Genomic DNA, 56181 nt, shown 5'->3' on the forward strand with positions numbered 1-56181 from the left:
GGCCACCAGCACACGATCGTCGTCCGCCAGCTGCTCGCCGAGCCATTCGGCGCCGGCCTCGGGCGAGGCCGCGCAGTAGCGCACGCGCCCGCCCCCGGCCACAACGTCCGCTGCCAGCGCCTGGGCATCGCGCCCTCGCGGGCCGGCAAGGCTGACGCATACCCAGTCGCTGATCGCCGGCGCCAGCGCTGCTATCACGCCGGCCGCGTCTTTGTCGTCTAGCATACCCAGCAGGCACCAGCGGCGTCCGCGCTGGGGCAGCGTTTGCAGGCGGCCGGCTACGTAAGCGGCGGCGTGGGGATTGTGGGCTACGTCCAAACACCACTGGCCGCGCCACTGCATGCGTCCGGGCAGGCAAACCTGTCCCATGGCCCGGCGGGCCGCGGGCGACGTGAGATCGACGCCGGCAAGCGCCAGCGCCTGTAACGCAGCGGCGGCGTTATCCAGCGGCAGGCCGGGGTCAGGCAAGGCGGCAAGCGAAGGCCCCGCCGCGCGGTGAAACGCCCATTCGCCCGGCTCGCATCCGGCATCACCCGCCGGCGTGCGAGAGAAATCCCGGCCCAGCGCGTACGCCGGCGCGCCAAGGTCGGCGGCTGTCTCGGCAACGCTTGCGGGCAGTGCCTCGCTGCCCAGCACCGCCGGGCGCCCGGGGCGGAAGATACCGGCTTTCTCCCGGCCGATCTGGTCGAGATCGCAGCCCAGAAAGCCGGCGTGATCCCGGGCGATGGTGGTCACCACGGCGACGTCGGCGTCGATGATATTCACCGCGTCCAGCCGCCCGCCCAGCCCCACTTCCAGCACCAGCACGTCCAGCCCGGCCCGGGCCAGGCACCACAGCGCGCAAAGCGTTCCCGCCTCGAAGTAGGTCAGGCTGACACCCGCCTCGCGGCGCGCCTGTTCCACCGCGGCAAAGCCGGCCGCCAGCCGGGTATCGCTTGCCGGCTCACCGTTGAGGTTGACCCGCTCGTTGTAGCGCAGCAAGTGCGGTGAGGTATACGTGCCGACGCGCTTGCCGTGCGCCTGCGCCAGCGCTGCTATCAGCGCTACCGTGGAGCCTTTGCCGTTGGTGCCGGCCACGGTAATCACTCGGGCGGCGCTGGCTGACAGGCGGCCATCCTTGAGCAGCGCCATGCGCCGAGCCACTTCGCGCACGCGTTCAAGCCCCATGTCGATACCCGTCGGGTGCAGGCGCTCCCAGTAGGCCAGCCAGTCACCCAGAGACGAGGATGCTCCCGGCGAATCACCCATTGCGGGGCGTGTCACCGGCGTCATCGTCTGGTTTTTCCTCGGCCGCAGGCGGCGTTTCATCGGCGTTTGGCAAGGCGTCTGCACTGGCGTTTTCGCCATCGTCGGCGGGCGCGTCTTCGGCTTTTTCCGGCTCTGCCTGCTGGGGCGGTTCAGCCATCGCGTCGCCGCTATCGTCGGTCTCACCGGCGGGCTCTGCTACGGCGGCTTCGGCCCGGGGCTCAGGGGCCGGCTCCGCATCGTCACGCGGGGCCTCAGCCAGCGGCAGCCCGGTCAGCTTGCGCAGCATCCCGGCCAGGCGAGCACGCATTTCGTGGCGATGTACGATCATGTCCACCGCGCCATGCTCAAGCAAAAATTCGCTGCGCTGAAAGCCTTCGGGCAACGTTTCACGCACGGTCTGCTCGATCACCCGGGGGCCGGCAAAGCCGATCAGCGCATTGGGCTCGGCCACGTTAAGGTCGCCAAGCATGGCAAGCGAAGCCGATACGCCGCCGAAAACCGGATCGGTCAGTACCGAAATATACGGCACGCCGGCCTCTTTCAGCCGCTCAAGCGCCGCTGAAGTCTTGGCCATTTGCATCAGCGAAAACAGCGCTTCCTGCATCCGTGCCCCGCCGGAAGCGGCAAAGCAGATCAGCGGCAATCTCTCTTCCCGGGCAAGCGTTGCCGCACGAACGAACTTTTCACCGACCACCGCGCCCATGGAGCCGCCCATGAAGGTAAACTCAAACGACACCGCCACCACCGGCATGCCGTCAAGACGGCCGCGCATGACAATCAGCGCGTCTTTCTCGCCGGTGGCTTTTTGCGCCGCCGTCAAACGGTCGCGGTACTTCTTTGAGTCACGAAACTTCAGCCGGTCCACCGGCTGCACGTCGGCGGCAAGCTCTTCGCGATCATCCGTGTCGAGAAACCAGTCCAGCCGCTTGCGCGCGGTCAGGCGCAGATGATGGTCGCACTTGGGACACACGCTGTTGAGCTTTTCCAGCTCGGGCAGGTAAAGGACGGCGTCGCACTTGGGGCACTTGCGCCAAAGGCCGTCGGGCACCGTGGCACGACGGTCTTTACGCTGGATTCGCCCCATCGTCGAGGGCACAATTTTATCTAGCCAGCTCATATCACAAAGCTTCCGTTATCAAAGGCTTCCGTTACGGGTTTACGCCCGGCAGGGCCGGGTTCGGAACATCGCACGACCGCAAAGGCCGCATCAGCGCGGCGCATCTGCCGAGGCCGGTGCGGTGGCCGCGTCCATGGCCCGGCGCATATCGCCAAGCACGGCTTTCAAAGCATCGGGAATCGCCTCGGGCGTTGCCGTGTTATCGGCGATGCGGCTGACCAGCGCACTGCCGGCAATGACGCCGTCGGCTACTTTGGCCACTTCAGCGGCGGTGGCGCCGTCACGGATGCCGAACCCCACGCACAGCGGAAGCGTGGTCAGCGCGCGCAGCGGCGCCAGGTGCTCAGCCACATCGACGGCGTTCAGCGTCGCCGAGCCGGTCACGCCCTTGAGCGAGACGTAGTACAGATAGCCTTGCCCCTGGGCACAGATGGTCGCTGCGCGCTCCCGAGAGGTCGTCGGCGCGACAAGGAAAATCGCGGCCACGCCCTGCTCTTTGAGCAGCGGGGCCAGCTCGTCGGCCTCTTCCGGGGGCATGTCAACCATCAGCACGCCGTCAACGCCGGCCCGGGCCGCCTGTTCGGCAAAGGCCCGGTAGCCAATGCGTTCCACCGGGTTTAAATAGCCCATCAGTACCACCGGCGTGGCCGTATCGCTGCGGCGAAATTCGGCCACCATGTCCAGCAGGTCCACCAGCCGAGTGCCGGCCGCCAACGCTCGCTCACAGGCTTTCTGGATTACCGGACCGTCGGCCATGGGGTCGGAAAACGGCACGCCCAGTTCGATGATATCGGCACCGGCTTCTACCAGTGCATGCATGAAGGTAACGGTATAACGCGGCGCCGGATCACCGGCGGTAATGAACGGGATCAGCGCACGGCGCCCTTGCTGTTTAAGCTCGCTGAATCGTTGATCAATACGGTTCATGATTGTCCCTTGAAAACGGGCTATTAAAGACGAGCCCTGAAAAAAATCGGGTCTTTAAAATTCGATGCCGTCCAGCTTGGCCACCGTCATGATGTCTTTATCACCGCGCCCGGAAAGGTTGACCACGATGTGCTGGTCAGGCCGCATGGTGGGGGCCAGCACCTTGGCATGTGCCAGCGCATGGGCCGACTCCAGCGCCGGCATGATGCCTTCCATGTGCGTCAGTTCGCGAAACGCATCGAGCACTGCGTCATCGTTGGCGGCCACGTAGTGAACGCGTCCGACATCTTTCCACAGCGCATGCTCAGGGCCCACGCCCGGGTAGTCCAGCCCGGCGGAAACCGAGTGGGTATCCGCCACCTGGCCGGCCTCATCGGACATCAGGTAGGTACGGTTGCCGTGGAGCACGCCGCGCGGCGCGCCGGACGACAGCGGGGCGGCGTGGCGGCCGGTTGCCACGCCGTCGCCGCCGGCCTCAACGCCGTACATGGTGACGCCTTCGTCTTCCACGAACGGATAAAACAGCCCCAGGGCGTTGGAGCCGCCGCCGACGCAGGCAATCAGCGCATCGGGCAGCCGGCCGATTTGGTCAAGCGACTGGCGGCGCGCCTCGCGCCCGACCACGGCGTTGAAATCGCGCACCAGCAGCGGATACGGATGCGGCCCGGCCACGGTGCCGATGATATAGAACGTGTTATCCACGTTGGTGACCCAGTCGCGCAGGGCTTCGTTCATCGCGTCTTTCAGCGTTTTGGTGCCGGATTCCACCGGGATCACCCGAGCACCCAGCAGCCGCATGCGGTAGACGTTGAGCTTTTGGCGCTCGACGTCGGTCGCGCCCATGTAGACGTCGCACTCAAGCCCTAGCCTGGCGGCTACGGTGGCGCTGGCAACGCCGTGCTGGCCGGCGCCGGTTTCGGCAATGACCCGCGGCTTGCCGCTTTTCTTGGCCAGCAGCGCCTGGCCGATGGTGTTGTTGATCTTATGGGCGCCGGTGTGATTCAAGTCTTCACGCTTAAGCCAGATCTGTGCGCCGCCAAGGGCGTTGGACCAGCGCTCGGCGTGGTACAGCGGCGATGGCCGGCCCACGTAATGGGCCAGATCACGGTCAAACTCCGCCTGAAAGGCGGGGTCGTTACGCAGACTGGCGTATGTCTGCTCCAGATCTTCCAGAGCAAAGCTTAGGGTCTCGGATACGAAGCGACCGCCGTAGGGGCCAAAGTGGCCTCGGGCATCGGGCATCCGGGTCAGTTCGCTAAACGGGGTCGCGCCGGGCTGGGTAGCAGAAACGCTCACGGGTGCACCTCACAAAAAACGCCAAGAGTTAAGCCAGCCGCCTGCTCCCCGGCGCGCGGCCCCGAGGTGACTTCCCTCACGGGAAGGCGGTTCTGGCAAAAAGTAGTTGACCGGTAAACGCAAGGCCCGGTTCCTTGCCGCGCAAGCCGTTATCCGGTCGTCTTGCGCGTTTGGTTGGCAATAGCCACCTCGCGGACAAAAGCCGCCATGGCGGCCGATTCCTTGCCGCCGGGAAACGCCTCGATGCCGCCGGAAACGTCAACGGCATGCGGGCCAACCTGATGGATCGCGCGGCCGATATTATCAGGCGTCAGGCCCCCGGCGAGAATAACAGGTTTTGTTAGCGTAGCGGGAATTCTCGACCAGTCGAAAACCTCGCCTGTGCCTCCCGGTACGCCGGGGCGGTAGGCGTCCAGCAGCAGCGCCGAAGACGCCGAATAGCGCGCCGCTTCCCGGTGCAGATCAAGGCCGTCGCGCATGCGCAGCGCCTTGATCCAGGCGCGGCCGTAGCGCTCGCACTCGGCGGGCGACTCGTTGCCGTGAAACTGCAGCAGATCAAGATGCGGCGCGCACTGCTCGACAAGCTCGGGCGCGGCGTCCACAAACAATCCTACTCGCGTCACAAAGGCCGGTACCTCGGCGGCAAGCTCGGCAAGGGTTGCGACATCCACGGCGCGCTTGCTGGCGGGCCACAGCACAAAGCCCAGCGCATCCACCCCGAGCGCCACGGCCCGGCGAACATCCGCCGGGCGCGTCAGCCCGCAGAACTTGATGCGGGTACGGGCAGGCACTGCGCTCATGACACGCTCTCCCGGCGGCCGTTACCGCACTCGGCCATGCGCGGCCGCCCGCGGCGCAGGCGCACCATGTGCGAATCAGGAATCGGCCGCTCGCCGGTCCACTCCCCGGTCGAGAACAAAAGCCCCGGCCCCAGCGGCTCCTCGGGCAGGGCAAAGGCCTCTTCGTAGCGCACGTCCACAAAATGCAGCCCGCAGGCCGGCGCGGTAACGTCACCCTGCTTGCGGTCTTTCAGCGCCAGCAGCCGGCCCATGTAGTCTTCCTGTTGGGCACCGCGCCCCACGCTCACCAGCGCGCCGACTACGTTGCGAATCATGTGGTGCAAAAACGCGTTGCCCTGGATATCCACCGTCACCAGCGGGCCGTGGCGGGTGACCTCAAGAAAATGCAGGTGCCGCCAGGGGGTCTTCGAGCGGCAGCCGGCGGCGCGAAAGCTGGAAAAATCGTTTTCGCCGACCAGCGCCTGAGCGGCGCGATGCATGGCATCAACGTCCAGCGGGTCGCGACACCAGGTCACGTTGGCGCGCTCCAGCACCGGCCGGTGGAGCTGGTTGACCAGCACGTAGCGATAGCGCCGGGCCAGCGCGCTCAAACGCGAGTGAAAGTCATCGGGCACGGCCTTGACCCAGCGCACGGCGATATCCCGGGGCAGGTTGGCGTTGGCGCCAAAAACCCAGCCTTTCTCGGTGCGCAGCGCCGGCGGATCAAAGTGGATGATCTGGCGCGTGGCGTGTACGCCGGAGTCGGTACGGCCGCTGGCGTGAACACGCACCGGCGCATTGGCCACCCGGCTTAGAGCATGCTCCAGCGCGCCCTGGATCGAGGCGGCGTGGCTCAGGCGCTGAAAGCCGCAGTAGCCGCTGCCGTCGTATTCGATCCCCATGGCCAGCCGCCCGGTCAGCGGCGTGGTTTCGTCAAAGCGGTCAAACAGCGTCATCAACTCACATCATTCAGGAAAACGAACGCGTATTATCCTGACTCGACGGCGTGAATGCCACCTTTTCGCCGCTGCGGGCGGCATTCTCCTGCTCGCCCCGGGAAGGGGCAAATCCGGCGGTAAAGCGCCGGCGGTAGCGCCAGCCCAGCCACACCGTCACCAGCGCGCCCGCCACCAGCGGCCAGCGGTATTGCGCGGCCAGGCTCAGCATGCCGCGCCGGGCCACGGCCAGCTCGCTGGCCGGTGCGACAGGCGCCCCCTGGCCGGTAGCGCCCTGCTCGCCGGCGCCCCCTGGCGCTGCGCGCTCGCGAACTTCCCGACGCGCAAGCTCAACTTCCTGAAGCGCCAGCTCTTCGGTCAGCCGCGTCATTTCGGTTTTCAGCCGGGTGACCTCGTCGCGCAGCCGGTCACGCTGAGCGGTGATACGCTCCAGTTTGATCTGCATGGCTTCACGCTCGTCTTGACCGTTCAGCTGGCCCAGCCGGGCGGCCAGGGCCGCCGCGTCGGCGTCCAGAGACGCCGTATCTTGCACCGGCAGCGCCGGCTTGCGCGTCCGGTCTGCCAGCGCCTGCTGCGCGGCGGCGTCTTCCGGCCCCAGCGGCACGTGCACCGGCCCGTTCGGGCCGCGGATACGCCAGGCGATATTCATGTAGTCGATGGTTTGTATCGCCTGGGCCTTGCTGCGGCTCAGCATGCGCGCAACGCCGGGCACGCGAAGCTCGGCGTTGGCGTTCATGTCGTTGATGTTGCCGCTGGGAAAGGCCTCGGGGTTGGCGGCCACCAGCGCCAGCATGGCCTGCTCGACGCTGGCCGCGGCGGGCTTGACACGCTTGGCGACGTTCCATAGCGCGTCACCGCTGCTGACATGGAGTGACTGCTGCGTATGAGACAGCGCATCGCGCAGGCCGGCGCTTTCTGGCTCGCCGTCGTCAGCACAGGCCGGCAGCGGCGCCAGCATCAGCACGAGCAGCCCCGCCAGTACGGGTGATCGTTTCATGAGTCGCTTATCTCTTGTGAAAGTGCATCACGCTGTACCGGAAACGTCAGTACCGGAAAAGCCAGTATCGGAAAAGCCTGCACCGGAAAAGCCAGCACGATCTGCAAACAAAAAACGGGCGCTGGCCCGGCGCCCGTTCGCGGTGACTTCACCGTTTTTTACTGCTCGCGCAGTATGGTCAGCATGCGCTTGATAGGCTCGGCGGCACCCCACAGCAGCTGGTCACCGGCGCTGAAGGCCGAGAGATACTCCCCGCCCATGGCCAGCTTGCGCAGCCGCCCTACCGGCACGTTAAGCGTTCCGGTAACGGCCGACGGCGTCAGCCGCTCGATGGTGGCGTCCTTGTCATTGGGCACCACGCTCACCCAGTCGTTGTGTTTGGCCAGACGGTCTTCTATCTCGTCAAGCGGCACGTCCTGCTTGAGCTTGATGGTAAACGCCTGGCTGTGCGAGCGCATGGCACCCACGCGCACGCAAAGCCCGTCGATGGGCACGGGGTTGTCTTCCAGGCCGAGAATCTTGTTGGTCTCAGCACCGCCCTTCCACTCTTCGCGGCTCTGGCCGCTGTCCATTTTGCTGTCAATCCACGGCAAGAGGCTGCCGGCCAGCGGCGCGCCGAAGTTGTCCGTGGGAAAATCGCCGCTGCGCATGGCCGCGGTGACCTTGCGATCGATGTCGAGAATCGCGTTGGACGTATCCTTGAGCTCTTCACCGACGCTGTCGCGCAGCCCGCCCATCTGGTTGAGCAGCTCGCGCATGTGCTTGGCACCGGAGCCGGACGCGGCCTGATAGGTCATCGAGGTCATCCACTCGATCATGTCGGCCTCAAACAGCCCGCCAAGGCCCATCAGCATCAGGCTGACGGTGCAGTTGCCGCCGACAAACGTTTTTGTTCCGCGGGCCAGATTGGCATCAATCACCGCACGGTTGACCGGGTCGAGCACCACGGTGGCGTCGTCGGCCATGCGCAGGGTGCTGGCCGCGTCGAGCCAGTAGCCGTTCCAGCCGCCGCTACGCAAATCGGCGTAGACCGCCTTGGTATAGTCGCCGCCCTGGGTGGTGACGATAACGTCAAGCGCTTTGAGCTCGCTCAGGTCAAAGGCGTCTTTCAACGCGGGGACCTCAGCGCCGATATCTGGCCCGGGCTGGCCGACCTGGGAGGTGGTGAAAAAGGTAGGCTCGATGCCGTTGAAATCCCCGTCTTCAAGCATCCGCTGCATGAGCACCGAGCCCACCATGCCGCGCCATCCAACAAAACCGACTTTCAGCATGAAAAGTCCTCCGTTAAAAATTGTGACGCCATTATACACGATTGCGCGGCGCGTTTTTTAACTGCCCAGCCGGCAACGCTCAGGGTGTCTGACGGATAAAAGCCTCAAGCACGGCGTCACCCATGGCGCGGGTGCCGACGGCCTGGCTGCTGTCGTCGGCCAGATCGGCGGTGCGCAGGCCGTCGTCCAGCACCTGGCCCACGGCCTTTTCGATACGCTCGGCGAGCGCGTTTTCGTCAAGCGAATAGCGCAGCATCATGGCCACCGAAAGCATCATCGCCAGGGGGTTGGCCATGTCTTTGCCGGCGATGTCCGGCGCGCTGCCGTGGCAGGGCTCAAACATGCCCCGGCCGGACGCGTTCAGCGAGGCCGAGGGCAGCATGCCGATGGAGCCGGTGAGCATGGCGGCGGCGTCGGACAGGATATCGCCGAACATGTTGCCGGTGACCACCACGTCAAACTGCTTGGGCGCGCGCACCAGCTGCATGGCGGCGTTGTCCACGTACATGTGGGAAAGCGCGACGTCCGGGTACTCCGGTGCCAGCCGCTCCATCACCTCGCGCCACAGCATGGTCGCTTCCAGCACGTTGGCCTTGTCCACCGAGCACAGCTTGCCGCCGCGCTTTTGCGCCATCTCGAAGGCCACCCGGCCGATGCGCTCGATCTCCGACTCGCTGTAGACGTAGGTGTTGTAGCCCACGCGCTCGCCGCCCCGCTCTTCGATGCCCCGGGGCTGGCCGAAGTAGATGCCGCCGGTGAGCTCGCGCACGATCATGATATCCAGCCCCGAGACCAGATCGGGCTTGAGGCTTGAGGCGCCGGCCAGCTGCGGATACAAAAGCGCCGGACGCAGGTTGCCAAAAAGCCCCAGATGCTTGCGCAGGCCCAAAAGCCCCTGCTCCGGACGCTTGGCACGGTCTTCCAGCGCGTCCCACTTGGGGCCGCCCACGGCCCCCAGCAGCAGCGCATCGGCGGTTTTGGCTTTTTCAAGCGTTGCCGCCGGCAGCGGCTCGCCGTGGGCGTCATAGGCCGCCCCACCCACCGGCGCTTCTTCAATCTCGATATCCAGCCCGGCCTTTCGGCAGGCGTCCAGCAGGCGCGCGGCCTGGGCGGTGATCTCCGGGCCGATGCCGTCACCGGGAAGTAGCAGTACCTTGCGTGTCATTGAGCGCTCCTTGTGGGGTATCCGGGTGGGCCATCAGGCGTGATCGCGGAACAGCCAGGGGCGGCGGGCGCGATGGCCGGCCTCGAACTCGCGAATGGCGTCTTCGTCTTTCAGCGTAATACCGATGTCGTCGAGGCCTTCCAGCAGGCACTGCTTGCGAAACGCGTCCACCTCAAAGCCGATGGCTTCGCCGTCGGGCGTGGTGATTTGCTGGTTTTCCAGGTCCACGTCCAGCGCGTAGCCGTCGTTCGCCTCGACGGCCTTGAACAGCCGGTCCACGGTGTCTTCGTCGAGCGCAATCAGCAGCAGGCCGTTTTTGAATGCGTTGTTGTAGAAGATATCGGCGAAGCTCGGGGCAATAATCGCGCGAAAGCCGAAGTCCTCCAGCGCCCAGGGCGCGTGCTCCCGGGAGCTGCCGCAGCCGAAGTTGCGCCGGGCCAGCAGCACCTCGGCGCTTTGATAGCGCGGCTGATTGAGCACAAAGTCCGGGTTGAGCGGGCGCTTGGCGCAGTCCTGGCCCGGCTGGCCTTCGTCGAGATAGCGCAGCTCGTCAAACAGGTTGACGCCAAAGCCGCTGCGCTTGATCGACTTCAAAAACTGCTTGGGAATGATCAGATCGGTATCGACGTTGGCGCGGTCAAGCGGGGCGACCACGCCTTCAAAACGGGTAAACTGTTTCATGTTCAGGCCTTTTGCGCGTGGCGTTCATCGTTGGCGGGCAGGCGGCGCACGTCCACAAGACGTACATCAACAAAGTGGCCGGCAATCGCGGCGGCGGCGGCCATGGCCGGGCTGACCAGATGCGTTCGGCCGCCGTAGCCCTGACGCCCTTCGAAGTTGCGGTTGGAGGTAGACGCGCAGTGCTCGCCGGCGCCGAGCTTGTCGGCGTTCATGGCAAGGCACATCGAGCAGCCCGGCTCGCGCCATTCAAAGCCCGCCTCGATGAAGATCTTGTCCAAGCCTTCTTCCTCGGCCTGGCGCTTCACCAGCCCCGAGCCCGGCACCACCATGGCAAGCGTAACGCTATCGGCGACTTTTTGGCCCTTGGCCACCGCGGCGGCCTCGCGCAGGTCTTCAATGCGCGAGTTGGTGCACGAGCCGATAAACACCTTGTCGAGCTTGATGTCGGTGATCTGCTGGTTGGGCGTAAGCCCCATGTATTCCAAAGCGCGCGTGTAGCTGGCAGCGACCGTTTCATCCGGCGCGGCCTGGGGGTCGGGCACCTGGCCGGAAATGCCGGTGACCATCTCGGGGCTGGTACCCCAGCTCACCTGGGGCTCGATCTCGGCGGCGTCAAGCGTTACGACCTTGTCAAACTCGGCGTCGGGGTCGGAGACCAGCTGGCGCCAGTCGGCCACGGCGGCGTCCCAGGCCTCGCCGGTGGGCGAGTACGGGCGGTTGCCGATGTAGTCGACAGTGGTGTCGTCCACCGCGATCATGCCCACCCGGGCGCCGGCTTCGATGGCCATGTTGCAAACCGTCATGCGCCCTTCCATGGAAAGGCTTTCAATGGCGCTGCCGGCAAACTCGATGGCGTGGCCGGTGCCGCCGGCGGTGCCGATGCGGCTGATAATCGCCAGCACCACGTCCTTGGCGGTCACGCCCGTGCCCAGCTCGCCTTCCACGCGCACCTGCATGTTTTTCATCTTTTGCGTCAGCAGGCACTGGGTAGCCAGCACGTGCTCGACCTCGGAGGTGCCGATGCCGTGGGCCAGCGCGCCGAATGCGCCGTGGGTGGCGGTGTGCGAGTCGCCGCAGACCACGGTCATGCCGGGCAGCGTCGCGCCCTGCTCGGGGCCGACCACGTGGACGATGCCCTGGCGCGGATCGTTGATGCCGAACTCGACAATGTCGTATTCCCGGCAGTTCTCGTCCAGGGTTTCGACCTGGATCAGCGATATCGGATCCTTGATGCCCTTGTTGCCCTCGGCGCGCTCGGCCACCGTGGTGGGCACGTTATGGTCGGCGGTGGCGAGGTTGGCATCCAGCCGCCAGGGCGTGCGCCCGGCCAGGCGCAGGCCTTCAAAGGCCTGGGGCGAGGTGACTTCGTGGAGCATGTGGCGGTCGATGTAGATCAGCGCGGTGCCGTCGTCGCGCTGCTTGACCAGGTGCTGCTCCCAGAGTTTGTCGTAAAGCGTTTGCGCTGCCATGTGGTCTCCCGGGCGGCTGCCCTGTCTCACGCATTTTGACGTACCCGACGCGCGCAGCGTGTGCTCTGTGTGGTGTGCGTAACGCTGCGCGATGCATAGCGGTATCGTATAAACGTCGTCGTTATTATGTGTTGTATAAAAGGCTTGTATAACTGATGATGTGGCCTTCGCGCCGGTAAAAGGGCCAGAACGTGCCGAAGCCCCGCTTTACAAAGCCATCACCGCCGCTGCCTTGGCCATAACGGCAGTGTTGCTTGCTGCATAAATAAATGCAATTCATGTTATTTATGGTTTGGATTCCCTAAAGGAATACATTATGGATACCCAAAGCCTGCAAGCCTTTCTTGCCGTGGCCGACTGCCAAAGCTTTTCGCGGGCAGCAGACAAGCTGCACCTGACCCAGCCGGCCATCAGCAAGCGTATTGCCGTACTGGAAGAGCAGGTCGGGGTGCGCCTGTTTGACCGCATCAACCGGCGCATCGCCCTGACCGAGGCGGGCCATCTTCTGCGGCCCCGCGCCCGGCATATTCTTCTGGCCGTCGACGACAGCCGCCGAGCCCTGGCCAATCTGTCAGGCAAGGTGGGGGGCCGGCTGAGCATGGCCACCAGCCACCATATCGGCCTGCACCGCCTGCCGCCGCTGCTCAGGCGCTACACCCAGCGCCACCCCGAGGTGCAGCTGGGGCTTGAGTTTCTCGACTCCGAACAGGCCTACCAGGGGGTGCTGGACGGCCGGCTGGAAATCGCCGTGGTCACCCTTTCACCCGAGCCCCACGAGCGGCTGGACGTGGTGCCGATCTGGGTGGATCGCATGTGTTTTGTCTGCGCGGCGGATCATCCGCTGCATCGCGCCGCTTCGCTGACGCTTGGCGAGCTGTGCCAGCATGCAAGCGTACTGCCCGGCCCGCTGACCTTTACCCGCACGCTGCTGCGCCGGCGTTTTGAAAGCGAAGGCCTGCGCCTGACGGCGAGCATGTCGACCAACTATTTGGAGACCCTGAAAATGATGTGCCGCGTAGGGCTGGGCTGGAGTATGCTGCCCGAAAGCATGATCAGCCAGGATCTGGTAGAACTCGACGTTGCCACCCCGCCGCTTTATCGCCCGCTGGGCTATCTGGTCCACCACGACCGCACGCTATCCAACGCTGCGCGCTGCATGATCGAAGCGCTTGAGCAGGCTTGCGATCTCGGCGCCGACTATCGAGCTACGTTTACCGACCAGGACATCACGCCATGACGCTATCAAGGCCCTCTCTGTGGAAAACCTACCGCGATACCCCGCTGGTGCTCAAAATGGCGACGGGCTTTTTGCTGGGCATTGCCGCCGCACTGCTTTTTCGCGAGCAGGCCACCCTGGTCAAACCGCTGGGCACGCTTTTGATCCATCTGTTGAGCCTGATCGCCATTCCGGTGATTTTTCTCACCGTGGTGCTCGCCGTCAGCCAGATGAACCTGCCTCAGCTGGGCAAAATGGGCGGCAAGCTGTTTCTCTATTACTTGACCACCACCGCCCTTGCGGTGCTGATCGGCGTGTCGCTGGCGCTGTTTTTCAGCCCCGGCGAAGGGCTTTCGCTGCCGGATACCAGCGTGGACAAGCCCGACGTGCCGCCGATGTCGGACATTTTGCTGCGCATCGTGCCGCGCAATATGTTCGCGGCGTTTAGCGCCGGCGACCTGATGGCGATTCTGTTCGTGGCGATCATCATCGGCATGGCGATATCGACCATGCTGTTTTCCACCGACGACGCCATGCGCGAACACGGCACCCTGCTGAATCGCTTTTTCACCGCGATAAACGAAATGTTCTACCGCGTGTTAAACGGTATTCTGCTGTATGCACCCATCGGCATCTTTGCCATCAGCGCGTCCACCTTTGGCAGCCAGGGGTGGGAGACCCTGAAGTCGCTTTTGTACTTTACCGGGGTGTTTTATCTAGGGCTGATTATCCTGTGGAGCGTGGTATACACCGGCTTTATCAGCCTGTCTCGGCACTCGGTGGGGGCGTTTTATAAAAATATCCGTGAGGCGTTTACCACGGCGTTTTTTACCTCCAGCAGCCTGGCTACCTTGCCCGTTGCCATCAAGGCGGCCAAAAAAGCCGGCGTGTCGGAAAAAACCGCCAACTTTACTCTGCCTCTGGGGGCCATTTTCAACTCCGACGGCGGCGCGCTGCGCATGGGCGTTTCTCTGGTATTTGCCGCCAATATCACCGGTCTTGATCTGGCGTTTTCCAGCTTTGTGGTGATCGTGGTGATCGGCACGCTGCTCTCGGTAGGCACCGCCGGCGTGCCGGCGGCGGGGCTGGTGACGCTTTCTGCCGTGCTCAGCATGTTCGGTTTGCCGCTCGAAGTGGTGGCGCTGATTGCCGGGGTGGATGCGCTGATCGGCATGGGCGGCACCGCGCTCAACGTCACCGGCGATATTGTCGGTGCGGCCGTGGTCGACGACGAGAAACCCAACGCCCGGCGCCACGCGTCACGCCTGCACGAGACCTCTGCTCAGCCGCTTTCCGACTGACCGCCCGGCGTCGCGCACAGCACCGCGTTGCGCGGCGTCAGCGCCCGGTCGCAAAACGTCGCCAGGCTCGCCGTAAAGCCCGCCTCGCGCAGAAACATCAGCCGGTCGAGCAAAAGCCAGACCTCCAGCGGCCGGCGAAAAGCGTGGCGGGCAAGCTCCAGCCGCTGAACCTCGGCAAGCCGCGCCTGCCCGGCGGCCTCCCAGTTTCGCCGGGCAAAAACGTCAGCCGGCAGCGTAATGCCCTTCTGCGCGGCCGCCCAGCGGGCAAAGCCGGCGAAGTCCGCCGGCATCTTGCCGTAGGCCAAACTGGGTACCGGCAGGTACGCATCCACCCCGCGCACCTCGCGCTGGAGCAGATCAAATCCCAGCCGCCGGGCGCCGGCGCGCTCGCGCTGGCGGCTGACCGCCGGCGGCGCGGTGACGGTTTCCTGCACGGCAAGCGCCAGATCATCGCGCTCAAGCACAAGCCCGGCATCCGCCATCAGCCGACGGCCCAGCATCGACAGCGGCCGATAGCGCTCGGCCGCCGTGCGCTGATAGCAGCACGGCGCCAGCGTAACGGAGACACCCCGGCACGCGGCCTGCTGCAAAAGCGCGACGTGAAGGTCGCCGCAGGCGTGAAGCGCTACGGCGTGGCCGCCGCCGTCCAGCCAGCCGCCAACGTTCGGCGCCAGCACGTCCTGCTGCGCCAGGGTGACCGCCACCCCTTGCTTTTGCGCCAGGCGCTGCCCCTGCTCGCAAAGCATGGCCTGCCATTCAAGCCCTGTGACCTTGCAGCCGCGCATACGGCTTAGCGTGCGCGCCAGGTGCCCTTTGCCGGCGCACCATTCCACCAGTGGCCCCGCGTTAGCGGGCACGCAGCGCGCAAACGCCTGTAACTGGCGCCATTTACGCCCGCCGACATGATCGCCCCAGGCATTGGGCAGCGCCGGGACCCTGGCCGGATGCTCCGACAGATGAGAAAGCGCGCGCAGCTCGGTTACCGGCAGCCACGCCGCCAGCGCGTCATCCGCCAGCGGGGCGTTTTCCAGCCGCTCCACGCAGGCGTCGTCCAGCGCCAGCAGCGCCTGGTACAACTCCGGATACGCGCCGGCCCAGGGCAGGCAGCGATGGGTAAACGGCGGCGTGCCCCAGAGCGGCTGCCAGTGAGCCAAAAGCGCTGTCAGGCGCTGGAAGCGCTCGGCATACATCATGATCGACTCTCTCCATGCGGGTATAGCGGTGGCGGCGCGCTGGCTTTTCCACGGCGTTGCCGTTAGCCTGCCAAAAATTTTCAGGAAGGCGGACATGCACGAATACTCTCCTCGGCGGCGCATCGCCGGCGGGCTGATTCTACTTGCGCTGCTGCTGCAGATTGCCGGGTTCAGCGGCGTAGTCAGCACCGCGGTAGCGGTGAGCTACGCACTGTGGCTGGCCGTGGTCCTTTTGTGGCGGGATATTCCCACGCGCTCGCGCCGCCAGGCCGGCGCGCTGATTGCGCTGGGGGTGAGTATGCTGCTGGGCGCGCGCCTTGGCTACGGCGCTGAAGTTGACTGGCCGGCGATGCTTACGCGCAACGCCTTTGTTGTCGCCATGCTGGTGGGGGTGAGCTTTATCGGCCTGGTTGGCACCCAGGGCAACCGCGGCGCACCCGGCGCGCGGGTCACCGGCACCGGCGGCGTGCTGAGAAGCTGGGCCGGGGTGCACTTTCTCGGCACCATTTTAAACCTGTCGGCGGTGTTTATGGTCGGCGATCGTCTATCCCGGGAAAGGCCGCTGTCCACGCCCCAGCTGCTGGCGCTGAACCGCGGGCTTTCCAGCGCGGCACTGTGGTCGCCGTTTTTCGCCTCCATGGGCGTGGTGATCGCGCTGGTACCCGGCATGCAGTACGGCTACGTGGCGCTGGCGGGCTTTCCGCTGGCCATGTGCGCGGGGCTTTTCACCGTCGTGGAGCTGAGACGACGCTTTGATCTCGACGACGTCGACGGCTTTTCGCTGGCCCCCCAAAGCCTTTTGATGCCGCTCGGCATGGCGGTACTGGTAATGCTGTTTCACTTCTGGCTCACGCCTGCGCTTTCCATTGTCAGCATTATTACCTTTTTGCTGCCGAGCGTGGCGCTTGTGGCCAACCTGGCCTACGGGGCGCGCTATACCGCCCGTCGCATCCGTCAGCACGCCATGACCCGGCTGCCGGCCATGCGCGGGGAGATTTCGCTGTTTCTGGCCGCCGGGCTTTTCACTCTGGGGCTTTCTACGCTGGTCGACGCGGCCACCCCGGACGACTGGACGCTGTTTGCCCGCTTCGGCATGCCCCAGGCCATGGCCAGCCTTGTAGCGATTGTGCTCAGCGCGGTGATCGGCCTGCACCCGATTATCGGCGTATCCACGCTGGCCTCGATTCTCTCGCTTGAAGGCAGCGCTCAGACGCTGTTCGCCTTTGTCGCCCTGGCGGGCTGGGCGGTGGGCACCGCGGTGGGGCCGCTTTCCGGCATCAACCTGTCGCTGCAGGGGCGCTACGGCGTCAGCGGCTTTTTTATCATGCGCCAGAATTTGGGCTACGCGGCGATGACGGGCGCGCTGGCACTCGCCGCCATTGCTGCGCTGGCGCTGCGGCTCGGGCTTGGCTGACGGGCCCGGCGGTGCCGGGCCGCCCGGGCGTTTTCAGCCCTTGCGCGTGGCGGTCAGACGGGTGAAATAGCGCCCGCCGCACTGGTGGCAGGGTTCCAGCAGCTGCACCCGGTCAAGCACGACTTCAGCGTCGCAGTGGGTGCAGGCCATTTTACCGGGCGCGGCCATTTCGCCTTCGCAGTAGTCGGCCCGGGCGGCTTCCAGATCCTCATCAAAACGCTCGCGCTCGACCACGCTGCGATCGGCAATGGACAAAAGCGACTCGCTCACCCGGCGGGAGAGCTGCTCCAGATCCACGCCCAGCCACTCGGCCACCTGGCGGCCGGTCGCGCTGAGATAGCCGCGCATATCGCGCAGGTCGCGCTCGACCCAGGCACGCAGCAGCGCCAGCTCATCCCGGGTGTATTCGGCCAGTTCGCTTTCAAATTCGACGGCGTCGTCCAGCTCTTTTTGCAGATTATCCCACGTCAGCTCTTCAGTGCCGCTTTTCACCCGTTCCAACAAGCGCTCATAGCCTTCACGCAGACGGCTTTCGCTGTGCTTTTCCATGATCTTCTCCTTTGCCGTTTCAACTTCGACCCGACGGGCACGCCCGGCGTGCACCGATGCCGATGCGTGTGCTTTGCCTGCTTGCCCGTTCAAGGTTACCCCTTCATAGGATACAATCGAGACAACGCAAGCATTCAACTTTTTCTCATTCACGCTCGCCCGGCTACGCCGGGTGAGCAGCCCAAGGCCTTGAATAAACCGATGGACGCACAATACAGCCCCCGCGAGATTGAACGCGACGCCCAGCAGTACTGGGACAAACACCAGTGCTTCAAAGCCGTGGAAGACGCCAACCGCGAAAAATTCTACTGCCTGTCGATGTTTCCCTACCCCAGCGGCAAGCTGCACATGGGGCACGTGCGCAACTACACCATCGGCGATGTAGTATCGCGGTTTCAACGTATGCAAGGCAAAAACGTTCTCCAGCCCATGGGCTGGGACGCCTTCGGCATGCCGGCGGAAAACGCCGCGATTCAAAACCAGGTGCCGCCGGCCCGGTGGACCTACGGCAACATCGACTACATGCGCCGCCAGCTCAAGGCGCTGGGCTTTGCCTACGACTGGGACCGTGAGTTTGCCACCTGCGACAGCGACTACTACCGCTGGGAGCAGTGGTTTTTCACCCGGCTTGTTGAAAACGGCATGGTCTACAAAAAGATGGCCACGGTAAACTGGGACCCGGTGGATCAGACGGTGCTGGCCAACGAGCAGGTCATCGACGGCTGCGGCTGGCGCTCCGGCGCGCCGGTGGAGCGCCGCGAAATCCCGCTGTGGTTTTTGAAGATTACCGACTACGCCGACGAGCTATTGGCCGATCTGGACAAGGTCGAATGGCCCGAGCAGGTCAAGACCATGCAGCGCAACTGGATCGGCAAGTCCCGCGGGGTCGAGCTTTCCTTTGCCATCAACGACGAAAACGGCGGCGAGTGCGCGCCGCTATCGGTCTACACCACCCGCCCGGACACGCTTTTCGGCGTGACCTACGTGGCCGTGGCCGCGGACCACCCGCTGGCCAAAAGCGCCGCTGAACGCCGCCCTGAGCTGGCCGCCTTTCGCGAGGAATGCGCCAAGGGCGGCACCACCGAAGCCGAAATGGCCACCAAGGAGAAAAAGGGCCTGCCCACCGGCCACGTCGCCATCCATCCGCTTACCGGCAAGAAGGTGCCGGTCTATGCGGCCAACTTCGTGCTCATGGAGTTCGGCACCGGTGCCGTGATGGCGGTGCCCGCCCACGATCAGCGCGACTGGGAGTTTGCCCACGAATACGCGCTGCCGATTACGCCGGTGATCGCCGACCCCGACGGCAATACGCCGGACTTAACCGACGGCGCCTACGTCGAGCACGGCCGGCTGATCAACTCCGGTGAGTTCGACGGGCTGGACTTCGAGGCCGCCTTTGACGCCGTGGCCAAGGCCCTTGCCGAGCAGGGCCGCGGCGAGGTCAAGACCAACTACCGCCTGCGCGACTGGGGCATCGCCCGCCAGCGCTACTGGGGCGCGCCGATCCCGGTGAAGTACGGCCCCGAAGGCCAGACCGTACCGCTCACCGACGACGAGCTGCCGGTGAAGCTGCCCATGGAGGTCACCGTGGACGCCTCGGGCTCGCCGCTGAAGAAGATGCCCGAGTTCTCGGAGCTTGGCGACGGCTGGACCCGCGAGACCGACACCTTCGACACTTTCATGGAGTCGTCCTGGTACTACGCACGCTTCTGCTGTGCCGACAACGCCAGTGCCATGCTCGACGAGCGCGCCAACTACTGGCTGCCGGTGGATCTCTACATTGGCGGCATCGAGCACGCCATTTTGCATCTGCTCTACGCGCGCTTTTTCCACAAGCTGATGCGCGATTTTGGCATGGTGGATTCCGACGAGCCGTTCCAGCAGCTGCTCACCCAGGGCATGGTCATCGCCGAAACCTACTACCGCCCTACCGCAGGCGGCGGCAAGCAGTGGTTCAACCCGGCGGACGTCAAGGTCCAGCGCGACGACAAGGGCCGTGCGGTCAGTGCGGTGCTGCTCGCCGACGGCGAGCCGGTCACCGCCGGCGGCATTGAGAAGATGTCCAAGTCGAAAAACAACGGCGTCGATCCTCAGTCGATGATCGATGAGTTCGGCGCCGATACCGTGCGCCTGTTCATGATGTTTGCCGCCCCGCCGGAGCAGTCGCTGGAATGGTCAGACGCCGGCGTGGAAGGCGCCCACCGTTTCATCAAACGCCTGTGGCGCCAGGTCCACGAGCACGTCGCTGCGGGCACACCGGCCGCGCTTGCCGAGGTGGCGCTAAACGACGCTCACAAAGCGCTGCGGCGCAAAACCCACGAGACCATCAAAAAAGCCAGCGACGACATTGGCCGGCGCACCACCTTCAACACCGCCATTGCCGCGGTAATGGAGCTTTCCAATACGCTGGGTCGCTTTACCCACGAAGTTGACGCCGCCGACGCCGACAACCTGGCCGTGGCCCGCGAGGCGGTGGAAACCTGCGTGCTGCTGCTCGCCCCCATCACCCCGCACCTGTGCCATGCCCTGTGGCAGCACCTGGGCCACGATGGGCCGGCCATCGACGCCGCCTGGCCGGCGCTTGACGAAAAGGCGCTGACCCGGGACAGCATTGAGCTGGTGGTTCAGGTCAACGGCAAACTGCGCGCCCGCCTCAACGCCCCGGCAGACGCCGACAAGGCCGCTGTGGAAGCGCTTGCCATGAATGATGACAACGTCAAGCGCCACATCGACGGCAAGACCGTGCGCAAGGTCATCGTGGTGCCCGGCAAGCTGGTCAATATCGTGGTGAGCGGATGAGCGTCACCGACCGCACACGCCGCGCGCTGATAGGCGCGACGCTGGGCACCTCGGCCGCTGTTCTGCTGGGCGGCTGCGGCTTTCATCTGCGCGGTCGCAATGGCCTGCCCACGCTTCCGCTCTTTACCCTTGAAGGGCAAAGCCAGAGCGATTTGGGCCAGGCCCTGCAGCGCCAGCTGGAACGCTATGACAGCGGCACAAGCGCTAATGCCCCCTGGCGGCTAACGCTTGGCAACGTGGATATGCGTAGCCGCCGCCTGGGGGGCGACGGTCGCGGCAGCCGCGAACACGAATTCACCCTAAGCGTTCGCGTCTCGCTACAGCAGCGCGACAACCAGGCCTACGTGTGGAATCGTAAATCCCTCAGCCGGTCGGTCAGACAGCGCGTCAACGATGACGACCTGCTCAACCGCGACGTGCTGATCAATGAAGCCCGCCGGCAGCTGGCCGATCAGCTGGCCCGGCGCATTAGCGAACGCCTGGCAAGCCTTGAGGCGCTCAAGTGAAGGTCTTTGCCGATCAGCTGCCCGGGGCGCTGGCTAAACGCCTGCCCCGCGCAGTCATCGTCTCCGGCGACGAGCCGCTGCAGCACCGTGACGCCTGTGACGAGGTGCGTGCAGCCGCGCGCCAGGCCGGCGTGGAAGAGCGCGAAGTACTGGACATCGAGCCCAATTTTGCCTGGGGCAGGCTTTTTGAAGTAGCGGGCAATCTCTCGCTGTTTGCCACCCGCAAGCTGATCGAAGTGCGTCTTGGGCGGCACAAGCTGGGCCAGGAAGGCGCCAAGGCGCTTGCCGAATACGCTGAACGGCTGGCCCATGGCGACGATATTCTGCTGCTTAGCACCGGCAAACTGGATGCCCGCCAGCAAAAAAGCGCCTGGTTCAAGGCGCTGGACAAGCAAGGGCTGTTCGTGCCGGTATGGCCGATTGATGCCTCGCGGCTGGGCTTTTGGCTGCGTGATCGGGCGCAGCGACACGGCCTGCAGCTGGAACTTGACGCCGCTCGCCTGCTCGGCGAGCGCACCGAGGGCAACCTGCTCGCCGCCGATCAGGCACTGCAAAAGCTCGCGCTGATACTGCCGCCTCATGCCCGAGTGAATCTGGAAAGCATCGCCCAAGGGGTGGAAGACAGCACGCGCTTTGACGTTTTCAACCTGGCAGATGCCTGCCTGAAAGGGGAAATTGCCCGTACTTCGCGCATTGTCTACGGGCTGAAAAGCGAAGGCACCGAAGCACCCGTCGTACTCTGGGCGCTGGGGCGAGAAATGCGCACGCTTCTATCGCTGCACCAGCATCTAGAACAGGGCCAAAGCTTCGAGCACGCCTGCAAGGCGCAAAAGCCGATGATTTTCGATCGCCGCCGCCCGGCCTATCAGCAAGCCATCCGGCGGCTTCCCATGCGCCGGCTGCACAAGCTATTGCTCATGGCCCAGCGGCTTGACCTGGCCGTCAAGGGCGCCTCCCCGGTGCCGCTGTGGCAGGGCCTGCACGATCTGGCCATCACCCTTGCCGGCGGACGCGGCCCGCTGGCTGAAACGGCCTGGACATACCGGATTCATTAATGTGCCGGCGACGTTACCGGAAGATACAAACTTGGCATTTTACTGCACAGCCCGATGTTAACCGCGCCGATGCTTCTTTCTATACTCCAGAGGTAGGATAAAACCCGGATACCGCCGCACCGGCTATCCCGGTTCGGCGGTATCTTCTCTATGCAATGCAATTCTATGCAATGCCATACAACGCACCGCAAGACCACGCCATTTACCGAGGGAACCGCCATGCCATATTTTCGTCGTTACGTCGCCGTTTTACTGATCGCGGTACTTAGCCTTGGCGCCCTGCCTGTTGGCGCTGCACAAACCGCCGGTTTGGTGAGCACCCAAAGCGCTCTGCAGGCGGATACCGCAAGCAGCGACCGCCAGCGTATCAATGACGTGCTGGCCCGGGCCGATGTCCAAAAACAGCTGCTGGCCCAGGGCGTCAGCGTCGACCAGGTTAAAAACCGCGTGGCCGCGCTGAGCGACGCCGAGGCGAAACAGATGGCCGAACGCCTCGACGCGATGCCCTCCGGGGCCGGCGTGGTTGGCGCTTTGTTTGCGGTATTTGTGATCTTGCTCGTCACGGATATTTTGGGCCTGACCGATGTCTTTCCCTTTACCCGCTAAGCGCGACGCGCACCGCAAAAGCCCGCAAAACGCCCGCCGCGCGGGCGTTTTACTGTGTGGCGCCTTGCTTGCCGTGTTACTCAGCGGCTGCGCTACCGGCCCGGCTCTGCAGCCGGCAACGTATCAGCTTCCTAAACGTGTAGAGCTTACAAACGTGCCGTTTTACCCGCAGGAAAAATACCAGTGCGGCCCGGCGGCGCTGGCCACGGCGCTCAACTATGCACCGGCAGCCAAGCCGCGTTCAGCGGCTGTCTGGAAAGCCCCTCAAGCCCGGGGCCGCAAAAGAGACACCCACATCACCGCTAAAAACCTGGTGCCCCAGGTATTCATTCCCGGCCGTGACGGCAGCGTACAGCCGGAAATGCTGGCCACGGCGCGCCGCCATGAGCGCATCGCCTATCCCGTACGCCCCACGCTTGATGCTCTATTGGCACACGTTGCCGACGGCTACCCGGTGGTGGTCATGCAAAATCTGTCGCTGCCGGTTTGGCCCATGTGGCACTACGCCGTGGTGATCGGCTACGACCTGGGCGAAGAGTCCCTGATACTGAGAAGCGGCGAGACCCGCCGGCACCGCGTCTCATTCCGTCGCTTTGACGCAACCTGGGCACGCAGCCAGCGCTGGGGTTTTGTGCTGGCAAGACCAGGGCGTATCCCCTCGGGTATTACGCCCCGGCGCGCGGTGCAGGCCATCAGCGACTATCAAGCGCTGCACGGCATCCGGGCCGCCCTTTCCAGCTGGCAGGCGCTGACCCAGGCGCAGCCGCACAATGCCATGGCGCATTTTGGTTTGGGCAACGCCTACTACGAGCAGCAGGCGCTGCAGAAATCGGCCTTGGCCTTCCAGCGTGCCACCGCAGCGGATGCCGCACTGGGCGTGGCGTGGCTGAATTTGGGGCTGGTAAACCGCGAACTGGGCCGCATGAACCGGGCGCGCAAAGCGCTGGAAAAAGCCGCCGAGCTTGACAGCACTTGGCAGGAGAAAGCCCGCACCGCTCTGGAGACGCTCTAGCGCACTCGGCTTCTGAGCCGAGGCCTGCGACGTGCAAAAAAAGCCCGCGCTGAGCGCAGGCTTTTTTCATGGCGTTAGTGTGGCAGGTGCCGATCAGCGGGCGATGTTATAGCCCAGGTCCGCGCCGCGGCCTTCATCGCTTTGCCGGCGGGCGCTGATGCCCTGGCGCTTGCGGTTTTTTTCTTCGCAGACATCGTCCTTGCCGCCGCATACCTCGCAGCCTTCCTTCAGCCCCAGCTGGTTCAGCCCGCCGCAGGAGCCGGCGATGGGCTTGCGCCCCATCAGCACGCCCACGGCCATGGCGGTCATCAAAAGCAGCATAAAGCCCAGTGCCAATAGCCAGATCGTCATTGTCTACCTCCCGATGCGGCGGCTTGCCCGGTGACTGCCGACCGCTTGTCTGATTGAGCCGATACGGCTCGAAGTCTGTACCAAAACGTTTTGCCTGTGCCGCCATTATCGTAATAAACGGCGGCAAACACAAAGGGATGGCCCGCTGTTGCGCAGCCTGCCTGTATCGCATAAAAAAGGGCCGACTCTATGGCCGGCCCCTCGTCTTTCTCATCACCGAATAGCGCCGACGTTAACCGCCGAAGTCGTCCAGCATGATGTTTTCCGGCTCAACCCCGAGATCCAGCAGCAGCTTAACCACTGAGGCGTTCATCATCGGGGGGCCGCACATGTAGTACTCACAGTCTTCAGGGGCCGGATGGTCCTTGAGGTAGTTTTCGTAGAGCACGTTGTGAATAAACCCGGTGGGGCCGTCCCAGTTGTCTTCGTCAAGAGGGTCAGACAGCGCCAGGTGCCACTCGAAGTTGTCATGCTCTTCGGCCAGCTTGTCGTACTCTTCGTTATAGAAGGTCTCGCGCCAGGAGCGCGCTCCGTACCAAAAGCTCACTTTACGGTCGGTATTCAAACGCTTGAACTGATCGAAGATGTGGCTGCGCATGGGCGCCATGCCGGCGCCGCCGCCGATAAAGATCATTTCGGCGTCGGTGTCCTTGGCAAAGAATTCGCCGAACGGCCCCATGACCGTCACCTTGTCGCCGGGCTTCAGGCTGAACACGTAGGTCGACATCAGGCCGGGCGGGTGGCTGGTTCCCGGCGGCGGCGTGGCGATACGGATATTGAATTTGAGAATGCCCTTCTCTTCCGGGTAGTTCGCCATGGAGTAGGCGCGGATCACCTCCTCGTTGTTTTTGTGCGAGACGTCAAAGAGGTTGAACTTCTTCCAGTCGCCCTGGTATTCCTCGTCGATATCAAAATCGGAGAACTTGATATCGTAAGGCGGCGCTACCAGCTGCACGTAGCCGCCGGCACGGAAATCCACTTCTTCGCCTTCCGGCAGTTTGAGGTTCAGCTCCTTGATAAAAGTGGCAACGTTGGGGTTTTCGATCACCTCGCATTCCCACTTCTTCACGCCGAAGACTTCTTCAGGCACCTCGATCTTCATGTCCTGCTTCACCGGCACCTGGCAGGAAAGACGCCAGCCCTGCTTTTTCTCACGCATGGTGAAGTGGGACTCTTCGGTAGGCAGAATCGAGCCGCCCCCTTCTTCTACCCGGCACTTGCACTGGGCGCAGGAACCGCCGCCGCCGCAGGCGGACGACAGGAAAATGCCGTTGGCCGCCAGGGTGTTGAGCAGCTTGCCGCCGGCCTGGGTGGTGAGCGTGCTATCAGGATCGCCGTTGACCTCAATGGTCACGTCACCGCTGCTCACGAGTCTGCTGCGGGCTGCCAGGATGATCGCCGTCAAACTGATGACGATGACCGTGAACATGACAACACCGAGCAAGATGATGGATGTATCAACCATGTCGGTTTCCTATTGCTGAGGGTTATTCCGAGACCGGCGATGCCGGGCATCGCCGGAGAACCGCTGCATCAAAGCTGAATGCCGGAGAAGGACATAAAGCCCAGCGACATCAAACCCACCGTAAGAAAGGTGATGCCAAGCCCCTGCAGGCCCGCGGGAACGTCGCTGTATTTCAGCTTTTCACGAATGCCGGCCAGTGCAGCAATCGCCAGCGCCCAGCCCACGCCTGCACCGAAGCCGTACACCACGGACTCGCCGAAGTTGTAGCTACGCTCAACCATGAACAAAACGCCGCCCAGAATGGCGCAGTTAACGGTAATCAGCGGCAGAAACACGCCCAGCGCGTTGTAAAGCGCCGGTACGTACTTGTCCAGAAACATCTCCATGATCTGTACAAGCGCGGCAATCACGCCGATATAGCTCAGAAGCCCGAGGAAGGACAGATCGATGTTTTCTGCACCGGGAATGCCGGTCCAGGTCAGCGCGCCTTCCTGCAGCAGATAGGTATAGACCAGGTTGTTGACCGGTACAGTCACCGAAAGCACCACGATCACCGCAACGCCCAGCCCCAGTGCCGAGGAGACTTTTTTGGACACGGCAAGAAAGGTACACATGCCCAAAAAGAACGCCAGCGCCATGTTCTCGACGAAGATCGCTTTCGTCAAAAGGCTCAGATAATGTTCCATGCTACACGGCCTCCTTCGGCTGAGTGTTGTTCTTCATCTGGAATTCGTTTTCTTCCACCTGTTCGGGATTGATGGAGCGCAGCACCCAGATCAGAAGGCCGATGACGAAAAACGCCGACGGCGGCAGCAGCAAAAGGCCGTTGCCGATATACCAGCCGCCGTCCTGCACGGTCTGCAGCACGGTAAAACCGAACACGCTGCCCGAGCCGAGCAGCTCACGGACAAAGCCTACGACCATCAGCACAAAGCCGTAGCCCAGGCCGTTGCCCACGCCGTCGAGAAACGAAAGCCCCGGCGAGTTGGACATGGCAAAGCCTTCGGCGCGCCCCATAACAATGCAGTTGGTGATGATCAGCCCCACAAACACCGAAAGCTGCTTGGACATCTCGTAGGCGTAGGCCTTGAGAATCTGATCCACCACGATGACCAGCGAGGCGATGATGGTCATCTGCACGATGATACGAATCGACGACGGGATGTGATGGCGAATCAGCGAGACGAAAAAGCTCGACAACGAGGTAACAAAAATGACCGCCAGGGTCATGACCAGCGACACGCTCATGCTGGTGGTTACCGCCAATGCCGAACAGATGCCCAGAATCTGCAGGGCGATGGGGTTGTTCTGGAAGATCGGCGTCGTCAGGACGCTTTTGGGAGTAACGTCTGCCATGATTAGGCTCCTTCGGATTCGCGTTCAACATCGGCACTTTGTGCCTGCGCCGGGCTGACATCGCTGCGGAACCTGGCCAGATAGTTACCAAAGCCGCCTTCACCGAGCCAGAACTGCAGCATGTTGGTCACGCCGTTGCTGGTCAGGGTCGCACCGGACAGCGCATCCACTTCGTACTTGCCGGATGCCCCGCCCTTGGCCAGATGGATTTCCGGTGACAGATCGCCCTTGTCGTCGTAAATCTTCTTGCCTTCCCACAGCGCCTGCCAGCGCGGGTTGTTGACTTCGGCACCCAGTCCGGGGGTTTCGCTGAGCTCGTAATAGGTGATGCTGACAATGGTATTGCCGTCACCCTTGACCGACAGGAAGCCGCGCATCAGCCCCCACAGGCCCTGCCCGCGAATCGGCAGCACAATCTGGCTGGGATCGTTCGGATCGCCCACCAGGTATACCGTGGAGTATTCCTCCACCCGGGAAAGCCCGGCGATATCCTCGGGGCCGGAGAGGGTACGGCCGGTCGCCGGATCGCTTGCCGCCTCGAAGTGGTTGAAGGTATCCGGATCATACTTGTCGGTATATTCACCGGTACGCATATTAACGACGCGGGCCGCCATGCGCTCGCTGAACACCTCTTCTACGTCCATGCCCGGCTCATAGAGGTTGGCGACGTTGAGGATGTTGGTCTTGCGGTCCAACTCCTGGTTGAGCTGCTGCTGCGGGCGCAGCGCCACCGCCGCTGTGGATACAATCACAGAGCAGACGATACACAGCGCAAACGCCACAATCAGCGTTTTTTTGATCGAGTTGTTACCCATCAGGCAGTCTCCTCGGCCGGCACGCCCACGCGCTTGACGCGACGCTTGATATTGGCCTGGACAAAGAAGTGGTCAATAAGCGGCGCGAACAGGTTGGCAAACAGAATGGCCAGCATAATGCCTTCAGGGAAGGCCGGATTGACCACGCGGATCAGCACGGTCATAAAGCCGATAAGCACGCCGAACAGCAAACGCCCCGGATTGGTCATGGAAGCTGACACGGGGTCGGTCGCCATGAACACCGTACCGAAGGCAAAGCCGCCTACTACCAGGTGCCAGTACCAGGGCATGGCAAACATGGCGTTGGTATCAGAGCCGATCAGATTAAACAGCGTACTGGTACCCACCATGCCCAGCAGCACGCCCAGCATGATGCGCCAGGAGGCAATCTTGGTCCACAGCAGCACAATTGCCCCCAGCAGAATCGCAAAGGTCGACACCTCTCCGACCGAGCCGGGCACAAAGCCCCAGAACGCATCCCACCAGCTGAAGGTGGAAGCCACCTGATCCATACCGTTTTGAAACGCCATGGACAGCGCGGTAGCCCCGGTGTAGCCGTCGGCCGCCACCCAGATGGAGTCACCGGAGATCTGCGCGGGGTAGGCAAAGTACAAAAAGGCACGCCCGGTCAGCGCCGGGTTGAGGAAGTTCTTGCCGGTACCGCCAAACACCTCCTTGCCGATCACCACGCCAAAGGTAATGCCCAGGGCTACCTGCCACAGCGGAATCGTGGCCGGCAAAATCAGCGCGTAAAGCACCGAGGTTACAAAAAAGCCTTCGTTGACTTCGTGGCCGCGCTTGATGGCAAACAGCACTTCCCAAAAACCGCCGACCACAAAGGTCACCAGATAGATCGGCAGGAAATAGGTGGCACCCAGCACGAAGTTGGCCCACAGGCTGTCGGGGTTATGGCCCGACGCCAGCAGCATCATCAGCCCCTCGCGCCAGCCGCCCATTGACGCATAGCCGGCTTCAATGGCGGTGTTGGCCTGCCAGCCGGCGTTCCACATGCCAAAAAACATGGCCGGGAAGGTGCACAGCCAAACGGTGATCATGATGCGCTTGAGATCGATACCGTCGCGCACGTGGGCGGTGGTCTTGGTAACGCTTGGCGGGGTGTAAAAAACCGTGTCTACCGCTTCAAACAGCGGATAGAACTTTTCAAACCGGCCGCCTTTTTCAAAATGCGGCTCGATGTTGTCGAGCGTTTGTCGAATACCCATCATCAGGCCTCTTTCTCGATCATGGTGAGATTGTCACGCAGGATGGGGCCGTACTCGTACTTGCCCGGGCAAACGTACGTGCAAAGCGCCAGATCCTCTTCATCCAGCTCCAGACACCCCAGCTGCATGGCAACCTCAATGTCCCCCACGATCAGTGAGCGCAGCAGCTGCGTCGGCATGATATCCAGCGGCATGATTTTTTCATACGCCCCTACCGGCACCATCGCCCGCTCCGACCCGTTGGTCGTGGTCGTCGGTGCGTAGTGGCTCAGACCGGTAATTTTGGACAGATAAATGCCCAGCACGGAGTGGCGATTGCGCCCCGGCGACAGCCAACCCATGAAGCTGCGCTTGTTGCCTTCTTCAAGCAGGCTGAACTGATTATGAAAGCGCCCGGCATAGCTGAGCTTGCCTTCGGCGGTAAAGCCGGAAAACACCGCGCCGGAAATCACGCGCGTGTCGTCAGGCTTGACGACTTCATCTGCGAGCAGCTCATCAACGCTTGCACCGATGCGCGTGCGCAGCAGGCGGGGCGACGCTGCCCGCGGCCCGGTCACGGCCATGATGCGGCTGACGTCAAGCTTGCCCTGGGTAAACAGCCGCCCCACGGCAATCACGTCCTGATAGCCGATGTGCCAGACCTGCCGATGCAGCGCCACCGGCGACAGGTAGTGGATATGCGTGCCTACCAGGCCTGCCGGGTGCGGCCCGGAAAACGTCTCGACGCTTACGCCGTTCACATCGCCGCCGGGAATCGACGCCTCGTTTCCGGTGCACAGATACACCTTGCCTTCGGTCAGGCGGGCCAGCACCTTCAAGCCGTCTTCGAACGCCTCGGGGGCTTCGTTGATGATCGTTGCAGGATCCGGGCTTAGCGGCTGGGTATCCACAGCGGTAACAAAAATATCGGCGGGCTGGCTGTCGAGTGCCGGCGTGCGGGAATACGGGCGCGTGCGCAGCGCGGTCCACAGCCCGGAGTCTACCAGCTGGTCCACGACCGTCTGGCGCTCCAGACGCTCCAGAGCGCTGCGCGAATGTGCGGTGAAAGAGACGGCTTGCTCTTCCCCTTCATCGACTTTGATCACCACCGACAACAGGCGGCGCTTTTCGCCACGATTGATAGCAGCAATCTCACCGGCTGCGGGTGCCGTAAAACGAACCCCCGCTATTTTCTTGTCAGTGAAAAGCAGTTGGCCCAGTTTGACCTTTTCCCCAACCTGCACTTCCATGGTCGGCTTCATGCCGACATAGTCAGTGCCCAGGATAGCTACGTGACGTGCCGGCTTTGCCGCGTCGATGCGCGGCACCGGCACCCCCGTGATGGGGAGATCCAGGCCTTTCTTGACTTCGATCATAGTCTCGCCCAGTTGATGGATCGGATATACGAAGATAAGGGGTTCGAAAAGTTTCGAATTCTTGGTATCCGCTAGATTGTTACCAGTCGGGCCCGAGACGTGCTCGAACCACCCCAAAAATCCACCGTATTATAAAGATAAGCGCGGCCAATGACCACATCCATCAGGCCTCACCAAAGTGGTAGGCGCCTGTGCCAACCGTCTCTCGACAACGCAAAACGCCACCCGAAGGTGGCGTTTACACAGCCCTTGGCAATACGCTAACAACGGCGCATCAGCTCGCCTCGTGGGGCAGTTTGAGGAAATTGACGTGGGAGATATGCTGCAACAGGCGAATCACCTGGCAGCTGTAGCCGAACTCGTTGTCGTACCATACATACACCACGGCATGGTTGTCGTCGGCGATGGTGGCCTTGGCATCGACGATGCCCGCCTTGCGATTCCCCACAAAGTCCGAAGAAACCACTTCGGCGGAATCGACAAAGTCGATCTGCTTTTGATAGGCCGAGTGAATCGACATTTGCCGCAGATAATCGTTGAGCGATTCGGCATCGACGCCTTTTTCCAGGGTCAGGTTGAGAATGGCCATGGAAACGTTGGGCGTGGGCACGCGAATAGCGTTGCCGGTCAGCTTGCCGGAGAGCTCGGGCAGCGCCTTGGCCACGGCCTTGGCCGCACCGGTTTCGGTCAGCACCATGTTAAGTGCTGCACTGCGCCCGCGGCGATCGCCCTTGTGGTAGTTGTCGATCAGGTTTTGATCGTTGGTATAGGCGTGGACGGTTTCCACATGCCCGGTCGCTACGCCGTACTCGTCGTTGATGACCTTGAGCACCGGCACAATCGCGTTAGTAGTGCACGACGCCGCCGAAAGAATGCGGTCGTCTTCCTGAATGTCGTCGTGATTGATGCCGTAAACGACGTTTTTGATATCGCCTTTGCCCGGCGCGGTCAGCAGCGCCTTGGCCGCGCCCTTGCACTCAAGGTGCTGCCCCAGACCGGCCTCGTCGCGCCAGATACCGGTGTTGTCCACGATCACGGCGTTATCAATGCCGTAGTCGGTGTAGTCGATATCGGCCGGTGAATCGGCGTAGATCATCTGAATGACGTTGCCGTTAACGGTCAGCGTGCGCGTCTGGACATCCACGTCGATGGTGCCTTCAAAGGGACCGTGGACGGAATCCCGGCGCAGCAGGCTTGCGCGCTTTTCCAGATCCCTGGCGATATCGCCGCGGCCGCGCACGACAATCGCCCGCAGGCGCAGCAGATTGCCGCCGCCGGCCTTTTCGATCATTACCCGGGCCAGCAGCCGGCCGATGCGACCAAAGCCGTAAAGCACCACGTCCTGGGGCGTACCGGTGCTCGCACCGGGCTGATAGGCGTCGACGATTTCGTGCAGCTCGCGGCGCAAAAACGCCTCAACGTCGCCGCCGCCCTGGCGCTTGAAGCGCACCGCAAGCTTGCCCACGTCAACGTGAGCCGGCCCCAGATTCAGCTCGCCCATGGCCCGCACAATAGGGTAGGTGTCTTCTACGGTCAGCTCGGTGCCTTCGATTTTGCGCACAAAACGGTGATCCTTGAGAATACGAATCACCGATTGCTTGATCAACGAACGGCCAAACATGGTGGCCACGACGTTATTTTGGCGGTACAAGCGCCCGACCAGCGGCACCATCTGCTCGGCCAGAGCTTCGCTGCTCTGCCATTCCCGAAAAACGTTATCAAGCATTGGCTGACTCACGTGCGACCTCTTTGGGTAATGAAGGAAGTTCGTGCGCGTATTATCCTGACCTGCCGGCCGTCGCGCAAATTTTGGATGGTCGCAGCGCCTGTAAACCGACTACAGCGCGCCTGGCTTGCCACCCCGTCCGCGCCGGATGACCGTGCCCGGCCGGCGTATCGTGTATGATCGGGGCGTTCATTTTTGCGTCAACCCGCCAACTGATATCGACTATGCCGACTTTTTCACTGCTCGACCCGCCCTCTCCTCAAGGCACCCGCGATACGCTGTACTGGACAACGCCGCCGGGCAGCGCACCGGCGCTGGCGCTTGCCCGCGCGGCGGCGCAGGCGCCCTTGCTGGTCATCACGCCCAGCACCGCCAGCGCCCAGCAGCTGGAACAAACGCTGGCCTTTTACAGCGATATGCCGGTACTGCCCTTTCCTGACTGGGAAACGCTGCCCTACGACAGCTTTTCCCCGCATCAGGACATCGTATCCACCCGGCTGCGCACCCTGCGCGAGCTGCAGGGCGGGGTCCACGGCATCGTACTGGTACCCATCAACACCTTGATGCAGCGCCTGCCCCCGGTGGACTACATCGCCGGGCGCGTGCTGACCCTTTCCGCCGGCGACACGCTGGATCGCGAACAGCTGCGCACCTCGCTTAGCCGCGCCGGCTATCGCGCGGTGGAAACCGTTTTCGAGCCCGGCGAGTACGCCATGCGCGGCGCACTGATCGATCTGTATGCCATGGGCATGGAGCAGCCTATCCGCATCGATCTGTTCGACGACGAAATCGATACCCTGCGCTATTTCGACCCCGGCACCCAGCGCTCCAGCGACAGGGTCGAACGCGTGGAGCTGCTCCCGGCCCATGAATATTCGCTGTCACGCAGCGCCATCGCCTGTTTTCGCGAACAGTTCGAAACCCTGTTCGACGTCGACCCGCGCCAGTGCCCGCTGTACAACGACGCGCTCAAGGCCATCCCCTCGCCCGGGCTTGAACAGTATCTGCCGCTTTTTTTCGAACACACCGCTTCGCTTTTCGATCACCTGACCGACGCCACCCGCGTGGCGCTGCTGCCCGGCGTGTACGACGCCGCCGAACAGCACTGGAACGCTATCGAAGCGCGCTACACCAACCTTGGCGTAGACCCCACACGCCCGCTGCTGCCGCCTCATCGCGCGTTCTGGCCGGTCAGCGACATTTTTGCCGCGATCAAGCAGCGCCCGCGCATCGAGCTGACCGATGACCCCGCCCATCCCCACGCGCAGCCGTCCAACGCTGTCGCGCTGCCCGATGTGGCCATCAACGCGCGCAGCCCAGCGCCGCTGGCCGGCCTTGAGCGCTTTATCGACGGTCATCCGGATACGCGCATCCTGTTCGTGGCCGAATCCCGCGGCCGGCGCGAAGCGCTGGAAGAGCTGCTGGCACCGCTGGCGCTGTCGCTGCCTCACGTTGACGGCTTTGCCGAGTTCATTGCCGGCAACGCCCGCTTTGCCCTGACCGAAGGCCAGGTGGACGCCGGCCTGTGGCTTGATCACCCCAACCTTCTGGTTCTGACCGAAACGGAGCTGTTTGGCGAGGTGGTACGCCAGAGCCGGCGCCGGGAAAAAGCCACCGACGACAATGATTTCGCCGTGCGCCACCTGTCTGAGCTCAAGGCCGGCGCGCCGGTGGTGCACCAGGCACACGGGGTGGGCCGCTACCTGGGGCTGGAAGCCATCGAAGCCGGCGGCCAGGCCAGCGAATTCTTGGCGCTGGAATACGCCGGCGGTGCCAAGCTTTACGTGCCGGTCGACAACCTACACCTGATCTCACGCTACAGCGGCGTCGACGACGAGCTGGCGCCGCTGCACAAGCTGGGCTCGGACCAGTGGGACAAAGCGCGCAAGAAAGCCGCTGAAAAAATCCGCGATACCGCCGCCGAGCTGCTGGATATCTACGCCCGTCGCGAAGCCCAGCAAGGCGTGGTTTACGACGCGCCGGGCAGCGACTATCAGCGCTTTGCCGCCAGCTTCCCGTTCGAAGAGACCCCCGACCAGAAAGCCGCCATCGACGCGGTCATCAGCGATCTGACCGCACCCCAGCCCATGGACCGCGTAGTCTGCGGCGATGTCGGCTTTGGCAAGACCGAAGTGGCCATGCGCGCGGCCTTTCTCGCCGTCCAGTCCGGCCGCCAGGTGGTGGTGCTGGTGCCCACAACGCTGCTGGCCCGCCAGCATTTCGAGAACTTCCGCGATCGCTTCGCCGATACCGCCGTCAACATTGGCCTGCTGTCGCGCTTTACCGGCGGCAAGGGCGCCAGCGAAGCGCTGGAGAAGGTCAAAAGCGGCCAGACCGACATCGTCATCGGCACCCACAAGCTATTGTCAAAAAGCGTTGCGCTGCCGCAAATGGGGCTATTGATCATTGACGAAGAGCACCGCTTCGGCGTCGCGCAGAAAGAAAAACTCAAGACCCTGCGCGCCGAAATCGACATCCTCACGCTGACCGCCACGCCCATTCCGCGTACGCTCAACATGGCCATGAGCGGCATTCGCGACCTGTCGATCATTGCCACGCCGCCGGCCCGGCGGCTGTCGGTGAAAACCTTTGTTCAGCAGCGCGCCGACGGCGTGATCAAAGAAGCCCTGCTGCGCGAGCTTTTGCGCGGCGGCCAGGTATATTTTCTGCACAACGAAGTCAAAACCATCGACAGCGCTGCGGAAAAAATCCGCGAGCTGGTGCCGGATGCCCGGGTAGCCGTGGCCCACGGCCAGCTGCCCGAACGCAGCCTGGAGCGGGTCATGTCGGATTTCTACCACCGCCGCTTCAACGTGCTGGTATGCTCAACGATTATTGAAACCGGCATCGACGTGCCCAGCGCCAACACCATTGTGATCGAGCGCGCCGACAAGTTTGGCCTGGCCCAATTGCACCAGCTGCGCGGACGCGTGGGGCGCAGCCACCACCAGGCTTACGCCTACCTGCTCACGCCAACGCCCAAGGCCATGACCCGGGATGCGGTCAAGCGGCTCGAAGCCATCAGCGCCTCCGACGATCTGGGCGCCGGCTTTACCCTGGCCAGCCACGACATGGAGATTCGCGGCGCCGGCGAGCTTTTGGGCGACGAGCAGAGCGGCCAGATGGAAACCATCGGCTACACCCTGTACATGGAAATGCTCGACCGCGCGGTGAAGGCGATACGGGCGGGCAAAACGCCCAACCTTGATGCCCCCTTCGACAGCGGCATTGACATCAATCTGAACCTGCCGGCGCTCATTCCCGACGACTATATTCACGACGTGCAGCAGCGTCTGGTGATGTACAAACGCATCGCCAGCGCCCGGGGCGACGCAGACCTCAAAGAGCTTCAGGTAGAGCTGATTGATCGCTTCGGGCTGCTGCCCACCCCGCTTAAGCATCTGATTCGCCAGACGCGGCTGCGCCATCGCGCCGAACCGCTGGGCATTCAGCGCCTGGAAGCCGGCGAATCGCGCGGGCGAATAATCTTCGCCGCCGATACCCGGGTGGATCCCATGACGCTGGTCAGCCTGATTCAAAAAGCCCCGGATGCCTATCGTTTGGACGGCTCGGATACGCTGCGTTTCACCCAGCCCATGGAAAGCGCCGACGCTCGCTTTGAGCAGGTGGAGTCGCTGCTGCACACTCTCAACCAGACCTCTTCCGCCGCCTGATCCCCCAAGGAACCGCCATGCACGCGCCCCCTTTCTACCGACGCTTACCGGTCGCCATGCTGCTCGCTGCCGCCATCAACGCGGGCTTCTCTCTACCTGATGCGGCTGCAGCGGCCTCTGATCTGTCGCGCGGGCAGTTTTCTCTGCCCGACACCGGCGACGTCATCGGCACGCCTTATACGGTCACGGTGCAGGATCACGAACAAACGCTGATTGACCTAGCCCGCCAGCACAACATCGGCTATGAAGAAATCCGCATGGCCAACCCCGATATCAGCCTCTGGGTGCCGGGCAAGGGCACCGAGGTCGTCATTCCCCGCCGCTACCTCCTTCCCGATGCCAAGCGCGAAGGGATCGTCATCAACCTCTCTGAGCTGCGCCTTTACTACTATCCTGCCGACCGGCCGGACATCGTGGAAACCTACCCCGTCAGCGTCGGCCGCGAAGAGTTTGCCACCCCGGTAGGCGTCACCAAAACCACCGTCAAGGTCAAGGATCCGGCCTGGGCCCCGCCGGCCTCCATGCGCCGGGAGGCCGCTGAGCGCGGCGATCCGGCTCCCAAAGTAGTGCCGGCCGGCCCTGACAATCCGCTGGGCCGCCATGCCATTCTGCTGGGTATTCCCAGCTATCTGATTCACGGCACCAATCGCCCTGAAGGGGTTGGCATGCGGGTCAGCCGCGGGTGCATTCGCATGTATCCCGAAGATATCGAGTCGCTTTATCAGCGAATCCCGGACAGCACCCGGGTCAACATTATCGATGCGCCGTTCAAAGCCGGCTGGGATAGCGACTCAAGCCTGCTGGTGCAGTCGTTTCCCCGGCTGGTTGAACAAGGCGCCGGCTTCGAGCCGCTGCTCAATGCGTTTGAGGTTATCGAGGCGCAGATCGACGACGACATTGCCATCGACTACGCAGGCGTTAAGCAGGCCGTTGAAAATCCCAACGGGACGATGGTGGCGCTTTACGGGCCTCAGGCGCCCACCCTCAGCGGCGGCTTTAACTGGATGAACGCGCTGCAGCTTCATCCCCCGCTTTCCGCCGGAACGCCGGACCGCGGCGAATATCCTGAATAACCCCGGGGCCAGACAGCAAAAAACCCTGCCGAAGCAGGGTTTTTGTGCTATGCAAAAACGACCGCGAAGAGCCTATGCTCCGTTCGCGGCTTGCACGCAATATTACTTCTGCATGGAGCGCTCGAACATGCGGTTCATTTCTTGACGGTTCTTTTCCGACATCTGCAGTGCCGCACGTGCGTCGCGCTGCGCCTGTTTTGCGGTGTTCAGCGCCTGGGAAGCGGTGCTGCGTGCTTCAGCGGCGTCGGCCTGAGCGGATTCTGCGGTTGTGCGGACTTCTTCCAGCGCGCTGGTAGAAGCACAGCCGGCCAGAATCGCCAGAGAAGCGGCAGCGGCAGACATTTTCAGGGTCGTCTTCAGAGTCATAGTGTTCTCCTTGAGTCTTCCTTGGTGCTACGTGGATGAAACGACAAGAACAAGGCTAAAGGCCTTATACAATCTTGTCTACCTGCGATTGGCAGGTTTCACGGCAGCGACATATGCCGCAAGGCACAGACGCGAAACACCGTTGTATTATAGCAGAAAGCGTTTGTCTATTGCCGCACGATCAGATGCTAAAACTTTGAACAATCTTTAACAACAATACCTTAGCGAATGACCACGCGAGTGCCCATGTCTACCTGCGTTTTCAGCCGATCGATTTGCGCATCCGTCATCGCCACGCAGCCCTGCGTCCAGTTCATCCGCCGATGGATGGCCGGATCCGCCGGCCCCAGCCCGTGAAGACCGATGGCCCCGCCAAGCACGGTATCTTGCGGCGGGGTTTTATAGCGCCGATAGTGGTCAAAATACGCCTGATACTCTTCGCGCGAATAAAGCCCGGTGCGCAGCGCCATTCTGGCGTGGTCAGGCGTCGGATAGTCAACGCCCATAAACAGATGCCAGCGGCTGTCAAAGTTAAAGCGGTTGACGCGAAACTCGCCTTTGGGCGTTACGCTGCTACCGCTGATCCGCTGAGTGGCCGCACCGCCACGCCCGATCGACACCGGGCTGAAACGTTCGATGCGCGTGCCGCCACGATAGACGTCAAGCATGCAGGCCCGGTCATCCACCAATACCCACACTTCATCAACGTGCTGCGGCCGCACGGCATCGGCCAGCTGCTGCTCGACCAGGTCAACAAAAGCGACCCGGGCCATAAACGAAGCGCTGGCCGGCGCGGCATAAAGCGCAAGGCACCCGGCGGTGCCGGCCAGAAAGCGGCGGCGGTCCAGAGGCATACAAAAATGCTCGGCAGATAAAAGACGACGCGGCCGGGGCGGGCCTAGATGTCGTCAAACTCTTCAAACTGCGACACGATGCGGCGCACTTCGGCCTCGTGGCCTTCGGCCAGCGCGCCAAAGAACTCTTCTTCGGCAGGAATAACGGCTTTTTTGGCGCGATATTCATACAGCTTCTGCAAGGCCTTGTGCGCCTCGGTTGCGGCCTGCATCGCCGCGTCAATGCTGTCGTAGGTGGCATACTGTGCCAGACGCTCAAGCTCGGGCGGCTGAGGGAAATCCGCCGGGTTGTCAAACCAGGTGTTAAGCACTTTTTCATGGCCCGAGGCTTCGGCCAGCACCTCTTCAAGCCCGGTTTTCATGCGCAACTCTTCTTCGGCCAGATAATTCAGCGCCATGGTCAACCGCTCGCTTTGCGCGGCTTTCGCCTTATCGCTGAACTGCCGCGCCATCCGCGCATGAAAGTCGGCCGCCCAGGCTATCAGGTCACGTACTTGGTTATAGCGCATATCCTCTCCTTTTCCGATCGTCACGCGGACAGTGTAGCTATTGTTTTGCCTTGCGTTTGTCATCGACTACCCAGCGCCCGCCCTCGAAGGTGGCTTTCCAGCCCGTAGCTTTGCCCCCTTCATCACTCATCACAAACTGCGCTTTGTTCTTGCGCGAAAAGCGGACCTGCGCCGGCCGGCCGTCAGGGTCTTCGTCGGGCGCATCGAGAATGAAACGGTATTTTTCCGGCAGCTCATCGGCATGCGCCTTGAGCTCTTTGACCAGAGGCGGGCGCGTTTCGCGGTTTTTGGGAAACTGGCTTGCCGCCATAAAAAGCCCGCTGGCACCGTCGCGCAGCACGTAGTGATCGTCGACTTTCTGGCAGGCAAGCTCCGGCATGGCAATCGGATCCATCTTGGGCGGGGCCACCTCGCCGCTGCGCAGCAGTTTGCGGGTGTTTTTGCATTCGCTGTTGGTACAGCCGAAATACTTGCCGAAGCGTCCGGACTTCAGCTGCATCTCGGCGCCGCATTTATCGCATTCGATCACCGGCCCTTCATAGCCTTTGATCTTGAATTTGCCGCTTTCGATTTCATAGCCCGAACAGTCCGGGCTATTGCCACAAACGTGCAGCTTGCGCGCCTCGTCGATCAGGTAGCTGTCCATGGCCGTTTCACAGACCGGGCAGCGGCGCTTGGCGCGCAGCGCATCGGTTTCGGCGTCTTCGCCGGCATCGGCGGCCACGGCTTCTTCACCGGGAAGCAGGTCAATCGTGGTCTTGCAGCGCTCCTTGGGCGGCAGATTATAGCCGCTGCAGCCCAAAAAAACGCCGGTGGACGCCGTACGAATCTGCATGTGGCGAGCACATTTTGGGCAGGCAATCTCAGTGGGCACCGGCTGGTTGGGGCGCATGCCGTCTTCGCTTTCGGCGCGGGCCAGTTCTTGGCGAAATTCGCCGTAAAAAGCGTCCAGCAGCGCACGCCAGTTGCGCTCACCTTCCGCTACGTCGTCCAGCTCATCTTCCATGCGCGCCGTGAACGAATAGTCCATCAGATCGGGAAACGACTCCTTGAGCCGCTCGGTGACGATATCGCCGAGCTTTTCGGCATAGAAGCGCCGGCTTTCCAGCTTGACGTAGCCGCGATCCTGAATCGTGGAGATAATCGCCGCGTAGGTCGACGGCCGGCCAATGCCCTGCTTTTCCAGCTCCTTGACCAGAGCCGCTTCGGTATAGCGCGCCGGCGGCTTGGTGAAATGCTGCTGCGGGTCGAGCGCATCCAGGGTCATCGCCGTGCCCTCGGGCAAATCCGGCAGGTGCTGGTCTTCGTGCTTGCCGCTTGGCGGCATCACCCGGGTAAAGCCGTCAAACTTGAGCACTCGGCCCTTGGCACGCAGCGCATAGCCGTCAACGTCGATGCTCAGGGTGCTGGAAAGATACTCGGCCGGCGTCATCTGACAGGCCACGAACTGCCGCCAGATCAGCTCATAGAGGCGTTCGGCGTCGCGCTCCATGCCGGACAGATCCGCAGCCCGGCGCGCCACGCTTGAGGGGCGAATCGCCTCATGGGCCTCCTGGGCGCTTTCCTTGCTGGCATAGCGGTTGGCCGTCTCCGGCAGGTAGCGCTCGCCGTATTCGTCACGGATAAAATCGCGCGCGCCGGCCACCGCCTCGTTGGACAAGTTGGTGGAATCGGTACGCATGTAGGTGATGTAGCCGGCTTCATACAGCCGCTGGGCCATGGTCATGGTCTTTTTCACCGAAAAGCCCAGCCGCCCGCTGGCCGCCTGCTGCAGCGTCGAGGTGATAAAGGGCGCGTTGGGTCTGGAGCGCGTAGGTTTGTCTTCCCGGGCGGTAATCGCCAGATCGGCGCTTTTGAGCCCGGCAATACGTTCAAGCGTCTCGCTTTCGGTGGCAGGGCGAAACGCTTTGCCGTGCTGGCGCGCCAGCACAAAGCGCACCGCTTCGCCCTCGGGGGTGACCAGATCGGCATGAACGTCCCAGAACTCTTCGGGAATAAACGCGCGGATTTCGCGCTCGCGCTCAACGATCAGGCGCATCGCCACCGACTGCACCCGCCCGGCGGAAAGCCCGCGGGCCACCTTGGCCCACAAAAGCGGCGAGAGCATAAAGCCCACTACGCGGTCGAGAAAGCGCCGCGCCTGCTGTGCTTCAACGCGCGGAATGTTCAGCGTACCCGGCGCCTTGAACGCGTCCTGTATGGCGTTTTTGGTGATTTCGTTGAACACCACGCGCTTGTAGCGGTTTTCATCGCCGCCGATGGTCTCGCGCAGGTGCCAGGCAATGGCCTCGCCTTCGCGGTCCAGATCCGTCGCCAGGTAGACGGCGTCGGCGTTGGCGGCCAGCTTTTTCAGCTCGGCCACGACCTTTTCCTTGCCCGGCAAAATCTCGTACTGAGCGTCCCAGCCGTTATCCGGATCAATCCCCATGCGCCGGATCAGCTGGGTATGCGCCTTGCGCTTTTTATGCGCCACCTTTTCTTCTGCGGACATCTTGCGGGTCAACGCCGCCTGGCGCGCCCGCTCCTTCGGGTCCGCAGCGGGTTTGCCCGAGCCGCTGGTCGGCAGGTCACGAATGTGACCCACGCTCGACTTGACGATAAAATCGCGGCCGAGATATTTGTTGATCGTCTTCGCCTTGGCCGGCGACTCAACGATGACCAGTGACTTGCCCATAGTGCTCCACTTAATACGATGCCGACAAACATGAAACGGCGGTTAAACAGGCGTATCGCGCTGTCTGGCACTTTTGCGCGAGTGAAAAAATGCGCCTACCCTAACCCACGCCCCAACGAAGCGCTAGCCCCGCAAGCGGCATTTGTCCTGCTGCCTGCAGCGGCCCGGGCCAGGGCATGCACGTCTTTCACCGGCGTCACGCGTACAGGGAAATATCGTACGCGCCTGTAGCTATGTTACATTAGGCGGATTGATCGACGTATCCATCGACGAGCCGACGCCCCCCACTGAGTTTTGGCGGTTTGGCGCGTCACCGCACAGTAGAGGCTGTTTTCCGTTATGAGCAACGATACCTCACAGCGCGTACAAAGCGGCGAAAAGTTCCGCAACGAGCGCGGCATGTCAGTCATCAAAGACGGGATCAAACAGCGCAAAACGGCGAGTGATTCCGCAACCGCCGAAAGCGCCTCGCTGGCACGCAAGCCCAAGTGGCTACGCGCCCGCATTCCCGGCGGCGAGCGCTTTGATGCGGTCAGGAAAAACGTTGCCAAGCATCGTTTAAGCACCGTATGCGCCGAATCCCACTGCCCCAACCTGGGCGAGTGCTGGAGCAACGGCACGGCGACCATCATGCTCATGGGGTCGGTTTGCACCCGAGCCTGTCGCTTCTGCGCGGTGGATACCGGCAATCCGCAAGGGTGGCTCGACGCCGAAGAGCCGGCCAACACCGCCGAGTCCGTAGAGCTGATGGGGCTGCGCTATATCGTGCTGACCTCGGTGGACCGTGACGATCTCGACGACGGCGGTGCCGGCCACTACGCCAGCTGCATCCGCGCCATCAAAGAGCGCACCCCCGAGGTCGTAGTAGAGGCCCTGACGCCGGACTTCGACGCTGATCCCACCGCGATCGAGCACGTAGTGGATGCAGGCCTTGAAGTGTTCGCCCAAAACGTAGAGACCGTCGAGCGGCTGACCGAACGGGTGCGCGACCCTCGTGCCGGCTACCGCAAGACGCTGGACGTGCTGGCACATGCCAAGCGCCATCGCCCGGACATTATTACCAAGACCAGCATCATGCTGGGGCTGGGCGAGACCGACGAGGAAATCCTGCAGACCTTCGACGACCTGCGTGCGATCGGCGTGGATATCGTCACTCTCGGCCAGTACCTGCGCCCGACCCAGAACCACCTGCCGGTAGAGCGCTGGGTAACGCCCGAAGAGTTTGAAAACTACCGCCAGCTGGGGCTGGAAAAAGGCTTCATGGAAGTGCCGTCCGGCCCGCTGGTGCGCTCAAGCTACCGCGCCGACCGGGTATTTGAAAAAAACAACCTGGGACTTGCCTCCCCGGCGGCGGTGCCCGGCCAAAAAGCCGGCGGCGACGACAACCTGATTGCGGTGCAAAGCGTCGGCTAACCGGCGATACCGCCTGCCCCGATCAGCACAAGGGCCGCCGTGAAAACGGCGGCCCTTTTTTTAAGGTCAGCCCATATCTCTTTAAGGTCGTCAGCTAAGGTCAGCGCATACCTCGCAACGCCGCTCAGGCAGGCACCAGCGGGCGCTGAATGCGCGCTGCCAGCGCCGCGGCCAGCCGCTCGCCGACGCCTTGCGCATCGACATCGCGCGCGAGCAGCGCAGCCAGCCTTGCCATGGGCATCCCCGCATAGCCGCAGGGATTGATGCGCGAAAACGGCGCCAGATCAACGTCGACGTTCAACGCCACGCCGTGATAGCTCGACCCGCGCCGAATACGCAGGCCCAGAGAGGCGATTTTAGCCTCTTCGCCGCGATCGTCGATGACATACACCCCGGGGGCGTCCGGCCGGGCACGCGCGGCGATGCCGTCGTCGGCGAGCACGTCGATCACCGCGTTTTCCAGCGCGGTGACCAGCTGGCGCACGCCGAGCCCCGCGCGACGCACGTCGATCAGCGGATAAAGCACGACCTGGCCGGGGCCGTGATAGGTCACCTGGCCGCCGCGATCGGTCTGGACCACGGGAATATCGCCGGGCATCAGCAAATGCTCGGCCTTACCCGCCTGCCCCTGGGTAAACACCGGGTCGTGCTCGACAAGCCAGAACTGATCCGGCGTCTGCGCGTCGCGCTTATCGGTCAGCTCGCGCATGGCCTCCCACACCGGCAGGTAGGCGCGCCGCCCCAGACGGTGCAGCCGCACAGGGGGCCGGGCAGTGCTTGCATCGCTCATGCTATACCACCATGTGCACGCGGCCGGTCGCCTTAAGATCGTCAAACAGCGCCTTGAGCTGCGCCTCGCCGGTGGCCCTGATGCTCAAGCGCACCGACTGAAAGCGGCCGTTGCGGCTGTCAATCACTTTGACACGGGCGGCGTTGAAGTCGGGGTCGTGGCCCTTCACCACCTCGCAGACCGCGGTGGCAAAGTCCGGTGCCGCATCGCCGACCACCTTGACCGGGTAGTCGCACGGGAAGGTGATTTTGGGAGGGTTGTTCTCCGCTTTCGGGCGCAAATCACGAAACGACCGGTTACCGCCTGGCTGCATGGTGTCCTCCTGGCATACGTTGCGAAACGACACTGATAAAACGGCTCAGCCCGTAAAACGGCTCAGCAGGCCGCTGAAAAAGCGCTTGACCTGATCAAACAGACGCTTGAAGAAGCCGCCCTCTTCCACGTCCTCAAGGGCCACCAGCGTACGCGTACCCACGACCTGGTCGCCCAGCATCACCTCAAGCGTGCCTACGTCGGCCCCCATGGTGACAGGAGCATTCAGATCGCCGGACACATCCAGCCGAGCGCGCAGCTCCTGGCTACGGTTGCGCGGCAGCGTCATGCTGACGTCGCTGTCCACGCCTACGCGCACCTTGTCGCTCTCTCCGCCCCAGATGCGCGGCGAAGCCAGTACGGCGCCCCGCTCGTAGAGATGGCGGGTTTCATAAAAGCGAAAGCCGTAGCTGAGCAGCTTTTGGGTTTCCTGCACCCGGGCTTCTTCCGACTTGGCGCCCATCACCACCGAAATCAAACGCATATCGTCGCGCTTGGCCGACGACACCAAGCAGTAGCCGGCGGCGTCTGTCCAGCCGGTTTTCAGCCCGTCCGCCGAGGGGTCACGCCATAGCAGGCGATTGCGGTTGGGCTGCTCGATGCCGCCGTAGCTGAACTGGCGCTCGGAGTACATTTTATAGTGCTCGGGATAGTCGTTGACGATGTGGCGGGTCAGCTTGGCCAGATCGCGCGCGCTGGAGTAGTGCCCCTCCACCGGCAGGCCGGTGGCGTTTTTGAAATGGGTGTTGTCCATGCCCAGCCGGGCCGCGTGCTGGTTCATCAGGTCGGCAAACTGCGCCTCGCCGCCGGCCAGATGTTCAGCCATGGCGACGCTTGCGTCGTTGCCCGAGACGATCACAATGCCGTGCAACAGCTTTTTTACCGCTACCTGGTTGCCCACTTCGATAAACATCTTCGAGCCGCCGGTACGCCAGGCTTTTTCGCTGACGCTGACCTTGTCGTCCGGGCGGATGCTGCCCTGATTGAGCTCACGCTCAACCAGATACGCCGTCATCAGCTTGGTCAGGCTCGCCGGAGGCAGGCGCTTGTCGGCATTGTGCTGGGCAAGCACGTGGCCGCTGTTGGCGTCCATCAAAATCCAGGAGCTGGCGGCAAGCCGGGGCGCGGCCGGAATCAGCGTCTGCGGCTGCGGCGCCGTCTGGGCCTCGGCCGGTACCCAACTAAAGGCCAGCGTCACCGCCGCCGCCAAAGCCACTGCCGCCGCCCGCAAGCGGCGTGCCGAACGCCCAGCGGCGTCGAAAGAAAAGTTCGTTACCAACGCTTTCATCACATGATTTCTCGTATAAAACATTCAACAACGGCAAGGCGGGCACTATACGCCGCTTACGCCCGGGACGCATTATCGCACGATAAACGCCCGGGGAAAGCCTGCCCGGCGCAAGGCGGCGCGCAGCGTTTTGTCGTCAACGCCGGGGGCGATGGGCCCTACCTGCACCCGATGCACACCGTTGCCCCGGGCAATTCGCACGCGCTGCTCAAGCTCGTCTTGCAAACGGCGCTTGAGCTTTTGTGCCCCCGTGCGGCTTTCCAGCGCCGCTACCTGCCAATAGGTGCCGCCCTGTGACGCAGCGGGCACGGCAGCGCTGCTCGGCGCCGGGTCAACGGCTTGCGTGCTTTTTTGCTGTGCCGACCAGGTCTCCGGATCAATGGCTTCCACCCTGACCCGGCCCGTACCGTGATCCAGCAGATCCAGCCGCGCAGCCGCGGCATAGGAGAGATCAATGATCCGATCGCTGTGAAACGGCCCGCGATCGTTGACGCGCACAATGACCGACTGTTCCGTGCCCACCCGGGTCACCCGGGCAAACGTCGGCAGCGGCAGCGAACGGTGGGCCGCGCTCATGCGGTACATGTCGTAAATTTCACCGCTGGATGTGGCATAGCCGTGGAACTTCTTGCCATACCAGGACGCGGTGCCCACCTCGTCGTAGCCGGTCGCATCGGGCAGCACCCGGTAGCTTTTGCCCCATACCGTGTAGGTTGCCTTGTTGCCCGCCCGGGAGCGCAGCTGCGCGCGCGGTACGGCATCGGGCACCTGCGAGACATCCGGCGGGTCCAGCGGATAGGCGTCGGCGTTCATGGCATAGCGCCCGCCGCTACCGGCCGTGCCGGCGTCCGGCTCGGCATCGAAAGCCGCAGTACGCGGGCTTGGCCCGGCACAGCCGGCCATGATCAGCAGCGCGCAAACAGCGCCTGCCAACGCCAAAAAACGGGAGAATACGGCAAGGCGCCGTACAAAAACGCGCTGTCTCATGCCGGCTCCTCATCTTCCGGGAAGGGCCGGGGGAGCGCAGCAATGGCCCGGGCCAGCTCGGCCACCGCCATCGCATACAGGTGGCTGTGGTTGTAGCGTGTGATCACGTAAAAGTTGTAGCCGCCCAGGCGATACTGCGGCGCGCCGTCGGGCATGTTCAGGCGCAGCGCCACGATACGCCGGTCGGCATACTGGATCTGTGTGGCCAGCGCACCGCCTGGCAGATACAAGCCGGCGGCAGCGGCCTCGCCCAGCGTCAGCTGCGGGGCGGTGGTCTGGTTGAAGGCGATCGCCTCGGGCGGCGTGGCAGGCCCCAGCGCCAGCTGATAAATCGCCGCCCCCGGGCGCCAGCCGTGCTCGGCAAAGTAGTGGGCCACGCTGCCGATGGCGTCCACCGGGTTGTGCCACAGGTCGCGCCGGCCGTCGTCGTCGAAATCCACAGCGTAGGCATCATAGCTGGTGGGAATAAACTGCGGGTAGCCCATGGCCCCGGCGTAGGAGCCCATCAGCGCCCCCGGATCCTTGCCCTGCTCATGGGCCAGGCGCAGAAAAGCGGCCAGCTCGCCGCGAAAGAATTCACCGCGGCTGGGGTGCTCAAACGCAAGCGTTGCCAGCGAATCCAGCACCCGATGGCTGCCTTTGTAGCGGCCGTAGAAGGTCTCCACGCCGATAATGGCGGCGATAACCTCCGGCGGCACGCCGTATTCGTCGCGGGCCTTGTTCAGCGCGTCACGGTGCTCGCTGATGAACGCAGCCCCTTGTTCAATGCGCTCATCGGTGAGAAAAATCGCGCGATATTCGGGCCATTCAAGGCGGCGCTCGGCGGCGCCGGACATGGCGTCAAGCACCTGCTGGCTGTGGCGTGCCCGGCTCAGCGTTTCGACCAGATAGTCCCGGGGCAGCCCCTGTTCGCTGAGCTCATCTACCAGCGCGGCGGCCTGGCTGCCCGGACGCGCCGGATCAAAATCCACGGCGGCGCGGGCGTTGCCCGCAAGGCCCGCCCCGCTTGCCAGCATGACGCCGGCCACCGTGGCACAGGCCGCGGCCCACCCCTTGAGCCGTCGCTGAATGGCGTTGTACAGCATGTCTGCCTCCTGGGATCAGCGCGGCAGCAGCCGGCGATGAGCGTGAATGGACATGAGAATACCGAACCCTGCCAGCAGCGTCACGCTGGACGTCCCGCCGTAGCTGATCAGCGGCAGCGGCACCCCCACCACGGGCAGAATGCCGCTGACCATACCCACATTCACGAATACGTAGATGAAAAAAGTAAGGATAATGCTGCCGGCCACCAGCCGGCCGAAGGTATCCTGGGCGCCGGCGGCCAGCCACAGCCCGCGGCAGACAATCACCAGATAAAGCGCCAGCAGTGCAACCATGCCCACCAGGCCAAACTCTTCGCCCAGCACAGCGATGATGAAGTCGGTATGGCGCTCGGGCAGAAACTCAAGCTGGGACTGGGTGCCCTGAAACCAGCCTTTGCCCCAAACGCCGCCGCTGCCGATGGCCGTCGTCGACTGAATGATGTTCCAACCGGCCCCCAGCGGGTCGCTTTCCGGGTTCAAAAACGTCAGCACGCGCTGGCGCTGATAGGACTGCAGGTTGATCCACAAAAGCGGCAGCGCCGCTGCCAACAGCAGCGCAAACATACCGATCAGCCGCCAGGAGAGCCCGGCCAGCAGCACCACGATCAGCGCCGCACTGGCAACCAGAATGGACGTGCCCAGATCGGGCTGCATGGCGATCAGCACCACCGGCACGCCGATAATCAGCGCACAGACCGTGAGATGGCGCAGCCGCGGAGGAATGCCCGTGTGCCCCAGGTAGGCGGCCACCATCAGCGGCGTGGCGAGCTTCATCATTTCCGAAGGCTGAAAGCGCACCACCCCGGGAATTTCCAGCCAGCGCTGGGCGCCCATGCCGATATCGCCCACCAGCTCCACCGCGATCAGCATGGCAACGCCCGCCCCGTAGGCCAGCGGCGCCCAGCGGAAAAACGTCGCGGGGGAAAACTGGGCCAGCACGGCCATAACCGCAAACGCCACGCCAAAGCGCAGCGCCTGGGCCATAACCGTATCACCGCGCTGCCCCGAGGCGCTGTACAGCACCAGCAGCCCCGCACCGACCAGCAGCAGCAAAAGGACCAGCAGCCACGGGTCCAGGTGCAGATTTTCCCACAGGCTTTTGCGCCGCGACATGCCGCTGTCCGGCGGGCGTACAGGATGGCGATTGAGCAAACGCGACAGCGTGGCCCGGGGCATGGCTAGCGCTCCTCTGTGCGGCGGCGAGCGGTGGCGGCTGAGTCGCCTGCGGTATCGTCGCTGTCATCTTCACCGGGCATATGGCCCTGCTCCAGCAGCCAGGCATCGGTCATTGCCCGCGCCAGATGGGCCGCGTGGGTGCTGCCGCCGCCGGCGTTTTCCACAATCACCGCAACGGCAATCTGCGGATCGTCGACGGGGGCAAAGGCAATAAACAGCGCGTGGTCGCGCAGCCGCTCGGCCAGCTCCTCGGCGTTATAGCGTTCGTCCTGGCCCAGCGAGAACACCTGGGCGGTGCCCGACTTGCCGGCCATACGGTATTGCAATCCTTTGCCGGTGCGCCGGGCCGTACCTTCACGGCCGCTCAGCACTTTTTCCATGCCGTTGAACACAGCGTCCCAGCCGTCGGGGTCGGAAAGCGCAATATCTTCAGGCGTGCCGGGCAATTCATCGGGCAGGGGCGCATCGCCGATTTTGCGCGCCAGGTGCGGTTTGACCCAGTCGCCCTTGTTGGCAAGCGTCGCCGTGGCCGTGGCCAGCTGTAGCGGCGTCAGCTGCAAATAGCCCTGGCCGATGCCCACCGACAGCGTTTCGCCGGGATACCAGGGCTGATTGTAGCGCTTGCGCTTCCATTCCCGGGACGGCAGCAGCCCCCGGCTTTCGCCCTGAACGTCGTGAGCCACGCGCTGGCCCAGGCCAAACGCCGCCAGCTGGCGCTGCAGCCGGTCGATCCCCAGGTCGTGGGCCAGCGAATAGTAGTAGGTGTTGTTGGATACCGCCAAAGAGCGCTCCATGTCCACCTTGCCATGCCCCCAGCGCAGCCAGTTGCGGTAGCGGCGCGAGTCGTTGGGCAGTTTGAAATAGCCCGGATCGTGGATGACTTTTTCCGGTGTGATCACGCCTTCGCGCAGCCCGGCAATCGCCACGAACGGCTTGATCGTCGAGCCGGTGGGATACTGGCCGCGAATTGCACGGTTGAAAAGCGGCAGATCGATATCCTGCTGCAGCGCCCGGTAGGAGGCGACATCAATGCCGGTGACAAACTGATTGGTGTCAAACCCCGGCGCCGAGGCCATGGCGAGAATATCGCCGCTTTCCGGCTGAATGGCGACAATCGAGCCGCGCCGGCCGTCCAGCAGCTCAAGCGCCAGCTGCTGCATGTCGGTATCCAGGGTCAGCGTCAGGTTCTTGCCCGGCACCGGGTCCTGGCGCCCCAGCTCGCGCAGCACGCGCCCCCGGGCGTTGGTTTCTACCTTGCGCAGCCCGGCCTCACCGTGAAGGGCGTCTTCGTAAAAGCGCTCAATGCCGGTTTTGCCGATAAAATGGGTGCCGGCGTAGCGCCCGGTGTCCAGCTTTTTGAGCTCCTCGGCGTTGATGCGCCCCACATAGCCCAGCGCATGGGACATAATGCGGGCGTAGGGATAGTAGCGCAGAAGCTGCGCTTCGATCTCGACGCCGGGCAGCCGGTGGCGATTGACCGCCAGCCGGGCGATCTGCGCCTGGGTCAGATCACTCATCAAAAGCGCCGGCTGAAAGGGGCGCTGACGCTGGCGGGAGCGCTTTTTAAACGCCGCGACGTCCTCTTCGGGAAGATCCAAAAGACTCACCAGCCGTTCAAGGGTCCGGTCCAGATCGTCAACGCGTTCGCGCACCAACGTCAGGTTGTAGGTCGGTCGATTTTCCGCCAGCAGCACGCCGTCGCGGTCGTAAATCAGCCCGCGGGTCGGCGGCAGCGGTTCCACGCGCACGCGATTGCTTTCCGAGCGGGTGCTGTACTTGTCGTGCTCGATGACCTGCAGATAGACCAGCCGGCTGGCCAAAAGCCCCGTCAGCACCATAACCACCGCCAGCGCCAGCAGCGCCCGGGCGCGAAAAATGCGCAGCTCCTGTTCGGTGTTTTTCAGCGTATCAAGACGCGGCGGCATGGCAGCAGGTCACGGTTACACAAGGAAAAAACAATCGAAAAACCCCCGGCTTTTGCGGATGATCGCGCCGACGCGCGCCGGCGGCGCCGCATCAGCGGTGGTACGGATGGCCGACCATCAGCGTCCAGGCGCGATACAGCTGCTCGGCCAGCATCACCCGCACCAACGGATGCGGCAGCGTCAAGGGAGAGATCGACCAGGCGCTTTCGGCCCGGGCCGAGAGCGCCGGATCCAGACCATCCGGCCCGCCTACCAGCAGCGCAATATCGCGCCCCTGCATGCGCCAGCCTTGCGCTTGGCAGGCCAGTTCAGCGGTCGTCCAGGGCTTGCCGTTTACCTCCAGCGCGATGAGGTGCTCGCCGCCTTTCAAGCGCTCGTCAATACGCCGCGCTTCTTGCTTTCGGGCCTTGTCGGCCGATGTGTTCTTGCCGCGCCGGGCCGGGGCAATCTCTTCGATTTCCAGCGCAAAATCCCGCGGCAGGCGTTTACGGTAGGTCGCCACCCCTTCTTCCACCCAGCCGGGCATGCGCGTGCCCACGGCCAGCAAACGCAGCTTCACCGACTGGCCTGCGGTTCTTCCACGCGCTCGCGCAGCTGCTCCACGCTGCCCTCGGCGGGCAGATCGGCCCACAGGCGCTCCAGGTCGTAGAGCGTGCGCGCCTCGGGGAGCATCACGTGCACCACCACGTCGCCCAGATCCACCAGCACCCAGTCGGCGCTGTTGCCGCCTTCAACGCCGCGCGGATGAAGTCCCTGAGCCTTGGCTTTTTCCACCACGTTTTGCGCCAGCGCCGCCAGGTGGCGCGTGGAAGTGGCGCTGGCAATCAGCATCACGTCGGTTACGTCGGTGAGCTTGGCCACGTCAAGGGTGCTGACGTCCCGGGCCTTGAGTTCTTCCAGCGCGTCAAGCGCCATCTGTTTTAGTGTCTCAATGTGCAACTGCCAACTCCGTTGGAAAGCGTATAAAAGCCGGCTATTGTAACGGCTTTAGGCGCGACTGCCAGCGCTATTCGCCCGTGCGATCGTCGCTTGGAGCGGCGCTTGGCTGATAGAGCCGCCGGATCACGGCGGCACGTTCCACCGCCTCGGGCAGCAGATAGCGCACGCTTTGCCCGTGCTGCAGCCGGTGGCGTATGTCAGTGGCGGAAATCGCCATGCGCGACGGCAGCGTTACCCGCAAAAGCCCGCCGCCGGGACTTTGCATCAGCGTCTCGGGGTCTGCGACCTCACGCGTACCGATGAGTTCCCGCAGCCGGGGAGAATCCGCCGGAGCATAGCCCGGGCGCGCCACCACCACGATATGCGCCAGCGCAAACAGCCGCTCGGGTGCGTGCCAGTCGGCCAGCCGGGCAAAGGCGTCCTGGCCCAGCGCCATGACCAGCCGCGCTTCCGGGCCGTATTCGGCACGCAGCTCCGCCAGGGTGTCGGCGCTGTAGGAAGGCCCGGTACGAGACAGCTCGCGCCCGTCGGCGTAAAGCCCGGGCGTATCGCCGATGCCGGCTTCAAGCAGCGCCAGACGCGCCTTAGCGGGTACCTGCGGCCGCCCGCGCAGGGGCGGCTGGGGAGCCGGAATCATGTGCAGCCGGTCAAGCGCCAGCGCCTCGTGCAGCTCCACGGCGCTGCGCAGATGGCCCAGATGCACCGGATCGAAGGTGCCGCCCAGCATGCCGATGCGCGGCGCGCGGCGCTCGGATGCGGCAGCGTCACGCAGGCCAGCACTCATGGGCATCTCCTATTGGCGAACATGGCCGTCACCGAACACCACGTACTTGCGCGTGGTCAAGCCCTCAAGCCCTACCGGCCCCCGGGCGTGGAGCTTGTCGGTGGAAATGCCGATTTCCGCGCCCAGCCCGTATTCGGTGCCGTCGGCAAAGCGCGTGGAGGCGTTGACCATTACCGAGCTGGAATCCACCTCGGCCATGAAGCGCCGGGCAAGGCTATAGTCCTGGGTGACGATGGTGTCGGTATGCTGGGAGCCGTAGCGCTCGATGTGTGCCGTGGCCTCGTCCATGCCGTCCACCACCTTGATCGCCAGTACCGGGGCGAGATATTCCTCGGCCCAGTCGGCATCAAGGGCCGGGGTAATGTCGCCGAGCACTTCGCGGGTGCGCTCGCAGCCGCGCAGCTCCACGCCGTGCTCGGCAAAGCGCTCGGCCAGCGCCGGCAGCAGCGAGCCTGCCACGGGCGCATCCACCAGCAGGGTCTCCATGGTGTTGCAGGTGCCGTAGCGCTGGGTCTTGGCATTGATCGCAATTGCCAGCGCCTTGTCGGCGTCGGCGGTGGCGTCGATGTAGACGTGGCACACGCCGTCCAGGTGCTTGATCACCGGCACCCGGGCCTCCCGGGAGATGCGCTCGATCAGCGACTTGCCGCCGCGCGGAATGATTACGTCGACGTAGTCGGGCATGCAAATCAGCTCGCCCACGGCGGCGCGGTCGGTAGTGGCCACTACCTGCACCGTGCCCGCGGGCAGGCCGGCGTCCTGAAGCCCGGCCTTGAGGCATTCGCTGAGTGCAGCGTTGGAGGCTCGGGCCTCGGAGCCGCCGCGCAGGATGCAGGCGTTGCCGGATTTCAAACACAGGCTGGCGGCTTCCACCGTGACGTTGGGCCGGGACTCGAAAATGATTCCGATCACGCCCAGCGGCACGCGCATCTGCCCGACCTGAATGCCGCTGGGCCGGGCGCGCAGGCCGTCGAGCTCGCCGACCGGGTCGGGCAGGGCTGCGACCTGATGCAGCCCGTCGATCATGGCGTCGATACGCGCCTCGGTCAGCGCCAGACGATCCAGCAGGGCATCGTCGAGGCCGGCTTCCCGGCCGCGCTGCATATCTTCAGCGTTGGCGGCAAGCACGGCTTGGCGCGCACGGTCCAGCCGCTCGGCCATGGCCTTGAGCGCCCGGTTCTTGCGCCCGGTATCGGCGCGGCGCAGGTGCTTTGCGGCTTGCCGGGCCGCCTGCCCCAGCGCCTGCATGTAAGCGGCAATATCGGTGGTGTCGTGTAATGCGGGGGAATGGCTCATACCTTGCTCCGTGTCGTCCACAATCGTTGATCACTTTTCAGCCTGCCGTTTTCAGCCTGCTTCAGCGGCCGGGACGGATCTGGTAACGTGCGCGGGTAATGCGCATGCCCACGCGGCACCGCCATCGCATCCGCCGGGTGCAAACGCCGCCCGTGGCCCAACGGTAAAGCATAAGCCACCATGCAAAACAAATACAAAGTCCATCCTTTGCGGGCCAACCTGCTGGCCGTTGCCGTCGCGCTTGTGCTCTGGACCCCGGCCGCGCCGCCGGCGGCCGCGCTCATGCTGTGGGTCAGCGTGGGCTGGCTTTTCATCACCGCACTGCTTTTGGACTTCAGCCACCGGCACAGCCGCGGCGGGCTGCCCTGGCAGCTGCTGCCCGGCGCGCTACTGGTGGGCCTGGTGGCCGCCGCGCCCCAGCGCCACATGCTGCTGGTGTGGGCTTGGGTGGCGCTGTTCATGCTGCCCCAGCCTCACTGGGTCGCCGCCTTTAACCTGAGCGGCATGCTGCTGAGCATGGCGATGATTCTACCGCGGCTGGGCCTGCCTACCGGGACGCTGATGCTTTGCACCCTGATCATTCTGTGCCTGGTGGCCATGTCCCGGGCGCGCCAGCTGACGCTGATCAACGGTGATATCCTCAAGCGTCTGCGCCTGATGCCCGGTATCAATTTCTGGGCCCGAGAGCAGCTGCTGCGCGATCTCCAGCGAGAAGCGGTGCGCTGCGAGCGCGAATCCATTCACGGTGAGCTGATACTGTTCCATGTCCGACGCCGCCAGCTGTGGCCGCTGGCCCAGCGGCTGTGCCATCTGCTCTACGACTTTGAAAACGCATACCGCTTTGACACCCGCACGCTCGCGGTAATACTGCTTTCGCGCTCGCCGCACGAGGGGGCACAGCGGCGCCGGCGGCTGACCCAGGCGTTCCCCGATAACGCCGTCAGCCAATACGTCACGCTTGCCGATGTGCGCCTGGAGCCGCTGGATCTCCAGGCGCTCAGCGATAGCATTCCCTGTCGATCCGGCAACGCCGCGGAAACGCCGTGATGCAGCATCATATTTCGCACCGCTTGATGACCCTGGCGTTTGCCGCCAGCACCGCGCTCATGGGGCTCTATGCCGGCTGGCACTACGCCATGGGCGACTACGTTGCCCTGTTCACGCCGCTTTTCATGATGCTGGTGCTGCTGGCGGCACTGCTGCTGCACGTCTACCGCTCGCCTTCGCCGTACCTGCCGCGCCTTATATTGCTGCTGGCGACCTATCTAACAATGCTGGCCGCGATCTGGCATCCGCCGGATATCTCGCTGGTATGGCTGGGCCTGCCGCTTGCCGCCACCTTTCTTCTGCTGCCGCTTTGGGCAGCGCTTGCCATTACTGTGCTGCTGGCACCGGTATGGTGGCTCACTCCGCTGGCAAACGCCCCGGCCAGCTGGATCATGGGGTTTCTGGTCACCGCTTTGCTGCTGGCGCTGCCGCGTCTGGAGCACGCCCGGCGGCAAGCCCTGCTGCGGGCCACCGATCCTCACGACGCTGAATGCGATGCCTTTCACATCGAGGCCCTGCACCGGCGGCTGCGCAGCGAGCATCAGCGTGCGCTGGTGCTCAATCGTCATCTGGCGGTGCTGGTCATCCACTTGCCTCAGCTCGATATGGCCGGCGAACAGTTTGGCCACCGCGCTCAGACGGCGCTGCTGGCCACGCTGTGCGACGAGGTGCACCACCAGTGCCGAGGCTACGACGTGCTGGGGCGCGCAGCGCCGGCAACGTTCTGGCTGGCCTTGCCCCACACCAGCGAAAGCGGTGCGCTGCTGGTACAAGAGCGCCTAATGCGCGGGCTGTCTCGCCGCATCCCGGTGGAAACCGGCCGGCTGGAAGCGCGCATCGGCATTTGCCTGCTGGGAAACGAAGAAAGCATTGATGCGTTTCTCCAACGCTTGGCCCACCGCGGCGAAACGCTGTCTGCCCCGCCGGAAGCGCTATAGGAACAAACCCGCAAGGCTATTTCCGCGCAAGACCATCCCAGCGCAAGACTATTCCAGCGCAAGACTATTCCAGCGCAAGACTAGCCCAGCGCCAGCCATAGCCCCACGCCTGCCATCAGCGCCGCGGAAACCCGGTTGAGCAGCCGCACGCCGGCCCCTCGCGACAGCAGCCGTCGCAGGGTTTTACCGCCGGTGGCGTAGAGCACAAGACAGGCAAACTCGATAGTTAGAATCACCGCCACTAGTATGGCCAGCTGCGGCCCCAGCGCCCGGCTGTCATCCAGAAACGGCGGCAGCAGCACCATCAGAAATGCCCAGCCCTTGGGGTTGGCCACCGCGGTGACCAAGCCCTGCACAAAAAGCGGGCCGCGCCCCGCCCGCACGCCCTGATCCAGTCCTTCAGGAATTGCCATGCGCCCGCGCGAGCGCCACATCATCACGCCCAGATAGATCAGGTACGCCCCGCCCAGCCACTTGAACACCGCGAATACGCCCGGAGTCTTGAGCATCAGCGCGGCCACGCCGACACCGGCCGCCACGGCCACCAGCCCCACGCCCAGAAGCTCGCCGAGCATCATCCACAGCGTACGCTTCACGCCCTGGGTCATGCCCAGCACCATGGCCAGCGTCATGCACATGCCCGGCGTCAGCGATACCAGCAAAAAGGTCGGCACAAACACCGACAGCGTAGCGGGGGACAGCATAAAGGCTCCTGGTCAGTGCGGCGGCTCGCCGGCCTCGCCCCAGCGCGGCATCAGCGCATGCTCGATGCCCAGCTGGTTGAGAATGCGCGCGACGATAAAATCCACCAGATCGTCGATGCTTTGCGGGCGGTGATAAAAGCCGGGGGCCGCGGGCAGAATCACCGCGCCAAGCCGGGAAAGCGTGAGCATGTGCTCCAGATGAATCGGCGAAAACGGGCTTTCCCGGGGCACCATCACCAGCCGGCGGCGCTCCTTGAGGGCCACGTCCGCGGCGCGCTCGATGAGATTGTTGCTCGCCCCGGTGGCCACCGCCGACAGCGTGCCGGTGGAGCACGGGCAGATCACCATGCTGGAAGGCGCCCCGGAGCCCGAGGCCACCGGCGCCATCCAGTCTTCTCGACCGAAACAGCGGAGCTGGCCCTCGGCGGCGCCGCTGCGCTCGGCAAGCGCATCCACCAGCCGCCCGGGAGCGGCAGGCAGCGCAGCGTCGGTTTCGGTG

51 protein-coding genes (2 of these 51 only partly in view) are annotated in these 56181 nt (G+C 63.5%); 13 read left to right on the top strand and 38 right to left on the bottom strand.

Annotated elements, in window-relative coordinates; translation table 11 throughout:
* The 11 genes from folC to leuC all read right to left on the bottom strand — a co-directional run.
* Nucleotides 1-1248 carry the 5' portion of a bifunctional tetrahydrofolate synthase/dihydrofolate synthase gene (gene folC, locus ACZ415_RS11630; protein ID WP_344704676.1) on the bottom strand. It extends 60 nt beyond the left edge of the window, so 1248 of the gene's 1308 nt are visible here — the first part of the coding sequence; the start codon lies at nucleotides 1246-1248; its stop codon lies beyond the left edge, outside the window.
* On the bottom strand, nucleotides 1241-2365 hold the full coding sequence (gene accD, locus ACZ415_RS11635) for an acetyl-CoA carboxylase, carboxyltransferase subunit beta (RefSeq protein ID WP_344704611.1): 1125 nt from the start codon (nucleotides 2363-2365) through the stop codon (nucleotides 1241-1243). The genes folC and accD overlap by 8 nt, the downstream gene beginning before the upstream one ends.
* 90 nt (nucleotides 2366-2455) lie before the next feature.
* A complete protein-coding gene (gene trpA / locus ACZ415_RS11640; protein WP_344704609.1) occupies nucleotides 2456-3292 on the bottom strand; it encodes a tryptophan synthase subunit alpha in 837 nt (278 codons plus the stop codon).
* A 54-nt stretch (nucleotides 3293-3346) separates the two neighbouring features.
* Complete coding sequence (gene trpB, locus ACZ415_RS11645; RefSeq protein ID WP_344704675.1) at nucleotides 3347-4534, bottom strand: tryptophan synthase subunit beta; 1188 nt, start codon at nucleotides 4532-4534, stop codon at nucleotides 3347-3349.
* Nucleotides 4535-4737: 203 nt separating this feature from the next.
* Nucleotides 4738-5388, bottom strand: coding sequence for a phosphoribosylanthranilate isomerase (locus tag ACZ415_RS11650; protein ID WP_344704607.1), 651 nt, complete (start codon nucleotides 5386-5388; stop codon nucleotides 4738-4740).
* A complete protein-coding gene (gene truA, locus ACZ415_RS11655; protein WP_344704605.1) occupies nucleotides 5385-6323 on the bottom strand; it encodes a tRNA pseudouridine(38-40) synthase TruA in 939 nt (312 codons plus the stop codon). Before truA ends, ACZ415_RS11650 begins: the two co-directional genes overlap by 4 nt.
* Nucleotides 6324-6336: 13 nt before the next feature.
* Nucleotides 6337-7320 carry a FimV/HubP family polar landmark protein gene (locus tag ACZ415_RS11660; protein ID WP_344704603.1) on the bottom strand — a complete coding sequence of 328 codons (984 nt, stop codon included), beginning with the start codon at nucleotides 7318-7320 and terminating at the stop codon, nucleotides 6337-6339.
* A gap of 158 nt (nucleotides 7321-7478) precedes the next feature.
* Nucleotides 7479-8591 (bottom strand): aspartate-semialdehyde dehydrogenase, encoded by a 1113-nt coding sequence (gene asd, locus ACZ415_RS11665; protein WP_344704599.1) that lies wholly within the window; start codon nucleotides 8589-8591, stop codon nucleotides 7479-7481.
* A 79-nt stretch (nucleotides 8592-8670) separates the two neighbouring features.
* Nucleotides 8671-9756 carry a 3-isopropylmalate dehydrogenase gene (gene leuB, locus ACZ415_RS11670; RefSeq protein WP_344704597.1) on the bottom strand — a complete coding sequence of 362 codons (1086 nt, stop codon included), beginning with the start codon at nucleotides 9754-9756 and terminating at the stop codon, nucleotides 8671-8673.
* A 33-nt stretch (nucleotides 9757-9789) separates the two neighbouring features.
* Nucleotides 9790-10437, bottom strand: coding sequence for a 3-isopropylmalate dehydratase small subunit (gene leuD / locus ACZ415_RS11675; RefSeq protein WP_344704595.1), 648 nt, complete (start codon nucleotides 10435-10437; stop codon nucleotides 9790-9792).
* 2 nt (nucleotides 10438-10439) lie between these two features.
* On the bottom strand, nucleotides 10440-11906 hold the full coding sequence (gene leuC / locus ACZ415_RS11680; RefSeq protein ID WP_344704593.1) for a 3-isopropylmalate dehydratase large subunit: 1467 nt from the start codon (nucleotides 11904-11906) through the stop codon (nucleotides 10440-10442).
* Between the two features lie 316 nt (nucleotides 11907-12222).
* On the opposite strand from leuC, the gene ACZ415_RS11685 reads away from it, so the two are divergent.
* Nucleotides 12223-13143 (top strand): LysR family transcriptional regulator, encoded by a 921-nt coding sequence (locus ACZ415_RS11685; RefSeq protein ID WP_344704591.1) that lies wholly within the window; start codon nucleotides 12223-12225, stop codon nucleotides 13141-13143.
* Nucleotides 13140-14423 carry a dicarboxylate/amino acid:cation symporter gene (locus ACZ415_RS11690; RefSeq protein ID WP_344704589.1) on the top strand — a complete coding sequence of 428 codons (1284 nt, stop codon included), beginning with the start codon at nucleotides 13140-13142 and terminating at the stop codon, nucleotides 14421-14423. The genes ACZ415_RS11685 and ACZ415_RS11690 overlap by 4 nt, the downstream gene beginning before the upstream one ends.
* On the opposite strand, the gene ACZ415_RS11695 is transcribed toward ACZ415_RS11690, so the two are convergent.
* The gene (locus tag ACZ415_RS11695; protein ID WP_344704587.1) at nucleotides 14405-15616 is read right to left on the bottom strand and encodes a methyltransferase; all 1212 of its coding nucleotides are present in this window, start codon (nucleotides 15614-15616) and stop codon (nucleotides 14405-14407) included. The genes ACZ415_RS11690 and ACZ415_RS11695 overlap by 19 nt on opposite strands.
* Nucleotides 15617-15710: 94 nt before the next feature.
* Here ACZ415_RS11695 and ACZ415_RS11700 point away from each other — a divergent pair, with 94 nt between their 5' ends.
* A complete protein-coding gene (locus tag ACZ415_RS11700) occupies nucleotides 15711-17030 on the top strand; it encodes a hypothetical protein (RefSeq protein WP_344704585.1) in 1320 nt (439 codons plus the stop codon).
* Between the two features lie 33 nt (nucleotides 17031-17063).
* Here ACZ415_RS11700 and ACZ415_RS11705 read toward each other — a convergent pair whose 3' ends face one another.
* Complete coding sequence (locus ACZ415_RS11705; protein WP_344704584.1) at nucleotides 17064-17579, bottom strand: zinc ribbon-containing protein; 516 nt, start codon at nucleotides 17577-17579, stop codon at nucleotides 17064-17066.
* Between the two features lie 201 nt (nucleotides 17580-17780).
* Here ACZ415_RS11705 and leuS point away from each other — a divergent pair, with 201 nt between their 5' ends.
* The 5 genes from leuS to ACZ415_RS11730 all read left to right on the top strand — a co-directional run bounded on the left by leuS (nucleotide 17781) and on the right by ACZ415_RS11730 (nucleotide 23557).
* Nucleotides 17781-20378 (top strand): leucine--tRNA ligase, encoded by a 2598-nt coding sequence (gene leuS, locus ACZ415_RS11710; protein WP_344704583.1) that lies wholly within the window; start codon nucleotides 17781-17783, stop codon nucleotides 20376-20378.
* On the top strand, nucleotides 20375-20884 hold the full coding sequence (locus ACZ415_RS11715; protein ID WP_344704581.1) for an LPS-assembly lipoprotein LptE: 510 nt from the start codon (nucleotides 20375-20377) through the stop codon (nucleotides 20882-20884). The genes leuS and ACZ415_RS11715 overlap by 4 nt, the downstream gene beginning before the upstream one ends.
* Nucleotides 20881-21939 (top strand): DNA polymerase III subunit delta, encoded by a 1059-nt coding sequence (gene holA / locus ACZ415_RS11720; protein WP_344704579.1) that lies wholly within the window; start codon nucleotides 20881-20883, stop codon nucleotides 21937-21939. The genes ACZ415_RS11715 and holA overlap by 4 nt, the downstream gene beginning before the upstream one ends.
* A gap of 219 nt (nucleotides 21940-22158) precedes the next feature.
* Nucleotides 22159-22545 carry a PA2779 family protein gene (locus ACZ415_RS11725; protein ID WP_344704577.1) on the top strand — a complete coding sequence of 129 codons (387 nt, stop codon included), beginning with the start codon at nucleotides 22159-22161 and terminating at the stop codon, nucleotides 22543-22545.
* Between the two features lie 154 nt (nucleotides 22546-22699).
* Entirely contained in the window at nucleotides 22700-23557 is an 858-nt protein-coding gene (locus ACZ415_RS11730; RefSeq protein WP_344704575.1) for a PA2778 family cysteine peptidase, read from the top strand.
* A gap of 93 nt (nucleotides 23558-23650) precedes the next feature.
* On the opposite strand, the gene nqrM is transcribed toward ACZ415_RS11730, so the two are convergent.
* The 8 genes from nqrM to ACZ415_RS11770 form a co-directional block, all read right to left on the bottom strand.
* Nucleotides 23651-23908 (bottom strand): (Na+)-NQR maturation NqrM, encoded by a 258-nt coding sequence (gene nqrM / locus ACZ415_RS11735; protein ID WP_344704573.1) that lies wholly within the window; start codon nucleotides 23906-23908, stop codon nucleotides 23651-23653.
* A gap of 232 nt (nucleotides 23909-24140) precedes the next feature.
* Nucleotides 24141-25373 carry an NADH:ubiquinone reductase (Na(+)-transporting) subunit F gene (gene nqrF / locus ACZ415_RS11740; RefSeq protein ID WP_344704571.1) on the bottom strand — a complete coding sequence of 411 codons (1233 nt, stop codon included), beginning with the start codon at nucleotides 25371-25373 and terminating at the stop codon, nucleotides 24141-24143.
* 68 nt (nucleotides 25374-25441) lie between these two features.
* Nucleotides 25442-26059 (bottom strand): NADH:ubiquinone reductase (Na(+)-transporting) subunit E, encoded by a 618-nt coding sequence (nqrE, locus tag ACZ415_RS11745; RefSeq protein ID WP_344704569.1) that lies wholly within the window; start codon nucleotides 26057-26059, stop codon nucleotides 25442-25444.
* A 1-nt stretch (nucleotide 26060) separates the two neighbouring features.
* On the bottom strand, nucleotides 26061-26729 hold the full coding sequence (locus tag ACZ415_RS11750; RefSeq protein WP_344704567.1) for an NADH:ubiquinone reductase (Na(+)-transporting) subunit D: 669 nt from the start codon (nucleotides 26727-26729) through the stop codon (nucleotides 26061-26063).
* 2 nt (nucleotides 26730-26731) lie between these two features.
* Nucleotides 26732-27544, bottom strand: a complete 813-nt coding sequence (locus ACZ415_RS11755; RefSeq protein ID WP_344704565.1) for a Na(+)-translocating NADH-quinone reductase subunit C — start codon at nucleotides 27542-27544, stop codon at nucleotides 26732-26734.
* Nucleotides 27544-28770 (bottom strand): NADH:ubiquinone reductase (Na(+)-transporting) subunit B, encoded by a 1227-nt coding sequence (locus ACZ415_RS11760; protein ID WP_344704563.1) that lies wholly within the window; start codon nucleotides 28768-28770, stop codon nucleotides 27544-27546. The genes ACZ415_RS11755 and ACZ415_RS11760 overlap by 1 nt, the downstream gene beginning before the upstream one ends.
* Nucleotides 28770-30122: a Na(+)-translocating NADH-quinone reductase subunit A gene (locus ACZ415_RS11765; RefSeq protein ID WP_344704561.1), complete on the bottom strand. Its 1353-nt coding sequence runs from the start codon at nucleotides 30120-30122 to the stop codon at nucleotides 28770-28772. Before ACZ415_RS11765 ends, ACZ415_RS11760 begins: the two co-directional genes overlap by 1 nt.
* 274 nt (nucleotides 30123-30396) lie before the next feature.
* Nucleotides 30397-31860, bottom strand: a complete 1464-nt coding sequence (locus ACZ415_RS11770; RefSeq protein WP_344704559.1) for a glyceraldehyde-3-phosphate dehydrogenase — start codon at nucleotides 31858-31860, stop codon at nucleotides 30397-30399.
* Between the two features lie 212 nt (nucleotides 31861-32072).
* On the opposite strand from ACZ415_RS11770, the gene mfd reads away from it, so the two are divergent.
* Nucleotides 32073-35522: a transcription-repair coupling factor gene (gene mfd, locus ACZ415_RS11775; RefSeq protein ID WP_344704557.1), complete on the top strand. Its 3450-nt coding sequence runs from the start codon at nucleotides 32073-32075 to the stop codon at nucleotides 35520-35522.
* Nucleotides 35523-35539: 17 nt separating this feature from the next.
* Nucleotides 35540-36595 (top strand): L,D-transpeptidase family protein, encoded by a 1056-nt coding sequence (locus tag ACZ415_RS11780; RefSeq protein ID WP_344704555.1) that lies wholly within the window; start codon nucleotides 35540-35542, stop codon nucleotides 36593-36595.
* Between the two features lie 102 nt (nucleotides 36596-36697).
* On the opposite strand, the gene ACZ415_RS11785 is transcribed toward ACZ415_RS11780, so the two are convergent.
* The 4 genes from ACZ415_RS11785 to topA all read right to left on the bottom strand — a co-directional run bounded on the left by ACZ415_RS11785 (nucleotide 36698) and on the right by topA (nucleotide 40998).
* Entirely contained in the window at nucleotides 36698-36961 is a 264-nt protein-coding gene (locus ACZ415_RS11785; RefSeq protein ID WP_344704553.1) for an Lpp/OprI family alanine-zipper lipoprotein, read from the bottom strand.
* 221 nt (nucleotides 36962-37182) lie between these two features.
* Nucleotides 37183-37815: a L,D-transpeptidase family protein gene (locus tag ACZ415_RS11790; protein ID WP_344704551.1), complete on the bottom strand. Its 633-nt coding sequence runs from the start codon at nucleotides 37813-37815 to the stop codon at nucleotides 37183-37185.
* Between the two features lie 44 nt (nucleotides 37816-37859).
* Entirely contained in the window at nucleotides 37860-38324 is a 465-nt protein-coding gene (locus tag ACZ415_RS11795) for a 2-hydroxyacyl-CoA dehydratase (protein ID WP_344704549.1), read from the bottom strand.
* 37 nt (nucleotides 38325-38361) lie between these two features.
* Nucleotides 38362-40998, bottom strand: coding sequence for a type I DNA topoisomerase (gene topA, locus ACZ415_RS11800; protein ID WP_344704547.1), 2637 nt, complete (start codon nucleotides 40996-40998; stop codon nucleotides 38362-38364).
* A 339-nt stretch (nucleotides 40999-41337) separates the two neighbouring features.
* Between topA and lipA the strand changes: the two genes are divergently transcribed.
* Nucleotides 41338-42411 (top strand): lipoyl synthase, encoded by a 1074-nt coding sequence (gene lipA, locus ACZ415_RS11805; protein ID WP_344704545.1) that lies wholly within the window; start codon nucleotides 41338-41340, stop codon nucleotides 42409-42411.
* Between the two features lie 124 nt (nucleotides 42412-42535).
* Here the strand turns inward: lipA and lipB are convergent, their stop codons facing one another.
* The 11 genes from lipB to ACZ415_RS11860 all read right to left on the bottom strand — a co-directional run bounded on the left by lipB (nucleotide 42536) and on the right by ACZ415_RS11860 (nucleotide 52993).
* Entirely contained in the window at nucleotides 42536-43201 is a 666-nt protein-coding gene (lipB, locus tag ACZ415_RS11810; RefSeq protein ID WP_344704543.1) for a lipoyl(octanoyl) transferase LipB, read from the bottom strand.
* 1 nt (nucleotide 43202) lies between these two features.
* Nucleotides 43203-43514, bottom strand: a complete 312-nt coding sequence (locus ACZ415_RS11815) for an HP0495 family protein (protein WP_344704541.1) — start codon at nucleotides 43512-43514, stop codon at nucleotides 43203-43205.
* Nucleotides 43515-43559: 45 nt separating this feature from the next.
* Nucleotides 43560-44801, bottom strand: a complete 1242-nt coding sequence (locus ACZ415_RS11820; protein WP_344704539.1) for a D-alanyl-D-alanine carboxypeptidase family protein — start codon at nucleotides 44799-44801, stop codon at nucleotides 43560-43562.
* A 72-nt stretch (nucleotides 44802-44873) separates the two neighbouring features.
* Entirely contained in the window at nucleotides 44874-45788 is a 915-nt protein-coding gene (locus ACZ415_RS11825) for a septal ring lytic transglycosylase RlpA family protein (RefSeq protein WP_344704537.1), read from the bottom strand.
* Nucleotides 45785-46873, bottom strand: coding sequence for a lytic murein transglycosylase B (gene mltB / locus ACZ415_RS11830; RefSeq protein WP_425552754.1), 1089 nt, complete (start codon nucleotides 46871-46873; stop codon nucleotides 45785-45787). The genes ACZ415_RS11825 and mltB overlap by 4 nt, the downstream gene beginning before the upstream one ends.
* A gap of 15 nt (nucleotides 46874-46888) precedes the next feature.
* Nucleotides 46889-48049 carry a rod shape-determining protein RodA gene (rodA, locus tag ACZ415_RS11835; protein WP_344704535.1) on the bottom strand — a complete coding sequence of 387 codons (1161 nt, stop codon included), beginning with the start codon at nucleotides 48047-48049 and terminating at the stop codon, nucleotides 46889-46891.
* Between the two features lie 2 nt (nucleotides 48050-48051).
* Complete coding sequence (gene mrdA / locus ACZ415_RS11840; protein ID WP_344704533.1) at nucleotides 48052-49974, bottom strand: penicillin-binding protein 2; 1923 nt, start codon at nucleotides 49972-49974, stop codon at nucleotides 48052-48054.
* Nucleotides 49975-50065: 91 nt separating this feature from the next.
* A complete protein-coding gene (rlmH, locus tag ACZ415_RS11845) occupies nucleotides 50066-50533 on the bottom strand; it encodes a 23S rRNA (pseudouridine(1915)-N(3))-methyltransferase RlmH (RefSeq protein ID WP_344704531.1) in 468 nt (155 codons plus the stop codon).
* Complete coding sequence (rsfS, locus tag ACZ415_RS11850) at nucleotides 50530-50913, bottom strand: ribosome silencing factor (protein ID WP_344704529.1); 384 nt, start codon at nucleotides 50911-50913, stop codon at nucleotides 50530-50532. The genes rlmH and rsfS overlap by 4 nt, the downstream gene beginning before the upstream one ends.
* 67 nt (nucleotides 50914-50980) lie before the next feature.
* Nucleotides 50981-51697, bottom strand: a complete 717-nt coding sequence (gene nadD / locus ACZ415_RS11855; protein WP_344704527.1) for a nicotinate-nucleotide adenylyltransferase — start codon at nucleotides 51695-51697, stop codon at nucleotides 50981-50983.
* Nucleotides 51698-51706: 9 nt separating this feature from the next.
* The gene (locus ACZ415_RS11860) at nucleotides 51707-52993 is read right to left on the bottom strand and encodes a glutamate-5-semialdehyde dehydrogenase (protein ID WP_344704525.1); all 1287 of its coding nucleotides are present in this window, start codon (nucleotides 52991-52993) and stop codon (nucleotides 51707-51709) included.
* Between the two features lie 180 nt (nucleotides 52994-53173).
* On the opposite strand from ACZ415_RS11860, the gene ACZ415_RS11865 reads away from it, so the two are divergent.
* Both ACZ415_RS11865 and ACZ415_RS11870 read left to right on the top strand, forming a co-directional pair.
* Nucleotides 53174-54040, top strand: coding sequence for a hypothetical protein (locus tag ACZ415_RS11865; protein ID WP_344704523.1), 867 nt, complete (start codon nucleotides 53174-53176; stop codon nucleotides 54038-54040).
* Nucleotides 54040-54978, top strand: a complete 939-nt coding sequence (locus tag ACZ415_RS11870) for a GGDEF domain-containing protein (protein WP_344704521.1) — start codon at nucleotides 54040-54042, stop codon at nucleotides 54976-54978. The genes ACZ415_RS11865 and ACZ415_RS11870 overlap by 1 nt, the downstream gene beginning before the upstream one ends.
* Before the next feature lie 80 nt (nucleotides 54979-55058).
* Here the strand turns inward: ACZ415_RS11870 and ACZ415_RS11875 are convergent, their stop codons facing one another.
* Nucleotides 55059-55682: a LysE family translocator gene (locus tag ACZ415_RS11875; protein WP_344704519.1), complete on the bottom strand. Its 624-nt coding sequence runs from the start codon at nucleotides 55680-55682 to the stop codon at nucleotides 55059-55061.
* Between the two features lie 12 nt (nucleotides 55683-55694).
* Nucleotides 55695-56181, bottom strand: the 3' portion of a protein-coding gene (locus ACZ415_RS11880) for a flavin prenyltransferase UbiX (protein WP_344704517.1). It continues 164 nt past the right edge of the window; only the last 487 of its 651 coding nucleotides appear in the window; its start codon lies off the right edge, out of view; its stop codon occupies nucleotides 55695-55697.

The sequence above is a fragment of the Halomonas cibimaris genome, assembly GCF_055379665.1.

Excerpts from the sequence above, each read along its gene's own strand:
- lipB (WP_344704543.1), bottom strand. The coding sequence starts at position 43,201 with ATGAGCGATGCAAGCACTGCCCGGCCCCCTGTGCGGCTGCACCGTCTG.
- ACZ415_RS11705 (WP_344704584.1), bottom strand. The coding sequence starts at position 17,579 with ATGGAAAAGCACAGCGAAAGCCGTCTGCGTGAAGGCTATGAGCGCTTG.
- lipA (WP_344704545.1), top strand. The coding sequence starts at position 41,338 with ATGAGCAACGATACCTCACAGCGCGTACAAAGCGGCGAAAAGTTCCGC.
- nqrM (WP_344704573.1), bottom strand. The coding sequence starts at position 23,908 with ATGACGATCTGGCTATTGGCACTGGGCTTTATGCTGCTTTTGATGACC.
- ACZ415_RS11825 (WP_344704537.1), bottom strand. The coding sequence starts at position 45,788 with ATGAGACAGCGCGTTTTTGTACGGCGCCTTGCCGTATTCTCCCGTTTT.
- mfd (WP_344704557.1), top strand. The coding sequence starts at position 32,073 with ATGCCGACTTTTTCACTGCTCGACCCGCCCTCTCCTCAAGGCACCCGC.
- leuS (WP_344704583.1), top strand. The coding sequence starts at position 17,781 with ATGGACGCACAATACAGCCCCCGCGAGATTGAACGCGACGCCCAGCAG.
- nqrF (WP_344704571.1), bottom strand. The coding sequence starts at position 25,373 with ATGGTTGATACATCCATCATCTTGCTCGGTGTTGTCATGTTCACGGTC.
- ACZ415_RS11760 (WP_344704563.1), bottom strand. The coding sequence starts at position 28,770 with ATGATGGGTATTCGACAAACGCTCGACAACATCGAGCCGCATTTTGAA.
- asd (WP_344704599.1), bottom strand. The coding sequence starts at position 8,591 with ATGCTGAAAGTCGGTTTTGTTGGATGGCGCGGCATGGTGGGCTCGGTG.
- ACZ415_RS11755 (WP_344704565.1), bottom strand. The coding sequence starts at position 27,544 with ATGGGTAACAACTCGATCAAAAAAACGCTGATTGTGGCGTTTGCGCTG.
- ACZ415_RS11685 (WP_344704591.1), top strand. The coding sequence starts at position 12,223 with ATGGATACCCAAAGCCTGCAAGCCTTTCTTGCCGTGGCCGACTGCCAA.
- trpA (WP_344704609.1), bottom strand. The coding sequence starts at position 3,292 with ATGAACCGTATTGATCAACGATTCAGCGAGCTTAAACAGCAAGGGCGC.
- ACZ415_RS11870 (WP_344704521.1), top strand. The coding sequence starts at position 54,040 with ATGCAGCATCATATTTCGCACCGCTTGATGACCCTGGCGTTTGCCGCC.
- rodA (WP_344704535.1), bottom strand. The coding sequence starts at position 48,049 with ATGCCCCGGGCCACGCTGTCGCGTTTGCTCAATCGCCATCCTGTACGC.
- ACZ415_RS11690 (WP_344704589.1), top strand. The coding sequence starts at position 13,140 with ATGACGCTATCAAGGCCCTCTCTGTGGAAAACCTACCGCGATACCCCG.
- mrdA (WP_344704533.1), bottom strand. The coding sequence starts at position 49,974 with ATGCCGCCGCGTCTTGATACGCTGAAAAACACCGAACAGGAGCTGCGC.
- nadD (WP_344704527.1), bottom strand. The coding sequence starts at position 51,697 with ATGAGTGCTGGCCTGCGTGACGCTGCCGCATCCGAGCGCCGCGCGCCG.
- ACZ415_RS11750 (WP_344704567.1), bottom strand. The coding sequence starts at position 26,729 with ATGGCAGACGTTACTCCCAAAAGCGTCCTGACGACGCCGATCTTCCAG.
- truA (WP_344704605.1), bottom strand. The coding sequence starts at position 6,323 with ATGACGCTGTTTGACCGCTTTGACGAAACCACGCCGCTGACCGGGCGG.
- ACZ415_RS11860 (WP_344704525.1), bottom strand. The coding sequence starts at position 52,993 with ATGAGCCATTCCCCCGCATTACACGACACCACCGATATTGCCGCTTAC.
- ACZ415_RS11865 (WP_344704523.1), top strand. The coding sequence starts at position 53,174 with ATGCAAAACAAATACAAAGTCCATCCTTTGCGGGCCAACCTGCTGGCC.
- ACZ415_RS11780 (WP_344704555.1), top strand. The coding sequence starts at position 35,540 with ATGCACGCGCCCCCTTTCTACCGACGCTTACCGGTCGCCATGCTGCTC.
- ACZ415_RS11790 (WP_344704551.1), bottom strand. The coding sequence starts at position 37,815 with ATGCCTCTGGACCGCCGCCGCTTTCTGGCCGGCACCGCCGGGTGCCTT.
- ACZ415_RS11820 (WP_344704539.1), bottom strand. The coding sequence starts at position 44,801 with ATGAAAGCGTTGGTAACGAACTTTTCTTTCGACGCCGCTGGGCGTTCG.
- leuD (WP_344704595.1), bottom strand. The coding sequence starts at position 10,437 with ATGAAACAGTTTACCCGTTTTGAAGGCGTGGTCGCCCCGCTTGACCGC.
- ACZ415_RS11660 (WP_344704603.1), bottom strand. The coding sequence starts at position 7,320 with ATGAAACGATCACCCGTACTGGCGGGGCTGCTCGTGCTGATGCTGGCG.
- ACZ415_RS11785 (WP_344704553.1), bottom strand. The coding sequence starts at position 36,961 with ATGACTCTGAAGACGACCCTGAAAATGTCTGCCGCTGCCGCTTCTCTG.
- ACZ415_RS11700 (WP_344704585.1), top strand. The coding sequence starts at position 15,711 with ATGCACGAATACTCTCCTCGGCGGCGCATCGCCGGCGGGCTGATTCTA.
- ACZ415_RS11715 (WP_344704581.1), top strand. The coding sequence starts at position 20,375 with ATGAGCGTCACCGACCGCACACGCCGCGCGCTGATAGGCGCGACGCTG.
- leuC (WP_344704593.1), bottom strand. The coding sequence starts at position 11,906 with ATGGCAGCGCAAACGCTTTACGACAAACTCTGGGAGCAGCACCTGGTC.
- topA (WP_344704547.1), bottom strand. The coding sequence starts at position 40,998 with ATGGGCAAGTCACTGGTCATCGTTGAGTCGCCGGCCAAGGCGAAGACG.
- nqrE (WP_344704569.1), bottom strand. The coding sequence starts at position 26,059 with ATGGAACATTATCTGAGCCTTTTGACGAAAGCGATCTTCGTCGAGAAC.
- accD (WP_344704611.1), bottom strand. The coding sequence starts at position 2,365 with ATGAGCTGGCTAGATAAAATTGTGCCCTCGACGATGGGGCGAATCCAG.
- ACZ415_RS11765 (WP_344704561.1), bottom strand. The coding sequence starts at position 30,122 with ATGATCGAAGTCAAGAAAGGCCTGGATCTCCCCATCACGGGGGTGCCG.
- mltB (WP_425552754.1), bottom strand. The coding sequence starts at position 46,873 with ATGCTGTACAACGCCATTCAGCGACGGCTCAAGGGGTGGGCCGCGGCC.
- ACZ415_RS11695 (WP_344704587.1), bottom strand. The coding sequence starts at position 15,616 with ATGATGTATGCCGAGCGCTTCCAGCGCCTGACAGCGCTTTTGGCTCAC.
- trpB (WP_344704675.1), bottom strand. The coding sequence starts at position 4,534 with ATGCCCGATGCCCGAGGCCACTTTGGCCCCTACGGCGGTCGCTTCGTA.
- ACZ415_RS11650 (WP_344704607.1), bottom strand. The coding sequence starts at position 5,388 with ATGAGCGCAGTGCCTGCCCGTACCCGCATCAAGTTCTGCGGGCTGACG.
- ACZ415_RS11875 (WP_344704519.1), bottom strand. The coding sequence starts at position 55,682 with ATGCTGTCCCCCGCTACGCTGTCGGTGTTTGTGCCGACCTTTTTGCTG.
- ACZ415_RS11725 (WP_344704577.1), top strand. The coding sequence starts at position 22,159 with ATGCCATATTTTCGTCGTTACGTCGCCGTTTTACTGATCGCGGTACTT.
- ACZ415_RS11815 (WP_344704541.1), bottom strand. The coding sequence starts at position 43,514 with ATGCAGCCAGGCGGTAACCGGTCGTTTCGTGATTTGCGCCCGAAAGCG.
- leuB (WP_344704597.1), bottom strand. The coding sequence starts at position 9,756 with ATGACACGCAAGGTACTGCTACTTCCCGGTGACGGCATCGGCCCGGAG.
- ACZ415_RS11795 (WP_344704549.1), bottom strand. The coding sequence starts at position 38,324 with ATGCGCTATAACCAAGTACGTGACCTGATAGCCTGGGCGGCCGACTTT.